General features: G+C 66.9%; 58 protein-coding genes and 1 pseudogene (1 of these 59 only partly in view). 34 read left to right on the plus strand and 25 right to left on the minus strand.

What is annotated here, in order from left to right; translation table 11 throughout:
• The 4 genes from ABFP37_RS11595 to ABFP37_RS11610 all read right to left on the minus strand — a co-directional run.
• The coding region (locus ABFP37_RS11595) for a hypothetical protein (RefSeq protein ID WP_347033668.1) at positions 1-603 on the minus strand (603 nt) is incomplete at its 3' end.
• Between the two features lie 145 nt (positions 604-748).
• On the minus strand, positions 749-1,231 hold the full coding sequence (locus tag ABFP37_RS11600; protein ID WP_078029057.1) for a hypothetical protein: 483 nt from the start codon (positions 1,229-1,231) through the stop codon (positions 749-751).
• A 118-nt stretch (positions 1,232-1,349) separates the two neighbouring features.
• Positions 1,350-1,613 (minus strand): GlsB/YeaQ/YmgE family stress response membrane protein, encoded by a 264-nt coding sequence (locus ABFP37_RS11605; protein WP_078029058.1) that lies wholly within the window; start codon positions 1,611-1,613, stop codon positions 1,350-1,352.
• 144 nt (positions 1,614-1,757) lie between these two features.
• Positions 1,758-2,588, minus strand: a complete 831-nt coding sequence (locus ABFP37_RS11610) for an aldo/keto reductase (protein WP_347033669.1) — start codon at positions 2,586-2,588, stop codon at positions 1,758-1,760.
• Between the two features lie 145 nt (positions 2,589-2,733).
• Here ABFP37_RS11610 and ABFP37_RS11615 point away from each other — a divergent pair, with 145 nt between their 5' ends.
• A complete protein-coding gene (locus ABFP37_RS11615) occupies positions 2,734-3,432 on the plus strand; it encodes a CDP-alcohol phosphatidyltransferase family protein (protein ID WP_347033670.1) in 699 nt (232 codons plus the stop codon).
• Positions 3,433-3,584: 152 nt separating this feature from the next.
• Positions 3,585-3,806, plus strand: coding sequence for a hypothetical protein (locus ABFP37_RS11620; protein ID WP_139362873.1), 222 nt, complete (start codon positions 3,585-3,587; stop codon positions 3,804-3,806).
• Positions 3,807-3,907: 101 nt separating this feature from the next.
• Here ABFP37_RS11620 and ABFP37_RS11625 read toward each other — a convergent pair whose 3' ends face one another.
• Positions 3,908-4,879: an aldo/keto reductase gene (locus ABFP37_RS11625; protein ID WP_347033671.1), complete on the minus strand. Its 972-nt coding sequence runs from the start codon at positions 4,877-4,879 to the stop codon at positions 3,908-3,910.
• A 35-nt stretch (positions 4,880-4,914) separates the two neighbouring features.
• The gene (locus tag ABFP37_RS11630; RefSeq protein ID WP_347033672.1) at positions 4,915-5,760 is read right to left on the minus strand and encodes an aldo/keto reductase; all 846 of its coding nucleotides are present in this window, start codon (positions 5,758-5,760) and stop codon (positions 4,915-4,917) included.
• 158 nt (positions 5,761-5,918) lie between these two features.
• On the opposite strand from ABFP37_RS11630, the gene ABFP37_RS11635 reads away from it, so the two are divergent.
• Entirely contained in the window at positions 5,919-6,863 is a 945-nt protein-coding gene (locus tag ABFP37_RS11635) for a helix-turn-helix transcriptional regulator (protein ID WP_078029063.1), read from the plus strand.
• A 129-nt stretch (positions 6,864-6,992) separates the two neighbouring features.
• Positions 6,993-7,184, plus strand: coding sequence for a hypothetical protein (locus tag ABFP37_RS11640; RefSeq protein ID WP_347033673.1), 192 nt, complete (start codon positions 6,993-6,995; stop codon positions 7,182-7,184).
• A 285-nt stretch (positions 7,185-7,469) separates the two neighbouring features.
• On the opposite strand, the gene ABFP37_RS11645 is transcribed toward ABFP37_RS11640, so the two are convergent.
• Positions 7,470-7,679: a dodecin gene (locus tag ABFP37_RS11645; protein ID WP_078029066.1), complete on the minus strand. Its 210-nt coding sequence runs from the start codon at positions 7,677-7,679 to the stop codon at positions 7,470-7,472.
• Positions 7,680-7,754: 75 nt separating this feature from the next.
• The gene (locus tag ABFP37_RS11650; protein ID WP_078029067.1) at positions 7,755-8,456 is read right to left on the minus strand and encodes a FadR/GntR family transcriptional regulator; all 702 of its coding nucleotides are present in this window, start codon (positions 8,454-8,456) and stop codon (positions 7,755-7,757) included.
• Positions 8,457-8,604: 148 nt separating this feature from the next.
• Here ABFP37_RS11650 and ABFP37_RS11655 point away from each other — a divergent pair, with 148 nt between their 5' ends.
• The 5 genes from ABFP37_RS11655 to ABFP37_RS11675 all read left to right on the plus strand — a co-directional run bounded on the left by ABFP37_RS11655 (position 8,605) and on the right by ABFP37_RS11675 (position 13,801).
• Complete coding sequence (locus ABFP37_RS11655) at positions 8,605-10,086, plus strand: four-carbon acid sugar kinase family protein (protein WP_078029068.1); 1,482 nt, start codon at positions 8,605-8,607, stop codon at positions 10,084-10,086.
• A gap of 131 nt (positions 10,087-10,217) precedes the next feature.
• Positions 10,218-11,126, plus strand: coding sequence for an NAD(P)-dependent oxidoreductase (locus tag ABFP37_RS11660; protein WP_078029069.1), 909 nt, complete (start codon positions 10,218-10,220; stop codon positions 11,124-11,126).
• Positions 11,126-11,998, plus strand: coding sequence for a class II fructose-bisphosphate aldolase (locus ABFP37_RS11665; protein WP_347033674.1), 873 nt, complete (start codon positions 11,126-11,128; stop codon positions 11,996-11,998). Before ABFP37_RS11660 ends, ABFP37_RS11665 begins: the two co-directional genes overlap by 1 nt.
• A 127-nt stretch (positions 11,999-12,125) precedes the next feature.
• Positions 12,126-13,451, plus strand: coding sequence for an acyltransferase (locus ABFP37_RS11670; protein ID WP_347033675.1), 1,326 nt, complete (start codon positions 12,126-12,128; stop codon positions 13,449-13,451).
• Positions 13,448-13,801, plus strand: coding sequence for a GNAT family N-acetyltransferase (locus ABFP37_RS11675; protein ID WP_056631607.1), 354 nt, complete (start codon positions 13,448-13,450; stop codon positions 13,799-13,801). Before ABFP37_RS11670 ends, ABFP37_RS11675 begins: the two co-directional genes overlap by 4 nt.
• A gap of 58 nt (positions 13,802-13,859) precedes the next feature.
• On the opposite strand, the gene ABFP37_RS11680 is transcribed toward ABFP37_RS11675, so the two are convergent.
• The gene (locus ABFP37_RS11680) at positions 13,860-14,063 is read right to left on the minus strand and encodes a hypothetical protein (RefSeq protein WP_078029072.1); all 204 of its coding nucleotides are present in this window, start codon (positions 14,061-14,063) and stop codon (positions 13,860-13,862) included.
• 130 nt (positions 14,064-14,193) lie between these two features.
• Here ABFP37_RS11680 and ABFP37_RS11685 point away from each other — a divergent pair, with 130 nt between their 5' ends.
• A complete protein-coding gene (locus ABFP37_RS11685) occupies positions 14,194-14,958 on the plus strand; it encodes a hypothetical protein (protein WP_139362874.1) in 765 nt (254 codons plus the stop codon).
• Positions 14,959-15,024: 66 nt separating this feature from the next.
• Here ABFP37_RS11685 and ABFP37_RS11690 read toward each other — a convergent pair whose 3' ends face one another.
• Positions 15,025-15,519 carry a hypothetical protein gene (locus ABFP37_RS11690; RefSeq protein ID WP_078029074.1) on the minus strand — a complete coding sequence of 165 codons (495 nt, stop codon included), beginning with the start codon at positions 15,517-15,519 and terminating at the stop codon, positions 15,025-15,027.
• A 321-nt stretch (positions 15,520-15,840) separates the two neighbouring features.
• On the opposite strand from ABFP37_RS11690, the gene ABFP37_RS11695 reads away from it, so the two are divergent.
• The 5 genes from ABFP37_RS11695 to ABFP37_RS11715 all read left to right on the plus strand — a co-directional run bounded on the left by ABFP37_RS11695 (position 15,841) and on the right by ABFP37_RS11715 (position 22,345).
• Entirely contained in the window at positions 15,841-17,514 is a 1,674-nt protein-coding gene (locus ABFP37_RS11695; protein ID WP_347033676.1) for an aspartate aminotransferase family protein, read from the plus strand.
• The gene (locus ABFP37_RS11700; protein WP_078029076.1) at positions 17,511-18,905 is read left to right on the plus strand and encodes a lysine N(6)-hydroxylase/L-ornithine N(5)-oxygenase family protein; all 1,395 of its coding nucleotides are present in this window, start codon (positions 17,511-17,513) and stop codon (positions 18,903-18,905) included. Before ABFP37_RS11695 ends, ABFP37_RS11700 begins: the two co-directional genes overlap by 4 nt.
• Complete coding sequence (locus tag ABFP37_RS11705) at positions 18,902-19,552, plus strand: GNAT family N-acetyltransferase (protein ID WP_347033677.1); 651 nt, start codon at positions 18,902-18,904, stop codon at positions 19,550-19,552. The genes ABFP37_RS11700 and ABFP37_RS11705 overlap by 4 nt, the downstream gene beginning before the upstream one ends.
• Positions 19,549-21,444 carry an IucA/IucC family siderophore biosynthesis protein gene (locus ABFP37_RS11710; protein WP_347033678.1) on the plus strand — a complete coding sequence of 632 codons (1,896 nt, stop codon included), beginning with the start codon at positions 19,549-19,551 and terminating at the stop codon, positions 21,442-21,444. The genes ABFP37_RS11705 and ABFP37_RS11710 overlap by 4 nt, the downstream gene beginning before the upstream one ends.
• A gap of 103 nt (positions 21,445-21,547) precedes the next feature.
• On the plus strand, positions 21,548-22,345 hold the full coding sequence (locus ABFP37_RS11715) for an SDR family oxidoreductase (protein WP_078029079.1): 798 nt from the start codon (positions 21,548-21,550) through the stop codon (positions 22,343-22,345).
• Here ABFP37_RS11715 and ABFP37_RS11720 read toward each other — a convergent pair.
• Both ABFP37_RS11720 and ABFP37_RS11725 read right to left on the minus strand, forming a co-directional pair.
• Positions 22,290-23,396 carry an FUSC family protein gene (locus ABFP37_RS11720; protein ID WP_347033679.1) on the minus strand — a complete coding sequence of 369 codons (1,107 nt, stop codon included), beginning with the start codon at positions 23,394-23,396 and terminating at the stop codon, positions 22,290-22,292. The two genes, ABFP37_RS11715 and ABFP37_RS11720, sit on opposite strands and share 56 nt — an antisense overlap.
• Positions 23,397-23,501: 105 nt before the next feature.
• Complete coding sequence (locus ABFP37_RS11725) at positions 23,502-25,079, minus strand: MFS transporter (RefSeq protein WP_347033680.1); 1,578 nt, start codon at positions 25,077-25,079, stop codon at positions 23,502-23,504.
• Between the two features lie 395 nt (positions 25,080-25,474).
• On the opposite strand from ABFP37_RS11725, the gene ABFP37_RS11730 reads away from it, so the two are divergent.
• Together ABFP37_RS11730 and ABFP37_RS11735 are read left to right on the plus strand one after the other, a co-directional pair.
• The gene (locus ABFP37_RS11730; RefSeq protein WP_260680900.1) at positions 25,475-26,014 is read left to right on the plus strand and encodes a DUF2231 domain-containing protein; all 540 of its coding nucleotides are present in this window, start codon (positions 25,475-25,477) and stop codon (positions 26,012-26,014) included.
• 334 nt (positions 26,015-26,348) lie between these two features.
• Entirely contained in the window at positions 26,349-26,609 is a 261-nt protein-coding gene (locus ABFP37_RS11735) for a hypothetical protein (protein WP_078029081.1), read from the plus strand.
• Positions 26,610-26,725: 116 nt separating this feature from the next.
• On the opposite strand, the gene ABFP37_RS11740 is transcribed toward ABFP37_RS11735, so the two are convergent.
• Positions 26,726-29,509 carry an ATP-dependent DNA ligase gene (locus tag ABFP37_RS11740; protein WP_347033681.1) on the minus strand — a complete coding sequence of 928 codons (2,784 nt, stop codon included), beginning with the start codon at positions 29,507-29,509 and terminating at the stop codon, positions 26,726-26,728.
• Positions 29,510-29,549: 40 nt separating this feature from the next.
• Between ABFP37_RS11740 and ABFP37_RS11745 the strand changes: the two genes are divergently transcribed.
• Positions 29,550-30,620, plus strand: a complete 1,071-nt coding sequence (locus ABFP37_RS11745; RefSeq protein ID WP_347033682.1) for a Ku protein — start codon at positions 29,550-29,552, stop codon at positions 30,618-30,620.
• A gap of 40 nt (positions 30,621-30,660) precedes the next feature.
• Here the strand turns inward: ABFP37_RS11745 and ABFP37_RS11750 are convergent, their stop codons facing one another.
• The 7 genes from ABFP37_RS11750 to ABFP37_RS11780 all read right to left on the minus strand — a co-directional run bounded on the left by ABFP37_RS11750 (position 30,661) and on the right by ABFP37_RS11780 (position 36,376).
• Positions 30,661-30,903 (minus strand): Rho termination factor N-terminal domain-containing protein, encoded by a 243-nt coding sequence (locus tag ABFP37_RS11750; RefSeq protein WP_347033683.1) that lies wholly within the window; start codon positions 30,901-30,903, stop codon positions 30,661-30,663.
• Between the two features lie 46 nt (positions 30,904-30,949).
• On the minus strand, positions 30,950-31,429 hold the full coding sequence (locus ABFP37_RS11755) for an SRPBCC family protein (protein ID WP_347033684.1): 480 nt from the start codon (positions 31,427-31,429) through the stop codon (positions 30,950-30,952).
• Positions 31,430-31,632: 203 nt separating this feature from the next.
• Positions 31,633-31,911 carry an HPr family phosphocarrier protein gene (locus ABFP37_RS11760; protein WP_056631563.1) on the minus strand — a complete coding sequence of 93 codons (279 nt, stop codon included), beginning with the start codon at positions 31,909-31,911 and terminating at the stop codon, positions 31,633-31,635.
• A 56-nt stretch (positions 31,912-31,967) separates the two neighbouring features.
• Positions 31,968-33,998 carry a fructose-specific PTS transporter subunit EIIC gene (locus ABFP37_RS11765; protein ID WP_078029085.1) on the minus strand — a complete coding sequence of 677 codons (2,031 nt, stop codon included), beginning with the start codon at positions 33,996-33,998 and terminating at the stop codon, positions 31,968-31,970.
• Between the two features lie 2 nt (positions 33,999-34,000).
• The gene (locus ABFP37_RS11770) at positions 34,001-34,999 is read right to left on the minus strand and encodes a hexose kinase (protein WP_347033685.1); all 999 of its coding nucleotides are present in this window, start codon (positions 34,997-34,999) and stop codon (positions 34,001-34,003) included.
• Entirely contained in the window at positions 34,996-35,805 is an 810-nt protein-coding gene (locus tag ABFP37_RS11775; RefSeq protein WP_078029086.1) for a DeoR/GlpR family DNA-binding transcription regulator, read from the minus strand. The genes ABFP37_RS11770 and ABFP37_RS11775 overlap by 4 nt, the downstream gene beginning before the upstream one ends.
• 313 nt (positions 35,806-36,118) lie before the next feature.
• The gene (locus tag ABFP37_RS11780) at positions 36,119-36,376 is read right to left on the minus strand and encodes a DUF6458 family protein (protein WP_078029087.1); all 258 of its coding nucleotides are present in this window, start codon (positions 36,374-36,376) and stop codon (positions 36,119-36,121) included.
• Positions 36,377-36,546: 170 nt separating this feature from the next.
• On the opposite strand from ABFP37_RS11780, the gene ABFP37_RS11785 reads away from it, so the two are divergent.
• The 3 genes from ABFP37_RS11785 to ABFP37_RS11795 all read left to right on the plus strand — a co-directional run bounded on the left by ABFP37_RS11785 (position 36,547) and on the right by ABFP37_RS11795 (position 40,763).
• Complete coding sequence (locus ABFP37_RS11785; RefSeq protein WP_078029088.1) at positions 36,547-37,164, plus strand: phospholipase; 618 nt, start codon at positions 36,547-36,549, stop codon at positions 37,162-37,164.
• Positions 37,165-37,560: 396 nt separating this feature from the next.
• Entirely contained in the window at positions 37,561-38,307 is a 747-nt protein-coding gene (locus ABFP37_RS11790; RefSeq protein WP_078029089.1) for an HAD-IA family hydrolase, read from the plus strand.
• A gap of 86 nt (positions 38,308-38,393) precedes the next feature.
• A complete protein-coding gene (locus tag ABFP37_RS11795; RefSeq protein WP_347033686.1) occupies positions 38,394-40,763 on the plus strand; it encodes a glycosyl hydrolase family 65 protein in 2,370 nt (789 codons plus the stop codon).
• A gap of 78 nt (positions 40,764-40,841) precedes the next feature.
• On the opposite strand, the gene ABFP37_RS11800 is transcribed toward ABFP37_RS11795, so the two are convergent.
• Positions 40,842-42,176 (minus strand): MFS transporter, encoded by a 1,335-nt coding sequence (locus tag ABFP37_RS11800; protein WP_078029091.1) that lies wholly within the window; start codon positions 42,174-42,176, stop codon positions 40,842-40,844.
• Between the two features lie 61 nt (positions 42,177-42,237).
• Here ABFP37_RS11800 and ABFP37_RS11805 point away from each other — a divergent pair, with 61 nt between their 5' ends.
• The 5 genes and pseudogenes from ABFP37_RS11805 (at position 42,238) to ABFP37_RS11825 (ending at position 46,057) form a co-directional block, all read left to right on the plus strand.
• Positions 42,238-42,828: a hypothetical protein gene (locus tag ABFP37_RS11805; protein WP_078029092.1), complete on the plus strand. Its 591-nt coding sequence runs from the start codon at positions 42,238-42,240 to the stop codon at positions 42,826-42,828.
• A 145-nt stretch (positions 42,829-42,973) separates the two neighbouring features.
• Positions 42,974-43,786 carry a hypothetical protein gene (locus ABFP37_RS11810; protein WP_347033687.1) on the plus strand — a complete coding sequence of 271 codons (813 nt, stop codon included), beginning with the start codon at positions 42,974-42,976 and terminating at the stop codon, positions 43,784-43,786.
• 28 nt (positions 43,787-43,814) lie between these two features.
• Entirely contained in the window at positions 43,815-44,519 is a 705-nt protein-coding gene (locus ABFP37_RS11815) for a 5-oxoprolinase subunit PxpA (protein WP_347033757.1), read from the plus strand.
• Positions 44,503-45,144, plus strand: a complete 642-nt coding sequence (pxpB, locus tag ABFP37_RS11820) for a 5-oxoprolinase subunit PxpB (RefSeq protein WP_347033688.1) — start codon at positions 44,503-44,505, stop codon at positions 45,142-45,144. The genes ABFP37_RS11815 and pxpB overlap by 17 nt, the downstream gene beginning before the upstream one ends.
• 113 nt (positions 45,145-45,257) lie before the next feature.
• A pseudogene (locus ABFP37_RS11825) lies at positions 45,258-46,057 on the plus strand (biotin-dependent carboxyltransferase family protein).
• Here ABFP37_RS11825 and ABFP37_RS11830 read toward each other — a convergent pair.
• Both ABFP37_RS11830 and ABFP37_RS11835 read right to left on the minus strand, forming a co-directional pair.
• Positions 46,044-48,266 carry a M1 family metallopeptidase gene (locus ABFP37_RS11830; protein ID WP_347033689.1) on the minus strand — a complete coding sequence of 741 codons (2,223 nt, stop codon included), beginning with the start codon at positions 48,264-48,266 and terminating at the stop codon, positions 46,044-46,046. The pseudogene ABFP37_RS11825 and the gene ABFP37_RS11830 sit on opposite strands and share 14 nt — an antisense overlap.
• A 136-nt stretch (positions 48,267-48,402) precedes the next feature.
• Positions 48,403-49,755: a DUF445 family protein gene (locus ABFP37_RS11835; protein ID WP_347033690.1), complete on the minus strand. Its 1,353-nt coding sequence runs from the start codon at positions 49,753-49,755 to the stop codon at positions 48,403-48,405.
• Between the two features lie 50 nt (positions 49,756-49,805).
• Here ABFP37_RS11835 and ABFP37_RS11840 point away from each other — a divergent pair, with 50 nt between their 5' ends.
• From ABFP37_RS11840 to ABFP37_RS11865, 6 genes are all read left to right on the plus strand, one after another.
• Positions 49,806-50,681: a glycerophosphodiester phosphodiesterase family protein gene (locus tag ABFP37_RS11840; RefSeq protein WP_347033691.1), complete on the plus strand. Its 876-nt coding sequence runs from the start codon at positions 49,806-49,808 to the stop codon at positions 50,679-50,681.
• Between the two features lie 41 nt (positions 50,682-50,722).
• Complete coding sequence (locus ABFP37_RS11845) at positions 50,723-51,499, plus strand: AzlC family ABC transporter permease (RefSeq protein WP_139362875.1); 777 nt, start codon at positions 50,723-50,725, stop codon at positions 51,497-51,499.
• Complete coding sequence (locus ABFP37_RS11850; protein ID WP_078029099.1) at positions 51,496-51,807, plus strand: AzlD domain-containing protein; 312 nt, start codon at positions 51,496-51,498, stop codon at positions 51,805-51,807. The genes ABFP37_RS11845 and ABFP37_RS11850 overlap by 4 nt, the downstream gene beginning before the upstream one ends.
• A gap of 107 nt (positions 51,808-51,914) precedes the next feature.
• Entirely contained in the window at positions 51,915-52,157 is a 243-nt protein-coding gene (locus tag ABFP37_RS11855) for a hypothetical protein (protein ID WP_078029100.1), read from the plus strand.
• Between the two features lie 107 nt (positions 52,158-52,264).
• Positions 52,265-52,942, plus strand: coding sequence for an SIS domain-containing protein (locus ABFP37_RS11860; RefSeq protein ID WP_078029101.1), 678 nt, complete (start codon positions 52,265-52,267; stop codon positions 52,940-52,942).
• A 111-nt stretch (positions 52,943-53,053) separates the two neighbouring features.
• The gene (locus ABFP37_RS11865) at positions 53,054-53,350 is read left to right on the plus strand and encodes a hypothetical protein (protein WP_139362876.1); all 297 of its coding nucleotides are present in this window, start codon (positions 53,054-53,056) and stop codon (positions 53,348-53,350) included.
• Between the two features lie 90 nt (positions 53,351-53,440).
• Here the strand turns inward: ABFP37_RS11865 and ABFP37_RS11870 are convergent, their stop codons facing one another.
• Both ABFP37_RS11870 and ABFP37_RS11875 read right to left on the minus strand, forming a co-directional pair.
• The gene (locus ABFP37_RS11870; protein WP_139362877.1) at positions 53,441-53,692 is read right to left on the minus strand and encodes a hypothetical protein; all 252 of its coding nucleotides are present in this window, start codon (positions 53,690-53,692) and stop codon (positions 53,441-53,443) included.
• A 171-nt stretch (positions 53,693-53,863) separates the two neighbouring features.
• Positions 53,864-54,484 (minus strand): TetR/AcrR family transcriptional regulator, encoded by a 621-nt coding sequence (locus ABFP37_RS11875; RefSeq protein WP_078029103.1) that lies wholly within the window; start codon positions 54,482-54,484, stop codon positions 53,864-53,866.
• Between the two features lie 111 nt (positions 54,485-54,595).
• Here ABFP37_RS11875 and ABFP37_RS11880 point away from each other — a divergent pair, with 111 nt between their 5' ends.
• Together ABFP37_RS11880 and ABFP37_RS11885 are read left to right on the plus strand one after the other, a co-directional pair.
• Positions 54,596-54,934, plus strand: coding sequence for a thiamine-binding protein (locus ABFP37_RS11880; RefSeq protein WP_144275851.1), 339 nt, complete (start codon positions 54,596-54,598; stop codon positions 54,932-54,934).
• Positions 54,935-55,018: 84 nt separating this feature from the next.
• Positions 55,019-55,230, plus strand: the beginning of a protein-coding gene (locus ABFP37_RS11885) for an O-methyltransferase (RefSeq protein ID WP_144275850.1). It continues 466 nt past the right edge of the window; 212 of the gene's 678 nt are visible here — the first part of the coding sequence; it begins with the start codon at positions 55,019-55,021; the stop codon falls past the right edge of the window.

Raw genomic sequence — 55,230 nt, forward strand, 5'->3', positions numbered from 1 at the left:
GCACCCGTCATCAGCCGGCGACAACGCCGAAACCCGGCCGTTGCTGGCGGCGGCGCCGAAGGGTGAAGTGGGAACGGCAACAGAGTCTGGAGAAGCGGCCGCGGCCGAGCCAGAGGCACCAGCGGCGGCGGTGCCGTCGTCAGCCTCGTCGTGGCCCCAGCCGGTGGTCCAGCCGGCGGCTTTGCTTGCGGGTCCGGCGGCGTTGATCGCTTCGGTGCGGGTCCGGTCCACGGCCCCCGCACCGAGGAGTTGGAGGTACTCGGCCCAGCGGGAGAGCTTTTCGGCCAGCTCGGCGAAATCGGCGGCCTCCGGGAAGCCCGCCAGGGCCAGCTCGTCCGGCGCGGACTCGACAGCGGCTTCCAGAACCGCCAGGCACAGTTGCAGGCAGTCGCTCGCCCCGCCAAAACCGGCGGCACCAAAGCCGGCGGCAGCCCCGCCGTCGGACGCAGAAGTGTCCGCCACGGCGGGTGCGCCGGCCAGGGAGGCCAGGGAGGCAGGGGTAAAAGCCCCTGGACCAGGAATGCCGCACAGCTGCGAAATACGGCGGCCCGGAAGTGTTGCCCGGACCGCCGTGCCGCTTGCGCCTTCCCCAATGGCTTCCATACGAGAACTCTGCCAGAGGGGTCTGACAATAATGCTGAGGACAAAATCAGGGCCCTGGGTGTACTTGGCCAGGACCCGAGATTGCACCGGGACCCGACGCGGAGCGTCCACGAACGGATCCCGCAATCAGGGGACTACACCTTAATTACTGCCTCTTGGGGTCCACGTTGGTTGCGGCTCCTGCCGGAGTGGCGCCGCCCTCATCGGACCAGTCCTGGCCCGACGAATCGTTCAGGGCAGGATCGGATTCGACGTCGGACGTGCCGAGGTTGACCGTCTCCGGGTGCGTGCTGTGCGCGGGAACGTGCTCACTGTCTGAGTCGCCACCTGACGCGGCGGCCCCTGCTGACGGGGACGCAGCGCCGCCGCCGGCCGTTGAAGCGTCGCGGTGCATGGCGGAACTGAGCACTGTGCCGGCCCGCCGCGCTGCCTCAGAGAGCTGGTCGCCCACTTCGGGTGCCCTTTCCTTGACGGCCTCAGTGGCGGCGGCAACCTTGTCCTGAACTGGTTTGCTGTCCCAGATGCTGGCGGCGCGGGCTTTGAGTTTGTCGTACGCTGCCCGGCCGGACCTGGATCCGAGCACGTAACCGGCGGCAATTCCTACGCCTAAGAGAAGTTTGGATTTCATGGCGAACTCCTGCTCTTGTGGGGGGCTCAGTACGGTGTGAAGCTTCATCCTGCTAGGCGCTCTAGCTAAGAAGCCGGCCCCGGGAAATGACCCGGGGCCGGCTTCGGCCGCGCTATGTCTAGCGGGCGGTGCGCCTGGTGATCATGCCGTACACCAGCAGCACGATGATCGCGCCGCCGATTGCCAGCAGCCACGTGGACAGCGAGAAGAACTCGTTGATGCCGACGCCGAAGAGTGCGCTGCCAATAAACCCACCCAGGATTGCTCCGACGACGCCGAGCAGCAGCGTGATGAAGATGCCGCCGCCCTGCCGGCCTGGGAGGATGGCCTTAGCAATAGCGCCGGCGATGAGGCCCAGAATCAGAAATGCGAAAAAACCCATTTTATCGTTCCTTCTTCTTTCATTGAGGAGGCACCCGGTGTGCCGGGTACGCTTCGTCCTTCTGCTCAATACTAAACATGCTTACTATTTTTCTGCCAGTCGGTGTTTGCGGAAAACTCGCGGGAGAACGCCTTTTGCCACCCTTCAGTGACCTTGGACGTCCGAGTTCACGCCAGCCTCCGGCCCTTCATCCAGTGTGTTAATGGCCGCCAGGTCCTCGTCGTCCAGGACGAACTCAAAGACGTCGATATTTTCTTTCATTCGCTGTGGATCGGCGGACTTTGGGATGGTGACGAGCCCCTGTTGAACATGCCAGCGCAGCACCACTTGGCTTTCGGTTTTGCCGTGTTTGATGGCAATGCGCTGCAACACCGGCGCGGAGAGCAAGCCCGAACCTGACCCGAGCGGGCTGTACGATTCGGTGACGATTCCGTGGTGCTGGTGGTAGGCGCAGTCGGCCGATCGCGTGACGGAAGGGTTCAGCTGGATCTGGTTGACGGCGGGCACCACGTCACTCGCCCACATGAGCTGTTCCAAGTGGGATGGCTTGAAATTCGACACCCCGATCGAGCGGGCCTTACCTTGACCCTGAAGCCGTTCGAAGGTCTTCCAGGTAGAGATGAACTCCCCGCGCCGGGGCAGTGGCCAGTGGATCAGGAGCAAGTCGACATAGTCCATATTCAGCCGCTTCAGGGATCCTTCGAGGCCGGCCAGGGCCTTGTCCCCGCCCTGGAATTCTCCGTCGAGTTTGGTGGTGACGAACAACTCCTCACGGTTCAGGCCGGTTGCCCGGATCCCTTCGCCCACACCGGCTTCGTTTCCGTATCTAACGGCAGTATCGATATGCCGGTACCCGGCTTCCACTGCATTTACGACGGCGGTGGCCACCTCGCGGTCGTTCAGTGGCCACGTGCCGAGTCCGATCTGCGGGATCCGGTGGCCGTCGTTTAGGGCGACGAGCGGTGATAGAGCCATGCGAAAAGTCTTTCCTATGGACCGCTGTTTGCACAGGGCCAATCGCAAGTGCCCGTCAGCGTGACCGGAAGTTGCTACGATGAGCGCGAGGTGGCATATGGAGAGCTCGGCGGGACGTAGTGCCCTGACGGATGCGGCTGCTGCGATGGCTGGATTTCTCGCGGTTGGCAGCTGGATTGTGGCAGTCCCGCTTCGGGAGTTCGCGGTTCCGTATTTGGCGCTGGCGGCCGGAGTCGCGGTGGTGGCAAGCGCCGATGCTTCGATCCTCCGCCGCCAGCCCCGTCGCAGCACCCCCGCCGATCGCGTGACGCTTGTCCGCGCCGTTCTCGTGGCATGTTGCGCAACCATGGCCGTTCCCGTCCTGCTGGGTGGGGGCCCGCCGGGCGCCTTTTTTGTTGTGATGGGTGGCCTGGCGTTCGTGCTCGATGCCGTGGATGGAGCTGTGGCGCGCAGGACAGGCAGTTCGTCGCCGGCGGGGGCGCGCCTGGATGTTCAAACCGACGCGGCCCTGGTGCTGGTCCTGTCGTGTGCCGCGGCGCCCGGCATGGGCCCTTGGGTCCTTTCCATCGGGCTGATGTGGTACGCGTTCGTGGCCGCTGGGCAGCTCCGACCCTCCTTGCGGGGTGTGCTCAGGCCGAACAGGCTGCGGAAGATTATCGGCGCTTACCAGCCGTTTGCCTTCCTGCTGGCGCTCACTCCTGGTGTGCCGGAAGGCCTCGGCGCCGTAGCCGTGGTTTTGGCCTTGCTGACGCTGGTGGGGTCCTTCGGACGGGACGTCATCGAGTTGGAGCGGAGCCACCGGAAGCCGGTTGGATTCGAGGCCGGGACCGAACTGGTCAACTGACGGAATGGCCTGTGCGCCCTGACGGGGCTATGGACTAACCGGGAGTGCGCTGATATGGCTTGGGGGTAGTCGGTGCACGAGCGAGATCGGCCGGGAGTCCACCTCGGCCGTACCTGATGCCAGGCACTCCCAACCAGCAAAGGAGCCTGATGATGAGCGAAGAACCCGACGATTCCACCACCAACCCGTCCGGTAAATTTCCCTTCGACCCGGCGGAAAACCCGCCTGCGGAGGACCCCGCGATCCCCCCGCAGTCTCCGCCGGCCTCGCCCGACAAGGCCTCGCCCGAAGGGCAGTCCGGCGAACCCGAGGACCCGGCCTTGGAAGACCCCCAGCATCCGCCCGGACCCAGCGGCTCATCAGTCCAGCCGTAGCCGGCGCCAGCCTGCCGCTACCGACTTGGTGCTATCAATAGACTGCAGCCGCCGTCGCGCCGTTCACGGCCCGACGGCGGCTGCAGTTCTGCCCGGGGCAGTCACCAGGCGTAGTCCTCCGGGGCCGTACGGTGTCCCGGGAAGATGGCATCCAACCGCTTGAGCGCGTCGTCGCTCAGCGAGACGTCCAACGCGCGGACGGCGGCGTCGAGCTGTTCCTGGGTCCGGGGCCCCACGATCGGCGCCGTCACCGCAGGCTGGTGGAGGAGCCAGGCGAGGGCGATGTCGCCGGGCTCGTGGCCGAGATCGTCTGCAAGGTCCTCGTACTCCCTGATCTGGTCGTGGTGCTTTTTCAGCGTTTCGTGCGCGCGCCCCTCCAAACGGCGGACGCCGTCGCGCTCTTTCTTCAGGACCCCGCCGAGAAGCCCGCCGTGCAGCGGGGACCATGGAATTATTCCGAGCCCGTATTGCTGGGCTGCCGGAATGACTTCAAGCTCCACGTTCCTGGTCAGCAGGTTGTAGATGGACTGCTCGCTGACCAGGCCGTTGTAGTGGCGCCGGGCGGCGGCTTCCTGTGCCTGCGCAATGTGCCAGCCCGCGAAATTGCTGCTGCCGGAGTAGAGGATCTTGCCCTGCTGCACGGCTACCTCGATGGCCTGCCAGATCTCGTCCCACGGAGTGTTCCGGTCCACGTGGTGGAACTGGTAGACGTCGATGTAGTCGGTCTGGAGCCGCTTGAGGCTGGCATCGAGAGCGCGGCGGATGTTCAGCGCCGAGAGCTTGGACCCATTAGGGCGGTCCGTCATGGTGCCGTACAGCTTGGTCGCCAAGACCGTGCGTTCACGGCGTTCGCCGCCCTTGGCGAACCAGCGGCCGATGATTTCCTCGGTCCAGCCGCGGTGCTCGGCGCCCCCGTAAACGTTGGCCGTGTCGAAGAAATTGATGCCCGACTCGTGCGCCGAATCCATGATCGAATGCGCAGCGGACTCCTCCGTCTGCGGGCCGAAGTTCATGGTACCGAGGCAAAGGCGGGAGACTTTCAGGCCGGAGCGGCCAAGGTGGGTGTACTGCATGGGTTTTTCCTCGATCCCGGTTGGCTTGTTTGAAGCTAGAGCTGGCTGTGGGCCGCGGTTGCTGGATCTCCGCCAACGCGGGTACCGGCGTCCAGCGCGTTGATGGACTCGAGATCCGCCGCGCTCAGGGAGATGCTCGCGGCAGCGATGTTCTCCCGCATGCGGGCCGGCGTTGAGGACTTCGGGATCACGATGGTGCCGGCCGCCAGGTGCCAGGCCAGGATGATCTGGGCCGGTGTGGCGCCCTTGTCCTCGGCCAGGGCCGTGACCGCCGCGGCGTTCAGGTCTGCACCTTGCCCCAGCGGGCTGTACGCCTCCACGGCGATCCCAAGGGAGCGGCTCTTGCTGGCCAGCGCAGACTGCTGGAACGTCGGGTGGAGTTCGATCTGGTTCACTGCGGGAACGACACCGGCGATCGCCAAGAGGGTATCCAGGTGGTCTTCCAGGAAGTTGGACACGCCGATGGCACGGATATGGCCTTCAACGTAGAGCGCTTCCATGGCCCGCCAGGCTTCGGTGAACAGGCCCTGGGACGGCACCGGCCAATGGATGAGGTAGAGGTCAACGACGTCCAGGCCCAGAGCCTTGCGGCTGTTTTCGAAGGCCTCGGCGGCGGAGCCCTGCTCACCGTTGCGCAGCTTGGTGGTGACGAAGATTTCCTCACGCGGTATGCCGGAGGCCGCGATTGCCGCGCCGACGCCGGCCTCGTTCTGGTATGCGGCCGCGGTGTCGATGTGCCGGTAGCCGGCTTCAAGGGCTTCTTCAACGATCCGCTGGGTCTCTTCCGCCGGGACCTGGAAAACGCCGAAACCGATCTGGGGGATGCGGACGCCGTTGTTGAGGGCGACCTGGCGGACGCCGGTTTCTGATGTCTGGGACATGGGAGTTCTCCTCGATGGGGGGATTTGGCTGGCTCTGCACTGAGCCTATTGGGGTGGACCGCCCGAGTCAGCAGTTATGCCTGTCCCTGTTTTTCCTAGGACTGGCAGTCCTACCTTCGTTGTAGAAACGGTCCCGTGGGCGGTGCAGAATGGTAGGCATGGGTCAGAGCGCCGAGTTCGGCAAATTCCTCAAGGCAATGCGGTCACGGCTGAAACCGGAAGATGCCGGAGTGGCTGGCGGCGGCAGCGCCAGACGCGTTCCGGGGCTGCGTCGGGAGGAAATTGCCCGGCTCGCGGACGTCAGCACGGACTACTACACGCGCCTGGAGCAGGGCAGGAACATCCACCCCTCGCGGGCCGTGCTCGATTCGGTGGCCAGGGCCCTCAAGCTTGATGCCAGCGAGCAGGCCCACATGATGAATCTCCTTGAGCACTGTGCCGAGTCCGCGCGCTCGCCCGTACCGGTCCAGGCCGTGCGTCCTGCCCTGCGCCAGCTGCTCGAAGCCGTGGGCGAAGTCCCTGCCCTTGTCCTGGGGCGGCGCACGGACGTTTTGGCGGGCAACCGGATGGCTTTCCTGCTCTTCGCGGATTTTCCGGAGTTGCCGCCGGGGGAGCGGAACCTCACCCGCTGGCTCATCCTGGATCCGCGGGCCCGCGAACTCTTCCGGGACTGGAAGGCGGTCGCGGCCGAGGCTGCCGGCGCGCTTCGCGTGGATGTCGGGCGCCACCCCAACGACGCGCAGGCCAATCAGCTGGTGGGCGAGCTCGCCGTGCACAGCGAGCAGTTCCGCCAGTGGTGGGCAGGCCATCGGGTGGCAACACGTTCCTCCGGCAGCTTGCGGCTCCATCACCCCGCCGTCGGGGACCTGGAACTGAACTTTGAAAACCTCGTCCTGCCGGACGACCCGGACCAGGTGCTTCGGGTGTTTTCCGCGAAGCCGGGCTCGCCGTCGGCGGATGCGCTGGCCCTGCTGGGCAGCCTCGGCGCGGGCACCGGGCGGGAAATCGCGACGGCGGGGGAGACTTCCGTTCCCGCCGCACCGGAATCACCGGAATCACCGGAAACCCGGGGTGCCGGCGTTCCGGGAGCCCAGCTTCCCTGATCAGGCTGCGCCGTTGTGCTGCTGCCCAGCCCGTAGGCGGGATTCTATCCATTCGCCCATTGGGCGCCGGGGGCCGTTTTCCTAGCCTTGGAGGAGAACTTCTTCGACCACCAAGGATGGCATTCAAAGATGAAACGCATCGCATTGCTCAGGGAACGCCACGTGCGTTCGGCCTCGACGGGAACCCATTGCCCGGCGTCGGGCCTGTGGACCCCGGATCAGTCGCCGGACGAGGCCCACACGTTCTTTGAGGGGCAGGTCTTTCCGACGTACCAGGGCACGCCCGCCGTGTGGCGCCGCCGGGCCGCTGGCCAGGAATGACTGGCCAGGAATGACGGGCCCAAAACCTGTGAGCCAAGCCGACAGCCTGCAGCAGCGTCCGCCCTCAGCGGGGACGCGGCTCGCGCCCGCGCGCTGGACAGAGCTGGCTCCCGGCGAAGCGGTATGGGTTGAGAGTGACGGCTCCGGATTCGTTGCCGGACACGTCGATGAAGTCTCCGCGCACCAGGAAATGCTTTGGGTGGATTTTTCAGTCCGTGGCCGCCGCCTCCTGTGCGGCGGCGACCCCGTCCAAGTGTGGACCCGGGACTGACCTGATCCCTGCGGTCAGCGCTCCAGCCGGAAGCCGAGCTTGATGGTCACCTGCCAGTCGGCCACCTGGCCGTTATCGAGGTGGCCGCGGATTTCCTTGACTTCGAACCAGTCCAGGTTTCGTAGGGTCTTTGCTGCCTCGGCGATGCCATTGCGGACGGCCGCGTCCACGCCTTCGGTCGAGGTTCCGACAATTTCAGAAATGCTGTAGGTGTGATTAGACAACTTCGCTCCTCGTGATCGTCATCGATACCCGGCTGCGGGCCGTTCCAGCAGAGTATCGGACGGGGAGCCGCTGGACTAGGCTTCCAGGACGTAGCTTCTGAGGTCGTCCAGGGTTTGCTGCATATGGGCGTCCATTGCGTCGCGGGCTCGGCGGGGGTCGCGGGCGGCCAAGGCATCGTAAATGCCCTGGTGATGGCCGATGGCGTGCTCCTGGATTGCCGGCACCTGAGACGTTTCCGTGCGCCGCTTCTCCAGGACGCGGTGCAGCGGTTCGAACAGGACGGCCACAAAAACATTCTCGGAAGCGTGGAGGATCTCGTCGTGGAAGGCGAGGTCGGCCGCCACGAACCGGGCCAGATCCTGGACGCGGTGCGCTTCCCGCATCTCCTCGACCTGAATGTGCAGGGACTCGAGTTCCGCGTCGGTGATGCGTTGCGCCGCGAGCTCGCATGCGCCCGTTTCCAGCATCCTGCGCAGCTCGATGAGTTGGATTGCGGCGGCGGGCCCGTTCTGCCCCTCTGAGGCGGCCCGTAGCACGGCCTCCAGGGACGACCAGCGGTTCAGCGGATTCACGAAGGTCCCTCGGCCACGCTCCACGCTGAGGATGCGCTGCGCTTCAAGAGTTTTCATAGCTTCACGGACGGTCATTCTGCTGACCTCGTGCCGCGCGCTCAGCTCAAGCTCGCCGGGCACGCTGGCGCCCGGCGGGAATTCGCCTGCGATGATGCGGTCCAGGAGTTCGTCAGCGACGACGCCCACCAGTGATTTGCGTGCCATTTTCCCCGTTCACCTTGTCAGGCCCGTATGTCTGACAAGTCTACTTGCGCACGCGGTGTGCGTTATGCCACACTAGCATCAAACGCCAGATGTCTGACATCTGACAACAATCGTTCCGCAATATAGTTTCGACACAACGGAGTGCACAGTGCCCCTTGAAGCAGACATCCTGGCCGCTTTCCCCGCGGAGCTCCACGTCCCGGCCGAGCGGGTGGCCAGCGCAGTCGCGGCCTCTGCCGCGACGTCTCCCCGAGTACTGGTGGTGCTCGACGACGACCCCACCGGAACCCAGTCGGTTGCCGACTTGCCTGTGCTCACCCGCTGGGAAGTCGAAGACTTCACCTGGGCTCTCCATCAGGGTAAGGCCGCTGTCTACGTGCTGACCAACACCCGCAGCCTGGACCCGGCCGAAGCCGCCGCCCGCAACGAAGAAATCGTGCGCAACGCCCTGGCCGCCGCGCGTGACGGCGAGGGAGAAATCCACCTCAGCTTCGTCAGCCGCAGCGATTCGACCCTCCGCGGGCACTTCCCGCTCGAGCCCGACGTCATCGCCGCCACCGTGGCTGCGGAGAGCGGCGCGGCGACGGACGGCGTCGTAATCGTCCCCGCCTTTCCCGATGCCGGCCGTGTGACCATCGGGGGCGTGCACTACACCCGGGGAACGGGGCCCGACGCCGGGAACCTCACCCCTGTCGCGGAAACGGAATTCGCCAAGGACGCGACCTTCGGATTCGCCAACTCCGAGATGGCCAAGTACGTGGAGGAGAAGTCGCAGGGCAAGTTCCCTGCGGACTCCGTGATCGTGCTGGACCTCAACATCATCCGGGCCGGTGCCGGCACTGGAGATGCGGACGTCTCCGCCAAGGCCATCGCTGACGCGATCGAACCTGCCACTGCCTCCACCCCGATCGTGGCGGACATCGTCACCGAGAACGATCTCCGCGCCCTCGCACTGGGGCTGGAAGAGGCAGAGCGCCGCGGCAAGAAGCTGCTCTACCGCGTTGGGCCGCCGTTCGTCCGCGCCAGAATCGGCCAGGACATCCGGACCGAACTCAGCGGCGAGGAAGCGTACGCCGGCAACATCCCGTCCGAGGCCGGCGGCCTGATCGTAGTGGGCTCGCACGTCGGCGTGACCACGCGGCAGCTGAAGGTCCTCACAGATCAGCACAGCGCTGCCCGCATAGTGGAGATCGACGTCGAAAAGCTGCTGGGCGATGAAGCGGACGCCTACCTCGACCAGACAGTGGACACTGTCGTGGAAGGCCTTCACGGCGGTGACGTCATCGTCCACACGAGCCGCCTGCTCATCAAGACGGACGACCCGGCCGAAAGCCTGCGGATCGCGCGCACGGTGTCCGCCGCCGTCGTCGCGGTGGTAAACCGGACGCTCAAGACTTTCCCGCCGCGGTTCGTCATCGCCAAGGGCGGCATCACGTCCTCGGATGTGGCCGCACACGGACTGGAGATCCGGCATGCGATCGTCCGAGGCCCCATGCTGCCCGGCATCGTCAGCCTGTGGGAGCCGGTTGACGGCCCGGCCAAGGGCATCCCCTACATCGTGTTCGCCGGCAACGTGGGCGACGACGAGTCACTGGCGCAGGTCACCCGCAAGCTCAGCAACACCTTTTAATTCCATCCCCCGGTTGAGCCTGCCGGGCCTCGGTTTCGGCAGGCTCAACCAGCGGACATCACGGCTCGATGAGCGGAAAATTAGCTCAATCAGCGGAAACAAGCTCAAACACGCATTCAACGGAGAACACCATGACCGCGAATTACACAGTCACCGTCCTCGGCCTCGGGGCAATGGGCCTGCCGATGGCCACACGCCTGGCGAGCCAGCTCACCGTTCACGGCTTCGACATTGCCGAACCGCGCCTGCAGCTCGCTGAAGAGGCCGGCGTGCGCACCTTTGACTCCGCCCGCGAAGCCGCGGAAGGCACCGACGCGCTCCTGTTGGCCGTTCGCAACAGCGAACAGCTCAACGACGTCCTCTTCGGCGAGAACGGCGTGGCCTCGGTGCTGAAGCCGGGCGCCGTCGTCATCCTGACCAGCACCGTGGGTACCGAAGCGATTCCGGCCACGGTCAGCCGCCTGGCCGAATTCGGCGTTGGGCTTGTGGACGCACCCCTCTCCGGCGGGCCCAAGCGTGCCGGCGAAGGCGACCTGCTGATCGTGGTGGGCGCCGAGCCGGCGGCACTCGAGGCCGCCCGTCCCGTCCTGGAACTGCTCGCCTCCACCCTGACGGTCGTCGGCGACAAGCCCGGCGACGGGCAGGCGCTGAAGACCGTCAACCAGCTGCTCTGCGGAATCCACATCGCCGCCGCGGCCGAGGCCATGGCCCTGGCCGACGCCCTGGGCCTGGACCAGGCGAAGACGCTCGCCGCCCTCGAAGCCGGTGCGGCCGGATCCTTCATGCTCTCCAACCGCGGCCCGCGCATCCTGGAGGCGTACAGCGAGGACGGCGCCGAGGTGCTCAGCCGCCTGGACATTTTCGTCAAGGACATGGGCATCGTCGGCAAGGCAACCCGTAGCGCCGGGCTGGCCACGCCCGTTGCCGCCGCCGCCGAGCAGCTCTACCTGCTGGGCCAGGCCCATGGCCTGGCCGCCGCTGACGACTCCGCCGTCATCAAGGTCGTGGCCCCCACCAAGCGCACCGCACAGGCGGGCTGATGCGCACGCAACTCGACGAGCTCGTAGGCTCCGCGTTGCAGCAGGGCTCCGCCGTGCCCGCCTTCACGTGCTATGACTTCACCACGGCCCTCGCCGTTGTGGGCGCAGCCGAGGAAGCCGGCCGCGGCGTCATCCTGCTCGTGGCTCCCAAGACCGCAGCCACCACCTACGGACTGCGGCTCATCTCCGCCCTGCGGGGCCTGGCGGACGAGGCCTCCGTGCCGGTTGCCGTGCAGCTGGACCACGCGTCGGACCTCAATGTCATCACCGCGGCCGTTGCTGCCGGGGCGGATTCCGTCCTCGCTGACGGCTCGCCCCTGCCATATGAGGCGAACATCGCGCTGGTTCGCGAAGTCCGGGCGGCCTTGGACGCTCAAGGCGGCACCGACGTCGTGCTGGAGGCCGAGCTGGGCGGGCTCGCCGGCGATGAGGACAAGGCGTTCGGCGCCGATTCCCACGACGCCGCCGGAAACGACGTTGCCGGCCTCACGGATTCCGCGCAGGTGGAGGACTTCGTGGCAAGGACTGGGGCGCAACTGCTGGCCGTGGCCGTGGGCAACGTTCACGGAAAGTACAAGGGCGAGCCGCAGCTTCGGTGGGACGTCCTGCAGGACGTTGCCGTGCGCACGCGTATCCCGCTGGTCCTCCACGGTGCGTCCGGAATCCCGGCGGAAGAGCTGGCCAAGGCCCCGGCGATGAACGTGGGCAAGGTCAACTTCAACACCGAGCTACGCACCGGCGTGCTGGCCACGCTCGAGGCGCAGACGGCGGCGCACCGCGCCGATGGCGAGAACCTGCAGGGGCTGCTGGCCCACTGGAATGCCTCGGCCAAGGACTTTGCCGCCGCCACGTTGGGCATGCTCAGCCGCTAGAGGGGACTCCCTTCGCCTCCTCTGGCCCTCGCTGCCCTCCCGGCGGACAATGGACCCTACGAAACAATGGACCCTACAAAACGGTTCGCCAGTTCCGCGTCGGGGAGGGGGCGCCATGGATGGTGCAGTGCGGCGTGCACGATCCGGCGTGGGCGCGGATTCCTCCGGCTTGGGGACGGCCTCCCCGCCCCGCGACCTGGCCATAGACCTTGCCCGGTTCTTCTGCCTTGCCTTGGTGGTGATCAGCCACTGCATGATGACCAGCCCGGTGCTGCATCCCGACGGCACGGTGACCACTGAAAACACCCTGGCCGTGCAGGACTGGTTCGAGCCTGTCATCTGGATTTTCATGGTGATGCCGCTGTTCTTCGTGGCCGGCGGCATCACCGGAATACAGTCCTGGCGCAGGCTGCGGGACCGCGGAGGCAACGGTTACGCGTTCGCCCGGGCCCGGCTGCTGCGCCTCATCCGGCCGGCGGCGGCACTACTGGCGGTCATGTTCGCGGGCCTGTGGGGCGCCCTGCTGCTGGGCGTGGACCCCCAGGTGGTGCAGCTCCTGGCGACCGGGGCCGGCATGCCGCTGTGGTTCCTGGCCGCCTACCTCGCAGCCCAGCTGAACATCCCGCTCCTGGAGCGGCTCCACCGGCGGGCGCCCTGGCTGACACTGGCCGGCCTCGCGGCGCTCGTGGTGGCGGTGGACTGCTTCCGCGGCGCCATGCCGCTGATCGCCTACGTCAACATGGTCTTCCTGTGGTGCGCCGTGCAGCAGCTCGGCTTTTTCATGGCGGACGGCCGCCTTGCCCGGCTTGGTTCGTCGCGGCTCGTGGGCCTGATCGCCGCAAGCAATCTGCTGTTGGGCATCCTCACCGGACTGGGCCTGTACCGGGGCAACATGCTGGTAAACCTGAACCCGCCGAATTTCTGCCTTCTTCTGCTGGGCGTTTCCCAGGCTGCGACGCTGCAGCTCGCAAGGCCGGCGCTGGACAGGATCGGCTCCGTTCGCCGGGTCCGGACCGTGGTGGCGCTGGCGGGCCGGCGATCGATGACGGTTTACCTCTGGCACCTTCCGCTGTTGGGAGCGATGGCGGGGCTGCTGCTGCTCACGGACTTCCCCAAGCCCGCCTCCGGCACTGCCGAATGGTGGTGGTCCCGCCCGCTGGTGCTGCTGGGCGTGGTCCTCCTCCTGCTCCCGGTCATTGCCCTGTTCGGGCGGCTGGAGGAACGGCCGACGGCGTCTGTCCACTCACGCGGAAGGCCCCGCGCCGCCGTGGTGACGGCCGCCGTCGTCGTCTTTGTCCCGGTGGCAGACGCAGCGTTCAACGGACTGACGCTGGCGCTCCTGGGCGGCGGATCTGCCTGCTTTACGCTCGCCGCCCTGCTGCTCGGGCGGGTTACGGCCCCCGCAACGGAACCATTGCCAGCACAGGCATTAAGTGCCAATGTCGAACCATGACGGAGAACACGGTATCCACCGAGGACCAATTCACCCCGGATGTCACTACCTTCCGGAACGATGCGCTCCACCGCTACGAGCTCCACGTGGGCGGGAAGCTGGCGGTGCATATCCGGTTCATGGACAAACCGGGACACGTTGACTTCATTCACACCGAAACGGCCGAGGAGTTTGCGGGGCAAGGCCTCGCCAACGTCCTGGTGCATTTCGCCCTGGACGACGTCGTGGCCGCGGGGAAGCGGATCATTCCGCATTGCCCCTTCACAGCGCGCTACCTGCGCAAGCACGAGATCTACACGCAGTGCATCGACTGGCCCGAGGAGGCTGCGCCCAAGCTCATGGGCACGTGACAAAACCGGTGGCCCTTGCCTGCCAGCCGTTGCAGGCACCTGTTGCGGGCCAATTTGCCTATGCGTCCCTACCCCGGTGCCGGTGGAGCGTCACGGCGCAGACAACCTCCATGCCCATGGTGGACGAGAAGGATTTGGCGGAGAACTCGCACAGCTCGGACAGGAAGCCGCTGACGTCCTTGCTGTCAATCACAAGATCGTGCAACTGTCCCGCCGCCGCGGCAAAGCCGTGGTCGGATGTGTCCAGTGCCGTGTTGTCCATGTCTTTCAGTCTAGGTCCGCGGGGCTGGCGTGGAGCCGCGCCGGGACCGGACTTGTGACCCCCGCGACAATTACATACGATTCAGGCTGGCTATGCAGTTGGCTGACGGACTCTCTCTTTGGGGAATTCTTTGAATCACAAACTGCGTGTGCTGGTACGGGTGGACCTGGATCCCGGGCATGTCACCCTGGAAGTCAGCGGCTGCCTGACGCCGACGAACTTCCCCGTACTCCTTCACCTGCTGCTGCGCGCGCAGAAGCTCGCCACCTGCGCGACGATCACGGTGGATTTCCGCGACGCCTCGCACCTCGACGAGTCAGTGCTGTCCTACCTGCAGCAGGTCGCTTTGCCGGCAGACCATGCCTTCGGAGAGCACGTGGAGGTGCACCACGAACTCGGGGTTGCCGCCGCTTCCGCCCTCGAGGATGCAGACGACTTTCAGCTGACACTCCTGGAGCCGAGCGAGCTTCCGGTCTGCCCCATTCATGGCGGCGAATCCGATCACTACGGCGAAACCGACGCAGAATCAGCGCTGGCCGCCATGCCACTGGCAGGCATCATCAGTCCTCAGTCCCTTCCCTGCGGGAAGCTTGCCGGGCTGGTTGAAGCGGGGGAGCGCCCGATGAATGACGAGGATCTGGCCCGCTTCCTCGCCGAGTCGGGGGACTCGGCTGAAACGGTGGCGGCGCTGCCCGAACCGGCGCTGGAAGATCTCGCAGACGCCCTGTACCGGCACCTGGATACGCCCAGCCCGGCCTTCGGTGCCCATTCCTGGTACGTCCGGGTAGCGGACGAGCTCCGGATGCGCCGGCTGACCGGAATTGCGGACGCGCCGGCGGCCTCTGATGACCTGGGCCCGGGCGAACCTGCGGGGCGCGAAGTCCCGGCCGGATAGCCTCAGCGCGAACGAGCACTTGCGGCCTGGAAAGGGCGGTTTGGGAGCTACAAGTGTTCGTTCGCGCTAGGGGATGTACGACGGCGGGGGCTGCTTTTCGTGGTTCCTGCGCCACTGTGCTGCGTGCCAGAAAAGCAGGCCGATCAGGCCTAGGAGTCCGGCGAACATCACGTACGGGGCGAAGCTGATCAAGATGTAGCTTATGGGCACGGCCGGACCCGTCGGGCTCGAATTGGCGGGCTCCTGGGCGATCGTGAGTGCCCCGAAGGAGGCGGCGATCAGCACCGAAACGACCACCCACAGGGCCGCGATGAACGGGTTGATCGTGAGGTAGCCCGGCCGGCCTGAATCCGCCGGGTCCAGCGGGGCGGCGCCAAATCCAGCGCCGTCAAAGTTGGCTGCTCCCGCCTGTGCTCCGCCGCCTACGTGCACCCCGCCGCCTGGCCCGGTTCCGGCCGGGCCCTGCATGCCCCCGGGGCCGTGCATTCGCCCGTAGCCGGTGGGCTGCCCCTCGGAATCCACTTCCCTGAAATTGATCGGATCATGCTCAGTGCCGGACACGTCCCCCCGCTTCCTGCCGCCTCCAATGCCGCGTGCTAGGAACTCTACCCCGCGTGACTTCCCGGCGCCCGGGTTGAGGCAGCCCCGTGTTCCCGGCCGCCGAAACCACGCGCGCCTCCACCGCGCGGGGCATTCTCGGATATTCGGCCGCGGGAAGGAAAGTCAATGACCCCGGATATCGGCGAAAGACCGCCATTTTCCGGGGACTCCGGAATTACATCACTGAAGTTTGACTAAAAGGGTGTCCTAAGTAAGGCTTGCCTTGCTTGGGTGCGGTCGCCGCAACTGAGCGGACCCGATCCCGATAAAAGGATGACTGCCATGACCCTGCCGCCCGATGTGGACGAAACACCCCTGGACCAAGAAGCCGACGCCGAATACCCCGCTGGAGGGAAAACGGCCGGTTCCAGCCGTCGCAGCGAGATTTCGCCGGACGTGGACTTCGGGGCCGGAGTGGAGCTGGCCCTCGCAGCCAGCAACCATCTCTTCAATACCCGCAATGCCCCCCGGTACGTGGCGCAGGTGCTGCAGGGAGTCAACGCGGTGGCCACCAAACTTGAGCGGACCTCACAGCCGTTCACCGGCGTCGCCCCTGCCGAGATGAAGAGCCGCGTGGACGCCGTCGACCTGGACCGGCCCCTGCCTGACACCGCCGCCGCCCTCGATGAACTGCAGGACACGTACCTGCGCGATGCCGTCTATTTCCATGACGCCAAGTACGCCGCGCACCTGAACTGCCCCGTGGTCATTCCGGCGCTCGTGGGCGAGGCCGTCCTGTCTGCCGTTAACTCGTCCATGGACACCTGGGACCAGAGCGCCGGCGCTACGATGATCGAGCGGCGCCTCATCGACTGGGCCGCGGAGCGCCTGCAGCTCGGAAGCGATGCGGACGGCGTGTTCACCTCCGGCGGCAGCCAATCCAACTTCCAGGCGCTGCTGACCGCGCGGAACCACACCGTGGCGGCGCTGCGGCTCGATCCGGCGAACGCGGGGCTCCGGCTGCCGGCGCTGCTGGAGAAGCTGCGGATCTTCACGTCGGCGGACAGCCACTTCAGCATCCGGAAATCGGCGTCCATGCTCGGGCTGGGCTTCGACGCCGTCGTGTCCGTCTGCTGCGCCGCCGACCACCGGATGGATCCTTCCGAACTGGCCGGTGCCATTGCGGCTGCCCGCAACGCCGGCCTGGTGCCGATGGCGGTTGTCGCCACGGCCGGGACCACCGACTTCGGCGCTGTGGACCCGCTAGCCGAGATCGCCGCCCTGGCCCGCGGCTACGGTGCCTGGTTCCATGTGGATGCTGCCTATGGCGGCGGGCTCATGGTGTCCAACCGGTACCGGCACCTCCTGGACGGAATCCGGCTGGCCGACTCCGTCACCGTTGACTTCCACAAGACCTTCTTCCAGCCCGTCAGCTCCAGCGCCCTGTTGGTCCGGGACAGCGCCATGCTCCGGCACGTGGCGTATTACGCCGACTACCTGAACCCGGAAGCCGCCGCGCGCGCCGAGATCCCCAACCAGGTGGACAAGAGCATCCAGACCACGCGCCGGTTCGACGCCCTCAAGCTGTGGCTCACGCTCCGCATCATGGGGGCCGATGCCATCGGTGCGCTCCTCGACGAAGCGATCGACCTCGCCGCCCGCGTGGGAACGGTGCTCTCGGCGGATCCCGACTTTGAACTGGCGGTCGAGCCGCAACTGAGCACCCTGGTGTTCCGCTACCGGCCGGTGTTCGCGGACGGGACGCGGCTGTCCGAGGACCTCGCCGATAGCCTGAATCCGGCCATCCGTGCTGCCGTCTTTGCCTCGGGCGAAGCGGTGGTGGCCGGGACCAAGGTCGCTGGCCGGCACTTCCTGAAGTTCACGCTGCTTAATGCCGAGGCTACGCTGGAGGACATCCGGGAGATCATCGAGCTCGTCCGGCGGACAGGGGAGAGCCTGACCGGCACCGCGCCCGCGGGCGGATCCGCCGCTGCAGCCCGGGAGGCACGCGCATGAGCACGTCGGCATCGGGCACCACCGCACGAAGCACCTCCGGCAGGGGCCGCGTTTACGACTTCGCCGGAATCGGCGTCGGGCCTTTCAACCTGGGCCTGGCCGCCTTGAGCGAACCGGTCGACGGCCTGGACGGTGTGTTCCTGGAACGCCGGGAGTCCTTCGACTGGCATCCCGGCATGATGCTCGAGCCGGCCCACCTGCAGGTCCCGTTCCTGGCTGACCTGGTGACGCTGGCGGATCCGACGTCACCCTATTCCTTCCTCAACTTCCTCAAGCAGACCGGAAGGCTGTACCGCTTCTACATCCGGGAAAATTTCTACCCGCTGCGGGCGGAGTACAACCAGTACTGCCAGTGGGTGGCGGGCCAGCTGGCCTCGGTCCGGTTCGGCACGGACGTCACGGCGGTCAGTTACGACGACGGCGTGTACCGGATTGCGGTAAACGGCCCGGACGGGCAGGAGGTGCTTCGGGCGCGACGGCTGGTGCTCGGCACCGGCACGGCGCCGTACATTCCCGACGCCTGTTCCGGGATAGCCACGGCCGGCGGTCTGGTCCTCCACAACGCCGACTACCTGGCGAGGAAGAGCGAGCTCCAGCAGCGGCGCAGCATCACCATCGTGGGGAGCGGCCAGAGCGCGGCGGAGATCTACTACGAGCTTCTTCAGGACATCGACGTCCACGGGTACCAGCTCAACTGGGTGACCCGGTCCGGCCGCTTCTTCCCGTTGGAGTACACCAAGCTCACGCTGGAGATGACGTCTCCCGACTATGTGGACTACTTCCACGCCCTGCCGCAGGAGCAGCGTGACCGGCTGGTCCGAGGCCAGAAAAATCTCTACAAAGGGATCAATTCCGACCTGATAGACGCCATCTACGATCTCCTCTACACCAAGAGCCTTTCCGGCATGGTGGACACCCGGCTGCTGACCCATTCGACGCTCACCGGAGCTTCATGGAACGCGTCCACGGACTCGCACCGGCTGGAGCTGCGCCACGAGGAACAGGGCGTCGGTTACGGGCTCGACAGCGAGGCGGTGGTACTGGCCACCGGGTACGCCTACCGCGAGCCCGCGTTCCTCGCCGGCGTGCAGGACCGAATTTCACGCGACAGCAGCGGCAGGTTTGCGGTGCAGCGGAACTACAGCACCGGCGTCGAACCCGGCGAAATCTTTGTCCAGAACGCCGAACTCCACACCCACGGCTTCGTCACCCCGGACCTGGGCATGGCGGCCTACCGGAACTCGTGCATCCTGCGGGAAATCACGGGACGGGAGGTGTATCCGGTGGAGCGGAGCATCGCCTTCCAGCAGTTCGGCGCGCCGTCCCCAGCGGCGCGGGACAGTGCTTTGCCGGCACGCGGAATGCAGGGCCACGCCGAGGTGCCGGCATGAGCTTCACGTTCCGCTGCCTCGACGCAACAGGTGACGCCCCGCTCATCCACAGATGGGTGACACGGCCCTATGCCGCCTTCTGGGGAATGCAGTCCACCACGGTGCAGGACGTTGTGGAGGAATACTCCAAGATCCAATCCAGCGGGCATCACCACGCGCTGCTGGGGCTCGACGGCGGCGTCCCCGCCTTCCTGATGGAGGAATACCTTCCGGCGCTCTCACCCCTGAACCAGGCCTACGCCGTGCAGCCCGGGGACATCGGCATGCACCTGCTCGTGGCGCCTCCGGAAAGGCCGCGGAACGGCTTCACGGCCGACGTCATGGAGGCGGCCCTGGACCGCCTCTTCCTGAAGACGGGCGTGGACCGCGTGGTGGTGGAGCCCGATGCGCGCAATGCCAAGATCCATGCTCTGAATTCGCGGCTCGGATTCACGCCTGCGGGAGTGGTGACCCTGCCGGACAAGGAAGCGCTGCTCAGCTTCTGCACCCGGGCCGACTTCCAATCCGCCCGGACGGCCCGCCACCGCCCTACCCTCCACGAGCCTGGCCCTGACGTCCCCGCTACGGACCATTCCGCCATAGACCACCTCACCATTGACCAGCCCACCACCGACCAGTTCACCCCCGACCAGGAAGCCTCACTGTGACCATCATCGAAGTCGAATCCGACCTATCGCGTGGGCAGTCCATCGCCCACCTGCAGCCCGAACTGTGGAACCGGGCGAACCGGCACCTGGTCCGCAAGGCGCTCGCCGAGTTTTCCCACGAACGGATCCTGACACCTCAGGCGATCACGGCACCCGAAGTAATCGAGGCACCCGCAGGGAAGCGGGCACCGGCGGACCTTCATGCGGCGCCGAGGCTCACCGCCTACCGGGTCCTGAGCGACGATGGCAGTGTGGAGTACTCCTTCGCCGCGCGGGTACTGGACCTGGACCACTGGTCCATCGACGCCGCCTCCATCCGCTGCATCCGGAACGGGACAGAGTCCGCCGCGGATGCCCTCAGTTTCATCAGCGAGTTCCGGAATGCGCTGGGAATCCGGGAAGAAATGCTTCCCGTGTACCTGGAGGAAATCAGCAGCACGCTGTCCAGTCACGCCTTCAAACAGTGGAAGGGGCAGCCGACTGCCGGGCAACTTGCCGCCGGTGTCACGGGAGGGGCAGATCCCGCGGCCGACTTCCAGGCGATCGAGCGGAGCATGACCGAAGGCCACCCGTGTTTCGTTGCCAACAACGGCCGGCTCGGGTTCGGCATCACCGATTACCAGGCGTTCGCGCCCGAGTCCGGGGCGCCCGTGCAGCTGGAATGGATCGCCGTGCACCGCAGCAGGGCTGTGTTTAGCTCGGCCGAGGGGCTGAACTACCAGCGCCACCTGGAAGCCGAACTGGGGGCGGCCGGACTGGCGTACTTCGAGGCCGCGGTCCGGGCGCAGGGTCTGGATCCGGCGCAGTATTTCCTCATGCCGGTCCACCCCTGGCAGTGGGAAAACAAGATCACCGTGACCTTTGCCGCCGAGATAGCCCGGCAGCACATTGTGCACGTGGGCGCGGGAGCGGACACCTACCAGGCGCAGCAGTCCATCAGGACGTTTTTTAACACAGACGATCCACAAAAGAGCTACGTCAAGACTGCCCTGTCCGTCCTCAACATGGGTTTCATGCGGGGGCTTTCCCCGCAGTACATGAAGGCCACTCCGGCCATCAACAACTGGCTCAGGGAGCTCATCGCACGGGACAGCACGTTGCAGCGCAGCGGCTTCGCCATGATCAGTGAGACGGCGGCCATCGGCTACCACAACGGGCACTACGAGGCCGGATCCGCGAAGGACTCGCCCTACCGGAAAATGCTGTCGGCCCTGTGGCGGGAGAGTCCCTTGCCGCTGCTCAAGGACGGCCAGCAACTGGCCACCATGGCGTCGCTGCTGCATGTGGACGCCGCCGGCAAACCGATAGTCGCTGCCCTCATCGAGCAGTCGGGGCTGGCGCCGGACGAGTGGCTGCGCCGATACTTCGACGCCTACCTCGTTCCCCTGGTGCACTGCGTCTACCGGTATGAGCTCGCGTTCATGCCGCACGGCGAGAACGTGATCCTGGTGCTCGAAGACGGCGTTCCGGTCCGGGCCATCATGAAGGACATCGCCGAGGAAATCGTGGTGATGGGAGACGGGCTGGACCTGCCGGATGCGGTGGCACGGATCCGGGCCGATATCCCCGACGGCGACAAGGTCCTCGCGATCTTCACCGACGTGTTCGATTGCATTTTCCGCTTCATCAGCGCGCTGCTGGTGGAGGACGGGAAGCTCAGTGGAGACGACTTCTGGGGCGTGGCCGCCGGGGCGATCCGGGACTACCAGCTACGGCATCCGGAGCTCGAGGACCAGTTTGCCCGCCACGATCTGTTCGCGCCGGACTTCGAACTGTCCTGCCTCAACCGGCTGCAGCTGCGCAACAACCAGCAGATGCTGGACCTCACGGACCCGTCGGGCGGCCTGCAGAAGGCCGGACGGCTCAATAATCCGCTGGCCAGGTTCGCATGATCACAGCCTGATCTCCGATCCGGCCGGCGTCGCGCCAACGGCCCGGCATCCGGTCTTGCCAACAGCCCTGCCTCCCGCGCTGCCGCGAAGCTAGGCTGTTGGCATGACGCCGAACACCGCCAACCCCACAGCCCTTGTCACCGGTGCCACCGCCGGCCTCGGGGCCGAATTCGCCCGCCAGCTGGCCGAGCAGGGCCACAACCTCGTGCTGGTGGCACGCGACGAGGCGCGACTGCAGGCAACCGCAGCGGACCTGCAGCGGCGGTACGGGACCACGGCGGAGGTGCTGTCCGCGGACCTGACTGACGACGCCGGCGTGGCCGCCGTCGTCGCGCGCCTGTCGGACCCGTCCCGCCCGGTGGACGTGCTGGTGAACAACGCCGGGATCGGGCTGTTGCTCAACTTTGACGAAAACAGCATCGAGGACGAGAAGAAGCACCTGAAGCTGCACGTGGAAACCGCCATGGTGCTGAGCCACGCTGCCCTGCAGGGAATGCTGAAACGCCGCTCCGGCCGGATCATCAACGTGGCCAGCGTGGCGGCGTTCCTTCCGCGCGGCTCGTACTCCGCGGCGAAGGCGTGGCTGCTGAGCTTCAGCCGGTGGGCCAACCTCGCCTACGCGGACCGGGGCGTCAAGGTGACGGCGGTCTGCCCCGGTTTTGTCCACACGGAGTTCCACGACCGCATGGGGATGGACAAGTCCGCCGTCCCGCGCTGGACGTGGCTGCATCCGGGCCGCGTGGTCGGGGAAGGGCTGGCGGACAACGCGCGGGGGAAGGCGGTTTCGATTCCCACCAAGCGCTACAAGGTGCTTGCCGCGGCCGCCCGGATCCTGCCGGACCGCTTCATGGCAGGCCCGCCGCGGAGGCCAAAGGAACAGGACCCCGGCGCGCCCGGATAAACACCACCACGAGGATGCCGATCACCGCCCCCACGACTGTCTCAACGCCGCGTTCGGCAATGAGCACGTACGGGTCGGCCGGAGCCGCCAGCTGCGTCATCAACAGAATGACGGGCGTGAAGGAGACCATCGCCAGCCCGTAGTGCCGGGTCATGAACAGCTCGGTGGTGAACTGGAAGATGATGACCAGCAATGCCAGCACGGCGGCTTCCGCTCCGGGGAGGAACTGCGACGGGGCCCAAGGGGCCGGAAGAAGCACGACGGCGACCACCACCAGGCCAAGGAACGTTCCCATGATGCGGTGAAGCCCGCGGTGCACACTGCTTGGAAGGTCGGCGCCGGCGAGGGGAACCGCGGCGGCAGCCATGGCCCAGTGCGGGTGACCGCTGCCTGTGATGACGCCAATTGTCCCGGCGGCACCAACCGCCACCACGTACCGCGCGGCATGGATGACGGCCTTCCTCCGCAGCCGACCGCGCAGCCTGGCGGACTCCCGCACCGCCCCGTCGCTCCAGGTGCGGCGCCGAACCCAGCCGCTAAAGCCCACAAGCAGGGAAAACGCCGCAGATCCGGCGCTGATGAGCAGCGCAACGTACCAGGGAACGACCGCGGGGACAGAGGCGCAGGCACCGAGCGCCAGGATGCCGAAGAAGGGGCCGTTGGGCTTGAGCCGCACCTTGTCGGAGTAGACCGAGCCTGCGCCGGCAAGCAGGGCCTCTATGCCCACGAGCCACCAGGAATGGAGCTGATTGACGGAGAGGAACACGCCCACTCCCACGCCGGACAGCAGGACCAGCGCGGCCTGCAACTGGTGCCTTAGCCGCAGCTGGTGGGGCTCGGACCTCCCGTACATGCCGGTGAGTGCGCCGAATACGGCGTAGATGATCAGCTCGGGCCGTCCGAAAACGAGGAGAACCAGAGAGGGGACGGCCACGCTCACGGCCACGCGCAGGGCGGACAGATGATCGTTGTTGGCAGGGCCAAGGCTATGCAGCGCGCGGAGATGCCGCATGAAGACGTGGGCCACCGCTACCTCCAGTCTTCTGTGCATTCAGTCTCCAAAAGTCTGCCAGACGCGTGTGAGGCCTGCCTTGACGCTGTCACAGGGAGCAACGTACAAAGCAGGCCTCACAGGGCGGGGCTCTGAACTACAAGGTCAGACCCGGGCCGGAACCTTTTCGGGTTCCTCTGCCTGCGTATCGAACGGCATGTCGTCCAGGTCGATCAGCGGGTTTTCATCCTGGGTGGCCACAAGTTCGTGGGCCTCGGCCTGCGTGTCCACGCTGGGCATGGAGCCCGGCAGGGGTCGCTGGGCCGATTCCTTCAGGAAGTAGATGGCCACAGCGCCGATCAGCGAGGTTCCCATCAGGTAGTAGGCAGGCATCATGTCGTTGCCCGTGGCGCTGATCAGCGCGGCAACAATGAACGGCGTGGTTCCGCCGAAGATGGCCACGGCGAAGTTGTAGGTGATGCCCATGGCGCCGTAGCGGCTGGCTGTGGGGAACTGCGCCGGCAGTGCTGAGGCAAGATTCGCCACGTAGAACGTCACCGGGAAAGCGACGAGCGAAAGTCCGGCCAGCGTCGACCAGACGTCGCCGATGCCGATCAGCAGGAACGCCGGAGTTGCCAGCACCACGGTGCTGATGGCACCGATCCACAGCACGGGACGTCGCCCGATCCGGTCGGACAGCTTGCCGGTCAGCGGGATGCAGAGGCTCATGATGACCAGCACGGGGATGGTCAGGAGCGTGCCATGAACCGGATCGTAACCCTTGGACTCCGTGAGGTACGTCGGCATGTAGGAGGTCAGGGCATAGCCTGCGGTGTTCGCCGCAGCCACCAGGATCATGGCTACGATGATTGAACGCCAGTAAGCCTTGACGATGCCCACCGGGCCCTTGGCGGCAGCTTCATCACCGGCGGCAGCGTCCTTGTTGAGGTCTTCCTGGGCGTCCAGGGTGGCCTGGAACTGCGGGGATTCCTCAATCTTGCTCCGGAAGTACACGGCGATGAGGCCGAGGGGGCCAGCGAGTAGGAACGGGATGCGCCAGCCCCATTCCTCCATGGCGGTCTGGCCAAGGGTCAGCTGCAGCACTGAAACCAGCGCTGCGCCCATGGCGAAGCCAAGGTAGCTGCCCATGTCCAGGAAGCTGGCAAAGAAGCCGCGTCGCTTGTCCGGAGCGTACTCGCTCACGAACGTGGTGGCGCCGGCGTATTCACCGCCGGTAGAGAAGCCCTGGACGAGCTTGAGGACAACCAGGAGCGCTGCGGCCCAGATGCCGATCTGGGCGTAGCCGGGCAGGAGACCGACGGCGAAAGTACTGGCAGCCATCAGCATCAGGGTTGCGGCAAGCACCTTCTGCCGGCCGATCTTGTCGCCGAGCCAGCCGAAGATCACGCCGCCCAGGGGGCGGGCGATGAACGTGGCGGCGAAGGTTCCCAACAGGAACAGTGTCTGCACGGACTTGTCGGCCTCGGGCAGGAACACGGGTCCCATGGTGGTGATCAGGTAGCCGAACACGCCGACGTCGTACCATTCCATGGTGTTACCCACGATGGTTCCGCCGAGCGCTTTCTTAAGCATTGGCTGGTCTACCACGTTGACGTCGGACACCTTGAGTCGGCGCCGCGCCAGTAGCTTCGGTTTTTTCGCACCCGGGGGTGCAATGTTGTTGGTTCCGCTGGCGTTCAGAACGCCTGCTGAAGAGTCGGTCGTGCTTCGGTCTGTGGGCATTTGTGCGACTCCTGTGGAGGTCAATTGCTTGCGACTTGTAGCTGCCCCGCTCTGGGCAGGCCTTCAATTTTACGTGATTTCCATGGAAATTGAGAGTTTCGTGCCGTATGATCACGCGTTCAGCGCCGTCACGAGGCAACAAATCATATTTAATTTGGCCGATCTGACCGCGTCATCCTGCGGAAAGCGGGGGTGGAGGGCATCGTTACCAAACCTTTTTCTGGATGGGGCCGTTACAGGCCCGTATTTCGGGGTATTCGTCGTGTTCCCGGCCGGCCGTGAGCCCATTGGAGACGGTGTGGGCGGTCCCCGTGAGCCGTTCAATTGAACCGTTCGACGCCGGCGCTCGTCTGTGTGGGTATGTCCGGTATTCGCGTACCGCGGGACGTGGATTTATGGGTTCGATAATCCAGACAGGGGTGTTCGGCATGGACTACGAGGTTTCCGGCTTGCCAATGCATGTGTTGCTCGTTCACGCCACCGTAGTCATTGTTCCGCTGGCGGCCTTGTGCGTGGTGCTCAGCATCGTCTGGCCCGTTGCCAGGCGACGCCTGGGGATCGTCACGCCGCTGGTGGCGCTCGCGGCGCTGGTCCTCGTGCCGGTGACGGCTGCGGCGGGTGCGTGGCTGCTGGCCCGCGTCGATTCAACGCCCCGGATCAACGCGCACATGCAGCTGGGCGGGACACTCCTGCTCTGGGTCATGGGCGTATTCATTGCGGCACTGGTGCAGTGGCTGTGGTTCCGGTACGGCGCCACGCAGGCGGACGGTCTGCGCAGCAGGCTGGGCACGGCCGGGTCCCGCGTCATGGGTGCGATCGCCGTCGTGCTTGTCCTTATACTGTGCGGCGGAACGGTGTTCACCGTGGTGCAGATCGGGGAGTCGGGATCCAGGGCCGTCTGGGAGGGCTCGTTCCGCAGCAACGCCGAAGATTGAGTGGCCGCCGCGGGGTTCCCGGCCGGCCCGTTTCTGCCTATGGTGGAGCCATGGGAACACTGATCTTTGAGTAACGGGCCGGCATGGCAGCCGTCGGTTCCCGCCGACGTTCGCCGTGCCCCGCCTTCCGCATCCGACCACAAATACCGCGCCTGTTGAGGCTGTGCCTCCGCGTTACCCCGAGTTGTTCGTCGTTTTTGCTGGACGCAGCTGCGGGCCAAGTTGAAGCACCCCCGGAACTGGTGCGAGATTGCTTCTGGTTCCGGCAGGCAGGCCGGAATCGCGACCCTAATATGGGTGGACACTTCATTTTCATCGCGGAAAGGAAGAACAAATGGCTGACAAGAACAAGGGAAGCACCATCAAACCGGACGTGGCCGCACACCTGGCGGAATCCATGGACCGGCCGCCGCTGCCAACTCCGGAAACCATGGCGGCCACCGCTGCCATGGGCGGAAGCCGGCAGTGGCCGGACGGCAACGGCAAGCGCCGCCACCCCAAGGACCGCGGCTCAGGCCACGGCCGCATGGACCAGGGAGCCGCCGTGACTGCGGTCCACCGGACCAGCCGCCCGCAGATGCCGCACTCGTCGTAGCGGCCTGAGGATGCTCATATGGCCTGGGGACACCCGAATTCGGGAGTCCCCAGGCCATATGCGTATCCCGGCGCGTTTTGCGCGTCGTCCTCGTGGCCGCGGCTCAGGGACGGGCCTCAGGGAGGGGACTCGGCGACGACGTCTTCCGGTTTCTTGTCCAGCCGCCAGCCGCGCCACACGGGATGCCTGAGCTTTCCGCTGCCGGTCCACTCGCCGAAGGTCACCTCGCCCACCAGCCCGGGACTGACCCAACGGGCATCAGCTGCGTCGGCGGCAGGCACATCATCGAACGGCGAGGTCTTGCGAGCCAGCCCGTCCATCGTTTGCCGCAGCTCCTTGAGCTCGCGCATGCTGAACCCGCTGCCCACGCGGCCCACATAGCGCAGCGTCTTGCCGTCCGGAATGCCCAGCAGCAGCGAGCCCACTGTGTCGGCCCGCTCGCCCTTTCCGGGACGCCAGCCGCCCACCACCACCTCCTGGGTCTGCTCGATCTTGAGCTTGATCCAGGACCGGCTCCGCTGGCCGCCGACGTACCGGCCGTCCGTACGCTTGGCCATCACGCCCTCAAGGCCAAGTTCGCGTGCGCTATCCAGGATGTGTTCCACCCGGTCATCGAGCGTTTCGGACAGCTCCACGGGGCAGTCCGACGGGCTTAAGAACCCTGCGAGGCGTTCCCGCCGTTGCCAGAGGGGGAGCCTGCGAAGGTCACGTCCGTCCTCGGCCAGCAGGTCGAAGAGCATGAGCCTCACCGGGATGGCGGCGCGGGCCCTCTTTACATCGCCCGGCTTGGTCAGTTTCATCCGTCCCTGCAAGACGCCGAAGTCGGGCCTGCCGGCAGGCCCGACGGCGATGATCTCACCGTCGGCGATAAAGTCCTGCGGCGGCCAGCAGCTCCGCTCGGTCAGTTCGGGGTAGCTGGCGGACATGTCGATGCCGTTGCGGCTGAGCAGCCGGATCTTCCCGCTGTCCGCCACCACCAGCGCCCTGATGCCGTCCCACTTGAGTTCGAAGAGCCAGTCGCTGCCGTGGAGATCCGCCGGCGTCCCGGCCGTGGCCAGCATGGGGACCGGGTCCTCGGTGACAGTGCTTCCGCCGCTGCTGCCAGCGGGCCGGGCATGGCCTGGGCCACGCGGCCCGACCAGGGACGGCCCGGCCGGGGACGGCCCGGCCAGGGACCGCCCGGCCAGGGACGGCCGGTCCTGAGCCGGGGCGTCCTGAGCCGGACCCCCGTCGGCGGGCGCATCCTGTGGTGCCCCATCCTGGGCCGCCCCGTCCTGAGCCGGCTGGGGCGGGGCGCTGCGGTTGCCTCGGACGCCGTGGGCCTTGTCCATCAGGTGGATGAGCCACTGGGACTGCTCGCCCTGGCCCTGCCCGGTATGGATCAGGGCGAACTTCCTGGTCCCGCCCAGTCCGCCGCCTTCCCGGCCCGTCAGCGTGGCAATGACTTCCCTGCCGTTGACCCACTTTTCCAGTTCGTAAGTGCCGCTATCCCAGATGCTCACACTGCCGGCCCCGTACTGGCCCTTTGGGATGGTGCCCTCGAACGTGGCGTAGTCCATGGGGTGGTCCTCGGTCTGGACCGCCAGGTGGTTCTTGGCTCCCGTTTCCGGTACGCCTTTGGGCAGGGCCCAGGACACCAGGACGCCCTCGTGCTCGAGCCGGAAGTCGAAGTGGAGGCGGCTGGCATGATGCTCCTGGATGACGAAGATTTCCCCCGCAGCCTTCTCCCCGGTGCCGGCCTGCTGCCCGGCCCCGACGGTCGCGTCCCTGTCCTTATGCCCGGACCTGGCACCGTGGTGTTTCTCGGCGGTAAACGGCTCCGGTGTCTCGTCCTGGTCGCGCAGGGACCGGTACTTGTCCAGCCGCGGGTCATCGTGGCCCCCGCTCCGGCGGGTGCCGCCGTCGAGCTCTTCGCCGTGGCTGCCGGCGGCGCGGGTGCCGGCACCGCGTTGGGCGGCGTGGCTTCCGCCGCTGCCTTCCGCGCCGGGCGGGGCGGCACTTGCGAGTCCGCTGCGCTCGTCAACGACGGCGAACGGGTCCTTGCCTGCCCTGACCCGCCGCATGACCTCCTCGTAGTCCAGCTGCCGGAGGGACGCAGAACTCAGCTCCCGCCAGGTGCGCGGAGCAGCAACTGTGGGTGTCAGCCGCCCGCGGAGGGAGTAGGGGACGATGGTGGTCTTGGCGGCGTTGTTCTGGCTCCAGTCCACCAGCACCTTGCCCGTTCTCAGCGTCTTCTTCATGTCGCTGACGGCAAGGTCCGGATGGTCCGCCTCAAGGGCGCGGGCCAGTTCGTGGGCGAAATCGGATATCTGGTCCGAGGTCTGCGTGCCCTCCAGGGCGGCGTAGAGGTGGATGCCCTTGCTGCCGCTCGTGACCGGAACGGGATCCAGCCCCACGTCCTTCAGGATGGCCCGCGCCAGCCTGGCCACCTCAGCGCATTCCGGCAGTCCGGCGCCCTCGCCGGGGTCCAGATCCAGCACGATCCGGTCCGGCGGCAGGGCGTTGCCGTGCGAGTCCACGCGCCACTGCGGGACATGGATCTCCAGCGAGGCGATCTGCGCCAGCCAGGTCAGCGTGGCGGGGTCGTTGACCAGCGGGTAGTAGTTGGTGCTCGTCTTGTGGGTGATGGCGACCCGGGGAACCCAGCCCGGGGTGGAGTGGTCCAGGTTCTTCTGGAAGAACATCTGGCCGGGCTCGTCAGCTGTCCCCACACCGTGGACCCACCGCTTGCGCGTGGCCGGCCGGTTGGCCGCCGCCGGAATCAGCACCGGCGCCACGGCGGCGTAGTAGGCCAGGACGTCAGCCTTGGTGGTGCCCGTGGCAGAGTAGAGCACTTTGTCCAGATTGGTCAGGGTCAATTCCCGGCCGCCCACCCGGACGCGCTCCTTACCGCCGGCCACAGGTCTTCACCTCCGGCGCAGTGTGATGTTCACTTGTGTCATGAGAGCCATCTGGAAAGGCGCCATTGCGTTCGGGCTGGTCAACGTCCCGGTAAAGGTCTACAGCGCCACCGAGGACCACGACATCAGCCTCCATCAGGTCCACAACGCCGACGGCGGGCGGATCCGCTATCAGCGCCGCTGCGAGGTGTGCAGCACGATTGTGGACTATGCGGATATCGACAAGGCGTATGAGGACGATGGCCGGACGGTGATCCTTTCGCGCGACGAGCTCAAGTCCATTCCGGCGGAAAACAGCCACGAGATCGAAGTGGTGCAGTTCGTGCCGGCCGAACAGCTCGATCCCATCATGTTTGAGAAGAGCTACTACCTGGAGCCTGATTCGAAGTCTCCGAAGGCCTACATGCTGCTGCGCCGGGCGCTCGAGGACACGGACCGCGTGGCCATCGTGCAGTTTGCGCTGCGGGACAAGACCCGCCTGGGGGCGTTGCGGATCCGCGACGACGTCCTGATGCTGCAGGCCCTGCTGTGGGCGGACGAGGTGCGTGAGGCAGGTTTTCCGGCCCTGGAAACATCGGTCCGCATCTCCGCCCAGGAACGTGAAATGTCGGCAGCGCTGGTGGAGTCCATGGCGTCGGACTTCGAGCCCGAGCAGTTCACGGACGACTACCAGGCCCAGCTCCGCCAGCTCATCGAGGCCAAGCTGGAAAAGGGCGATTCCCTGGACACCGAGGAGACATTCGGGGCGGCGGCCGCCGAGTCCGGCACGGGCGAGGTGATCGACCTCATGGAGGCCCTGAAGGCCAGCCTCGAGAAGAAGCGGGGAGCGGGCGGGGGAGAGGACTCCGGCGGGCCGTCCAAGCCCGCGGCAAAGACGGCGAGCAGGAGTGCAACCGGCAGGAGCGGCGCCGCGAAAACCGGCGCAGCCAAGGAAGGCAGCGCGGCCAAGGCTACTGCCAAGACCGCTACGCGCTCCGCTGCCAAACCCGCCGGTGCAGCCGCCAAGACGAGCACGGCGAAGTCGGGCACGACGGCGAAGTCCGGCAGCGCTACGAAAACTACGGCTGCCAGCAAGACGACGGCCGCTAAGACAGCGCGGAAGGGCGCCTGACGAGGCGGGCACCCTGCCCCGCGGTCTCATGGAACTCCGCTCAGGAGTTTCTGAGCGCTGAGATGAGTTCGCTCTTCTTCTTGTCCGAGTAGCCTTTGAGGCCGATTTCCTTGGCCCGTGCCTTCAGCTGGGCGACGGTCCAGTCGTCGTAGTCACCGGATTTGCCGCCCTTGCGGCCAACTTCGGACCGGCCCTTCTTGGCTGCCGCGTTGGAGATGCGGGCTGCCTTCTGCTTCGAGGCCCCGTCTTCGCGCAGCTCATCGTACAGTTCGGGATCTTTCAAACTGGGGTTCTTTTTCTCAGGCATGCCTACCTCCGGCTTCAGGTGGTTAGTGGGCGTCGGGGGCGTCGACCTCACCGTTGTCGACGGCAGAGCGCCAGGCGCCGGTCTCGATGCCGCGCGACTCGATGAATTCCTTGAAGCGCAGCAGGTCTGCGGAGACCTGTTGTTCGTCCACATGGGCGGCGGCGCCGGTCCTCTCAACCAGCCCTTCCGGCTCCCATTCGAGCGCCACCGAGACACGGCAGAGGTCCCGGCCCAGTTTTTCGAACGTGACCTTGCCTGCGTGGCGGGGCTTGTCCTTGCTTACCCACGCAATGCGCTGATCTGGTGATTGCTCCAGGACCTGAGCGTCGAATTCGCGCTTGATGCCCGCCACGCTGGTGCGGAAGTGGAGTGAGGTCTCGTCGATCTGCTCGACGGATTCGACGCCCTTCATGAACTGCGGGAACGATTCGAACTGCGTCCACTGGTTGTAGGCGGTGCTGATGGGAACTTCGACTTCGATGCTTTCCTGCAAGATTGCCACTCTGTCATCCTCCTTCAGCCCGGGGTTTCCGGGGCCGTATCGAACGGCGGGGCCGCAAATGCAACTATCCAAATCCAAGCTAGTAGTGCTCCGGAACAAAAACAAGAAACTACTAAGTTTGCTTACGGAAAGGGCAATGGCCGGTTTCCTCCGCAGTTCCCTGACGGGTGCTGCGGAGGAAACCGGCCGTGAACTTGCTGGGCCTATTCGGCGTCGTGGTCCGTTTCCAGGATCTGGACCAGGCGTTCGAGGGCGGCGTCGGCGCCTTCACCGTCGGCCCGGAGCACCACAACGTCGCCGTGCGATGCGCCGAGGCTCATGAGGGACAGGATGCTTGCGGCGTCCATTGCTTCGTCGGCAGGCTCCCCTTCGCGGGCGATGGTGATGTCGAGGTCAAATTCGCCGGCTGCCTCGGCGAAGATGGCTGCCGGACGGGCGTGCAGGCCTACTCGGCTGGCGACGGTTGCGGTACGTTCGGACATTTCTGCTCCTTGCAATTGCAGTGCGGGGGATCGGGGTGCTGATGGTCAGCGGGCGGTCAGACGGTTACGGGGACGCTCTCCACCGTATCAACGGCCTTCTTGGCAGCCCAGCGTTTGAGCGCAATCACTGCCAGTGCGGTAACCACTGTGCCGACGAGGATGGAGATGATGAACATCACCACGTTGCCGATGGCGAAGAACACGAAGATTCCGCCGTGGGGTGCCTGGGATGTGACGCCGAAGGCCATGGTGAGTGCGCCGGTGACCGCGCCGCCGAGCATGCTGGCGGGGATGACGCGCAGCGGATCGGCTGCGGCGAACGGAATGGCGCCCTCGGAGATGAAGGATGCTCCGAGCAGCCAGGCGGCCTTGCCGTTTTCGCGCTCGGCGAGGCTGAAGAGCTTCTTGTCCAGCACGGTGGCCAGGGCCATCGCCAGCGGCGGGACCATGCCGGCAGCCATGACGGTTGCCATGATCTGCCACGGCGCCTGGTTGGTGGCGCTTCCCGCACCGAGACCGGCGACGGCGAAGGCATAGGCGACCTTGTTGACCGGGCCGCCGAGGTCGAAGCACATCATGAGGCCGAGGATGATGCCCAGTACGACGGCAGAGGCGCCTGACATGCCGGAGAGCCAGGTGTTCAGGCCCACGGTGATGGCTGCGATCGGTCCGCCGAGGAACAGGAACATGGCGCCGGAAGCGATGATGGAGGCGAGCAGCGGAATGATCACGACCGGCATCAGGCCGCGGAGCCAGCGCGGCACCGACCAGGTCCCGATCACATGTGCGATGTAGCCTGCGAGCAGGCCGCCGACGATGCCGCCAAGGAACCCGGCACCCATAAAGCCGGATACGGCACCGGCAACGAAACCTGGCGCAATGCCCGGACGGTCGGCGATCGCGTAGGCGATGTAGCCGGCCAGCGCTGGGACCAGGAAGCCCATGGACAGGGCGCCGATCTTGAAGAATACGGTGCCCAGGTAGAGGGCGAGGTTCCCGTCGGGAAGGTTGAGCAGGGTGTTATTTGCCAGGATGTCGTTGGCTTTGGTGCCCAGGGCGATATCGAAACCGGCCAGCAGGAAGCCCAGGGCGATCAGCAGACCGCCACCGGCAACAAAGGGAATCATGTAGCTGACACCGGTGAGCAGTGCCCTCTTGAGCTTCTGGCCGATGTGTTCGCCCTTTTCGGTGGCTTCCTGCTCGGCCTGCTCTTCGGCGCCGAAGTGCGGAACGCGGCGGGCGTGCGGGTTGTCCGCGGCCTCCAGCGCTTCCCGGACCATCTTGGCGGGTTCGTCGATGCCGCGCTTGACGGGGGCGTTGATGACGGGCTTGCCGGCGAAACGCTCCTTGCCGCGCACATCCACGTCCACCGCGAAGATCACGGCGTCTGCCGCGGCGATGATGGCGGGGTCCAGCGGCTTGGCGCCCGAGGAACCCTGGGTCTCCACCTGCAGGTCCACGCCCATTTCCTGGGCCGCTGCCACAAGGGAGTCGGCTGCCATGTAGGTGTGGGCGATGCCGGTGGGGCAGGCCGTGACGGCGACGAGGCGCTTGGGGCCACCCTTCGCCGGAGCTGCGGCCGCGCCGGATACGGCTGCTGCGGGGGCGGCCGCTGCCGCGGGTGCCGCGGCGGGCTTGTCCGCGAGGGCACCTTCGACGAGTTCCACGATTTCCGCCTGGCTGGACGCGGCGCGCAGGGCCCCGGTGAAGTCCTTCTTGATCAGGGAGCGGGCGAGCTTGGACAGAAGCTTGAGGTGCTCCTGGTCCGCGCCCGACGGCGCTGCGATGAAGAAGATGAGGTCGGCGGGGCCGTCCTTCGCGCCGAAATCGACCGGCTGGGACAGCCGTGCCATGGCGAGGGTCGGTTCGGTCACCGCAGCCGAGCGGCAGTGCGGGATGGCGATGCCGCCGGGCACGCCCGTGGCGGTCTTCTGCTCGCGGGCGAACGCATCGGTGAAGAGGCCTTCGACCTCGCTCGCGCGTCCGGTGGCGGCAACCCTGCCAGCCAGGTGCCGGATCACGTCCTCGGGCGAATTGCCCAGGTTCTGGTCGAGCTCGACCAGGTCGGTGGTGATGAGCTGAGTCACTGTCAATCCTTCCGGAGGGCCGTGATGGTTACGGCGTCGGGGGTGGTTTGGTGGACTGCCGGGACTGTGGAGCCCGGCAGGGAAGCGGCTGCGGCACCATGGGCCACAGCTTGACGAAGACAGTCAGCCGGGGCGGCGCCCTGGCTGGCGGCGAGCAGATAGCCGGCCAGCGACGAATCGCCGGCGCCGACCGTGCTGACCGCGGTGACCGGCGGATGCGTGGCAAGCCACGCGCCGTCGGCCGTCACAAGGACAGCGCCCTTCGAACCGAGCGTTGCCAACACGGCCCCCACACCGGAACGCACGACGGCGGCGGCGGCCGCCGCGGCGGCCGCCGGATCCGCTTCGAGTTCCTCAGCCGTGCTCACCGAGGCGAAACCAGCTGCGGCGGCGAGTTCCGCAAGCTCCTCGGCGTTGGGTTTGAGCAGGTCCGGTTTCCCGGACACTGTTCCTGACGCATCGTCCGCGATGGCCGCGGCGAGCGGCCCTCCGGAGGAATCGACGGCGATTTGCGGAACGCCGGTGCCGGAATCGGCGGAGCGGAGCCTCCGGGTGACGGTGGCATAAAAATCGGCCGGGACTCCGGGCGGCAGGGAACCTGCGAGGACCACCCAGCTGGCGCCCTGCGAGCGTTCCAGGAGGAGATCGATCAGGGCCTCCTGCGCGTCGGCGCTGAGGACAGGTCCCGGCTCGTTGATCTTGGTGGTGACGCCCCCGGGCTCGGTGAGCGCCACATTGGTGCGTAGTGGTTCATGGATGGGCAGCGCCGCGAAAGGCACCTTGGCATCCCGCAGGCCCGCAAGGACGGGGTCCGAATCGGCGCCCGGAAGCACCGCCAGGGTCTCCAGCCCGGACGCCACGAGGGCGCGGGAGACATTGACGCCCTTGCCGCCGGATTCCTGCCGGACGGAGACTGCGCGCTGCACTTCGCCGCGTTCAAGCGGTCCAGGCAGTGCCACCGTCCGGTCCAGGCTGGGATTTGCAGTGAGGGTGACAATCATGCGATCACCACCTCGACGCCGGCCTCGGCGAGGGCGGCCGCTAGTTCGGAACTGGGTTTGCGGTCTGTGATCACGGTGTCCAGATCTTTCAACGAGGCGAACTGGACGAGCGTTTCCGCGTCCAGCTTGGACGAATCGGCCAGCACCACGATGCGGCGGGCCGAGTGGACGAAGGCAGCCTTGACGGCGGCTTCTTCAGGATCGGGAGTGCTGAGGCCGAAGCTTGCGTGGATGCCGTTGGTTCCCACGAAGGCGATGTCCGGGCGGAGTTTGTGCGCTGCGTCCACGGTGGCCTGCCCGACGGCCGCCTGCGTGAGTCCCCGGACCCGGCCGCCGAGGATCTGCAGGGCTATTCCGGGGGTACTGGCAAGCTTTGCTGCGATGGGAATGGCGTGGGTGATGACCACCAGTTCCCTTTCGCCGTCCGCGCCCGGGGAGCCGGCTACGCCGGCACTGCGACGGCCGAGGAGGTCCGCCAGGACCTCGGTGGTGGAGCCGGCGTCAAGGAGGATGCTGCTGGACGGGCCCTGCGGAAGGAAGTTGAGGGCGGCCTCGGCGATGCGGAGTTTCTGGGCCTGGCGCTGGATGGTCCGTTCGAGGATGCTTTCCTCGGTGGTGCTGAAGCGGTCGGCGGAGACGGCCCCGCCGTGGACGCGGCGCAGCGTGCCTGCGGATTCGAGGGCGGCAAGGTCGCGGCGGACGGTTTCGGTGGTGATGCGGAAACGCTCGGCGAGGTCGGTGACGCTGGCGCGGCCGCTGGCTGCCACGAGCCCGGCGATCTGCTGCTGACGCTCCTCAGCGAACACATACCCTCCATTGCGTAAGTCCTGCACTGCGTGACTGCTGGAAACCGGTCCGCTGCCGGCTGGCCAGTGATTGGGTGATGGGCGACTGCCCGATCTGCGACTGCCCGGTCAGTGACTGTAGTCACATGATCTGCAATTACTTGACTTTATCTTCGTTCATGTGGGTTTGTCAATGAAAAACAACATGAAACCAAAATGCCGGGCCGGACCCGGAGGTCTGGCCCGGCGGTCCGGTGTTGATCTGGGAGTTCACGGCCGGCCGTCCGGCCGCTTCCATGGCGCGCCGCCCATCTGCGCGACCTGCCGTCCGCCGTCAGAGTCCGCCGTCGCGGCTTTCGTTGCGGGTGATCCGCTCGCCGGTGTTGGGGTCCACGACCGAGCGGGTTTCGCTGACGCGGCGGCTCCGTCCGGGAGACGCGAGGACAAGTGAAGCGATCAGCCCGATCACGCCCACGGCCATGAGGATGTAGCCGATCAATGTCTGGTCGACATTGGGGATGAGTCCCGGGGTGATGGCCCAGGCGAGGATGGCGCCGATGGCGATCAGGAAGATGGCGGAACCGATTCTCATGACTTGCTCCTTGCGTTCGCGGACTTCCCGCAACTTGGTAGGTATGGCCGGTCATGCGTCAATTGCTAAGCATGCTGTCAAACGTCAGGCTACATCGCGGTAACCCCCGTTTCAATCATCCGCGCAGGTCAGCCCCGGGATCGACCGCGGTGAATCGCTAGGCTGTTCGGATGGAGACAGTTGTTTGGTCCAAGCCGGAAAATGAGCGCGCCGGCACGCCGCTGCTGGTGATGATGCACGGCTACGGCACGGACGAGTCCCGGATGGTGAATCTGTTCGGCCACCTCCCGTCCGAATTCACGTGCGCGGCGCTGCGCGCGCCCATGCCGATCGCTGACGGCTACGGGTGGTTCCTGCTGGACTATTTCCTGGCGAATGATTTTGCCGACGTCATTGCGGCCGCCAACTCGGTCTTTTCCTGGATCGACTCGGTCAAGGGCGCCCACAGCAGCGTGACCCTGCTGGGTTATTCGCAGGGCATGGCGATGGCGAGCACGCTGCTGCGGCTGCGGCCGCGGGACTTTCCCGCCGTCGTCGGACTTTCCGGCTTTGTCCTGGACAACGATCTGCTGGCGCTCAGCGAGTCCTTTGACGTTCCGCCGCCGTTTTTCTGGGGAAGGGACAAGGCGGATCTGGTCATCAACGAGGATGCCACCGCCTACACCGCCGAATGGCTGGATACCCGCACCCGGCTGACGGCGCGGACGTATCCCGGCATGGGCCATGCAATGTCCATGGCAGAGATGGTGGACGTCAGCGCGTTCCTCCGCCACTATGTCCTGAACTGAACCGAGGCAACACGCCGGGTCCCCGGGGCCGTCAAAATCCTGCGCGTTGGTAAAAACAGTTGCGGGCCAAATTTGCAAGCGCTTACACTCATCTTCGGCCGAAACCACCGGTCCTCGACTGAAGCGCTGAAAGGGCCGGGCCACGCGATGCATGTGCATGTTCCTGCGGGTGTGAACCCGGGCGGGTTTGCCCTGACCGGACAACGGCCTCATCATGGAAGTAGACGTTTCCCAGAGCGACTGCGCACGTATGCCACCTGAACGCGCCCCCGGGGCGCTCCCCAGTCGAGGCACTGCGCCGTAAGATGCTCCGCCCGCGGTCGCCGACGCCGCACCTCCTCCCCGCATGGTCCCCAACCACTGCTGTCCGCCATCCGAAAGGACACCGCACCAGGCATGACTGATCTTCTGAATACCCGCCCCGGCAGCACCCCGAACAGCTGGACGGACGCCTCCGCCATCCTGTTCGACCTCGACGGCGTGCTCACGCCCACGGCGGTGGTCCATGAACGCGCCTGGCAGGAGCTCTTTGACGGCTACCTCGAGTCCCAGCCCGGCAAGGCCGGCTACCGCGAGAGCGACTACTTCGACCACATTGACGGCAAGCCGAGGTTCGACGGCGTCCGGGACTTCCTGACGTCGCGCGGCATCACGCTTCCCGAGGGTCCCACCGACGACCATCCGGACCACGCCACCGTCCAGGGCCTGGGCAACCGGAAAAACAAAATCTTCAACGACATCGTGAGTGCCGGCGTGGAGCCGTACACGGGATCGGTGCGCTTCCTCGAAGCCGTGCTGGCGCGCGGGCTGAAGGTCGCCGTCGTGTCTTCCTCGCGCAACGCCCCTTCGGTGCTGCACGCAGCGGGACTGGACCACCACTTCGCAGTGGTGGTCGACGGCGTCGTGGCCGCCGCCGAAGGCCTGCCCGGCAAGCCCAGCCCGGCTACCTATGACTACGCCGCCCGGCTCCTGGACCTGCCCAGCGAAGAGTGCGTCGTCGTCGAGGACGCCGTCTCCGGCGTGCAGGCGGGGAACGCCGGCAGCTTCCATTCCGTGATCGGCGTGGACCGGGGCGCAGGACGCCAGACCCTGCTGGAGGCCGGCGCCACACTTGTGGTCAACGACCTTGACGAACTCCTCTAGACCCTCTGCCCTAACCCAACTGCGCAGAACCGACCGCCAGGTCCCCAACCCTGGCCGCACCTCCGACCGCCTAAGGAACGCCACTCATGGCACTCATCACTGCTGACCGCGTCCGCTTCCCCAACGATCCCTGGAAGCTCGTGGAGACTAGCCACGCCCCCGGCCAGACCGGCACGCTCGAAACGCTCTTTGCCCTCGGCAACGGGCACCTCGGCATCAGAGGCTCCCATTGGGCGGCGGCAGATGCTGAGCTTCCGGGCAGCTTCATCAACGGATTCCACGAGATCTGGGACATCAAGCACGCGGAAAATGCCTTCGGCTTCGCCCGCACCGGCCAGCGGATCCTCTACATCCCGGACGCCAACAACTTCACGGTGATCATCGACGGCGAAACGCTCAGCCTCACCGAATCCGCCGTGCTCGATTACCGCCGGACCACGGATTTCGCCACCGGAATCTACGAGTGCCGCATCGTGTGGCAGTGCCGCTCAGGCGCCACGGTCACCACGGTGGAGCGCCGCGCGGTAGGGTTCGAGTCCCGCGGCAGCCTGGGCATTTCGCTGGAGCTGTCCGCGGACCGTGCCGTGTCCGCAGACGTCACCTCGTCCGTGATCAACCGGCAGGACCAGCCGGTGGACGACCATTCCGCGCATGATCCGCGCCGGGCGGGCCGGCACGCCGGCCGTGTCCTGCTTCCCCTCAGGCTCGACGGCGGCGACGGCTCGCTCCGGCTGTCCTGGGAGGCCGCGGAGTCCAAGCAGCGCGTGGGGGTTGCCGTGGACCACTGGACGTCCGCGGGGCACCAGCCCTTCGATACGCTCGTGGACCAGGACGACAGCAGCGTCCGCTACGTGCTGGCCGTGGGCGCGGACGAGCCGTTCCGGCTTGAGAAGAGCGTCAGCTACGCCGTGGCCCGGGGCCCGCTGGCTGGCGTGCCGGGAGCGGCCGACGCCCAGGCCGGCCTGGATCCGGCCGAGGCGGCCGAGTCCGGCCTGAAGCCGGTGGGTGAGGTCTTCGCCGAAAGCGAGGCCCACTACCGCGAGTACTGGTCCACCGCGGACATCCGGGTGGGCGGCCAGCCGGAGCTGCAGCAGGCCATCCGCTGGAACCTCTTCCAGCTGGCTCAGGCCACGGCCCGCGCCGGGGTTGCCGGCATCCCCGCCAAGGGCGTGAGCGGCTCCGGCTACGAGGGGCACTACTTCTGGGACCAGGAGGTCTACCTCCTGCCGTACCTGACGTACACCAACCCCGACGGCGCCCGCCAGGTCCTGGAGTTCCGCCACGAGATGCTGCCGGACGCCAAGATTCGGGCCAAGGAGCTCAGCGTGGACGGCGCGCTGTTCCCCTGGCGCACCATCAACGGGCTGGAGGCCAGCGCCTACTACGCCGCCGGCACGGCGCAGTTCCACATCGCCGCGGCCATCGCCTTTGCCGCCAACCGCTACGTCTGGGCGAGCGGCGACTCCGAGTTCCGCGGCGGCATGGGCGCGGACCTGCTCATCGAGACCGCCCGCATGTGGGTGTCCCTGGGCTTCTTCGGCAAGGACGGCCTGTTCCACATCCACGGCGTGACCGGACCGGATGAGTACACGGCCGTGGTTAACGACAACCTCTACACCAACGTCATGGCCCGGTTTAACCTGCGCGCTGCGGCGGCGCTGGACCACCCGGAAATCGACGACGCCGAGCGGCAGCTCTGGGAAGCCGCCGCGGCCCGGATGCAGCTGCCGTTCGACGAACGCTTCAAGGTGTACTCGCAGGACAACGACTTCATGACCTTGGAGCCGTGGGACTGGACGACGCCGCGGTCCAAGTACCCGCTGCTGCTGAACTTCCACCCGCTGGTGATCTACCGGCACCAGGTGCTCAAGCAGGCCGACACGGTGCTGGCCATGTTCCTGCAGTGGCAGGAATTCACCGCCGAGGAGAAGCGCCGCGCCTTCGATTTCTACGATCCCATCACCACCGGCGATTCCACGCTGTCCGCGTGCGTCCAGGGGATCATGGCCGCCGAGGTGGGGTACCGCAAGGCGGCCCTGGAGCACTTCACGAACGCCGTGTTCATCGACCTGGACGACTCCCACGGAAACACGATCGACGGCGTGCACATCGCCTCGACCGGCGGCGTGTGGAGCTCGCTGGTGTGCGGCTTCGCCGGGCTCCGGGACCAGGGCGCCGTGCCCTACTTCGACCCGCGGCTTCCGGAGGAATGGGACAGCCTGTCCTTCCACCTGAAGCTCCAGGGGCGGCTGCTCCTCGCGGAGCTTGATCCGGCCGCCATCACGCTCAGCGTCCTCGACGGCGAACAGCTGGACGTCGACGTTCGGGGTCAGATCTGGTCCGTCGGGGCCGAGCCCGTACGGGTGGCATTGGAGCCCGTTGAGGTGCCTGAGCCGTCCGTCTTCCCGAGCGGACCGCCGACGGCGAGCCTCCCCGTGGTGCGCGCCCGCGCCTAGCAGTGAACGTACCGTGGCTGATGGCCGGTTACCCGTCCGGGTAGCCGGCCATCAGTTATTTGGCGGTTGGGCTGCTGCCTACCGGCTGGCCTCGGCGTCCGCGGAGAGGGTGGGACGCCGTTCCAGCGGATGGGCGATTTCGTCCGCGGGCATCCTGGCCACGGCCATCGCCAGGACCGCCATGACGGGGCAGACTCCTCCGGCCAGCAGGAAGATGAGCCAGATGGGGAGCGCCGCCGCCGCGGGGCCGGCCAGTGCCATCGACACCGGCATGAGGGCCAGCGACACAAAGAAATCCAGGCTGGAGACGCGTCCCAGCAGGTGCGCGGGAACCCGCCGCTGCAGCAGCGTCCCCCAGATGACCATGCCCACGCTGCCCGTGGCGCCGAAAATGAGCAGCGCCAGGGCCAGCATCCAGAAACTGTCCATCATCCCGACGGCGGCCAGCGGCAGGCTGCCGGCGCCCCAGGACACCATCATCACGGTCAGGTACCGCCGCGGGAGCCTGAAGGCGGCGGTCACGAGCGAGGCCGCGGCGCTGCCGACGCCCATCACGGCGAGCAGGAAACCGAACATGCTGGAGTCGCCACCGAGCTGATCGCGGACCACGAAGGGCAGCAGAACCTCGATGGGGCCGATCAGGAAAAGCACGGAGATGCAGGCCCACAGCAGCGTCCAGAGCAGCCACGGCGTGCGCAGCGTGTAGCTGACTCCCTCCCGGAGGTCGTGGAAGAACGATTTCCTGGCCGGTGGTTCCGCGGTGTGGCCGTCCGCGGGCGCGGCCGATGATCCATGGTCGGCCCCGTTGGCGGGGGCGTCCAGTGCGTGCTGGCCGAGGAAATTCAGGATGACGAAGGCGAGCAAGTGGCACACGGCCACGCCCGTCACGGCGTGGGACGGCGACAACGCGGCCACAACGATGCCTGCCACCGCCGGTCCCGCCGCCTGCTGCAGGATGGGCCGCATGGTTCCCTCCATGCCGTTGGCCGCCAGCAGATCCTCCGGGGGCAGAATCCGGGGCAGGATCGCGGAGTACGCCGGGAAGAAGAATGCCGCGCCAACGCCCAGCACAAACGCGCCGGCCGCCAGATGCCACAGTTGCAGCCAGCCCGCCATCGCCAGCCCGCTGATGCCGGCGATCACGGCGAGGTTGGTGCCCTCCACCGCGATGATCAGCAGCCGCTGCGGAACACGGTCCGCCGCAATGCCGCCGGCCAGCACGAACGCCACCAGCCCGACGCTTCCCGCCGTCGCCACGAGGGAGAGTTCAAGTGGCCCGCCGCCGATGTGGATGACCTGGTAGACCATGGCCACGGCCCACATGCCCGAACCGAAGATGGACACGGCAAGTGCACCGATCAGCACCCGGTATTCGCGGTGGGCAAACGGACGCAGGGCTTGGGGGAGTGGCACAGGGCAATCTTAAGCCGAGCCCGTGCCCGGGGGAACGTGCGGGCCGGGATAGGCTCGTGGCATGGGGAACATACCCGCCGGACCGCGGCGGCGCAGCGTCGCGCTTATCGGTGCCAATTGCGGCCTTGCCCTGCACCCCGTGGACCGGACAGGCACCCACGTTCCCGGTGAGCCCGCCAGCTGCTTCGCGTCCTTCTGGATGGCCGACTGGTCCAAATGGGGCACCGGGACTGCGCTGCTCGTGGCCACACTCCAGGGCTGGCGCAGCTACGGCTCCAGCGAGTTCTTCGCCGCAACCCTTGCCTCCGAGCTGACCCGCTTCTTCCCGGAGGCCGCGCGTTTCCCGCTGGGTGCCATCAGCCACACCGACGACGCGTTCGACGTCAAACTGGACCTTGAGCGCGGATTCAGCGCCACCGGGCGCCGTGCGTCGCTTGAGATCTCCGGCGTGCTGGACCGGCGGCAGTTTTCCGCGCCCGACTTCCAGCTGGGGCCGGTGAGTGCAGTGCTGAGCAATGTCTACCTGCCATGCGGCAGCGGCAGGCTGACCGAATTCGGAGTGGAATGGCCGGGCGCTCCCACGGTGTATCCGGGGCCGCGCGGGCCGTCCTCCTCCGCGTACCTGGCCGTGGCCGAGTCCTGGGCGATCTAGGCTCTGCCACCCGCAGCCTGCTCCCGGGGCCACCGCATCAAGGGCGTGGCCTAGTGTTAAGGCTGGACGGCAGCAACCCGCTGTCGGCCGAACCGAGAAGCTGTATCGAGGTAGAGGTGACATGGCCAGGCGACGCAATCCGGCGGTGAGAATCGCGCAGGAAACAGCACACAACGCGGTGTTCGATGCCCACGGCAATCCCAAGCCGGGGGTCCACAATCTGCTGCTGCGCGCGGTGGACATCCAGCGGCCGCTCGTATTGTCGTACATCCGCCGCCTCCAGCGGCGCTCCCCGCACGCTTCGGCGACCCAGCTGGCGGCGAGAATGGAACGCGACTACCTCGCGGCGGTTACCGGCGGAGGCGCCCTGGTGGGCGCCACGGCCGTCGTGCCGGGCGTCGGAACCATCGCCTCGCTCGGCCTCTCTGCCGCAGCCACCGTGGCGTTCCTGGAAGCAACGGCGCTCTATGCGACGTCGCTGGCCGAACTGCACGGCATCCGGATGACGGATCCGGACAAGGCCAGCACCATGGTCATGGCGGTGATGCTGGGTGAGGAAGGGACCGCGCTCCTCGGGTCGCTAAGCGGCCAGGCCCTGGGGAAGGGGAAGGGCGCCACCCAGGCCTGGGGAAATGTCCTGGCCCGCAAGATGCCGGCATCCGGATTCGGTTCCATCCGCGAGCACGTCCAGAAGGTCTTCCTGCGGAGCCTGCTGAAGCGGCAGGGCACGGCACTGTTGGGGCGGGCGCTGCCGTTCGGCATCGGCGCCGTCGTGGGCGGCGCCGGCAACCTCATGATGGGCCGTGCGGTGGTGGCCAATGCCAAGGAGGCGTTCGGCCCGCTGCCGGACACCGTCCCGGGGGAACTGAAGGCAACGGCGGGGACATCAGCACAATCAACAGCAGGCGCGCCGCTGAACCGGGCGCCGGAAGGCGGCAACGGTGGATCTGAACGCTGATTTGGGCGAGTCTTTCGGCTCGTGGACCATGGGCGACGACGCCGCGATGTTCGAGCTCGTCACCAGCGCCAACGTGGCGTGCGGTTTCCATGCGGGGGATCCGGTCACCATGCTGGACAGCTGCCGTGCCGCCTTCGAGCTGGATGTCACGGTCGGCGCGCACGTGGGCTACCGTGACCTGGCGGGATTCGGACGGCGCTCCCTGGACATGTCCTTCGACGAACTGTTCGGTGACGTCCTGTACCAGCTCGGCGCGCTCGACGGGGTGGCACATGCCGTGGGCGCGTCCGTGGACTACGTCAAGCCGCACGGAGCCCTGTACAACCGGGCGTTCCACGACGCCGAACAGGCCTCGGCAATCGTGGCGGCCATCCACGCGTACGATCCGGGCCTTCCGGTCCTTGGCCTGCCGGGCTCGGAGCTGCTCAAGCACGCCGAGGAAGCGGGCCACCCTGTGTTCCGCGAGGCGTTCGTGGACCGCGCCTACCTGCCGGACGGCACCCTGGTGCCGCGCTCGCGGGAGGGGGCCGTGCTGCACGACGTCGGCCCCATCGTGGAGCGGGCCGTGCGCCTCGCGCTGAAAGGCGAGGTGGTGGCCGTGGACGGTTCGGTGGTGCGCGTGGACCCGGATTCGTTGTGCATCCATGGCGATACGCCCGGGGCCGTGGGCATGGCGGCCGCCGTCAGGGCGGGCCTTCACGAAGCTGGTGTGGAGCTTGAACCCTTCGCCTGAGGTGCCGGCAGTGGTGCCCTACGGCGACGGCGCCTTCCTCGTGGAGCTGCCGGACCTGGCGGCCGTCATCGCTTATTACCGCGGCCTCGTCGGCGCCGGGGTGACGGGCCGTCCGGAGGGCGTCGTGGACGTCGTCCCGGCCGCGCGGACGGTGCTGGTGACCTTCGACCCCGACGTGCTGGCGCCGTCGGACGTCCTGGCCTGGCTGTCCGCCGCAGAGCCGGACCACAGCGCTGCTGAGTCCGGGCGGACCGTGGAAATCCCTGTGGAGTATGGCGGCCCGGACCTGGCCGAGGTGGCGGGACTTCTCCGGACCACCGAGGCCGACGTCGTGCGGCGCCACACCGGGGCGCACTGGACGGCGGCGTTTGCGGGATTTGCGCCCGGCTTCGTCTACCTCGTCACCGAGGGCGGGCAGCTGACCGTGCCCCGCCGCAGCACGCCGCGGACAGCCGTGCCGGCCGGTGCCGTGGGGCTCGCCGGCGAGTTCAGCGGCGTGTATCCGCGCTCCTCTCCTGGCGGCTGGCAGCTGATCGGAACCACGACGGCGGTGCTGTGGGACTCGGCCCGGCCGGAACCGGCGCTGATCCGGCCGGGCGACACCGTGCGGTTCAAGGAGGCCTGATGGGCATCGTGGTGATGGACCCCGGGCTGCTGACGCTCATCGAGGACCTGGGCCGGCGGGGATCGGCTGATCTGGGACTGAGCCCCTCCGGTGCGCTGGACAGAAAATCTTTGATGCTGGCCAACGCGCTGCTGGGCAACGCGCCCGGGGCGCCCGGGCTCGAGGTGCTGCTGGGCGGACTCCGCCTGCGGTTCGTCACCGGAGCCAGCGTGGCCGTGACGGGGCCGAGGGCAGGGTCACCGTCAACGGCGCTGACATAGACCTTAACCAGGCCGTCCGGGTTCCGCCGGGAGCGGTCATGGCATTCGCTCCGCCGGCGTACGGAGTCCGCTACTACGTGGCGGTGTCCGGCGGCATCGCCGCCCCGTCGCTTCTGGGGTCGTGCAGCGCCGACCTGCTCTCCGGCGAAGGACCGCCGCCCTTGAAAGCGGGGGACACCATCGCCCTGACCCGCGGTAACGGCACTTCGGGCAGTCCGGGCGCCGCGGCTACTGCAACGACGCAGTTCCCGGCGCCCGATGATCTCCGCCGGGTATTCCGCCGCGCGCCGGACCCGGCCAGCCCCATCACCCTCCGTGTGGTCCGGGGCCCCAGGGCTGACTGGTTCGACGACGCGTCCCTCCGCCTGCTCACCGGCCAGTTCTGGACCGTGTCGCCGGAGTCCAACCGCATCGGGGCCCGCCTGCTGGGCCGGCCGCTCCGTCAGAACCGGACGGAGGAACTGCCCAGCGAAGGCGCCGTGCTCGGCGCACTGCAGGTGCCGCCGTCGGGCCTTCCGACCGTGTTCCTGGCAGACCACCCAGTGACGGGCGGCTACCCCGTGATCGCCGTCGTGCGGTGGGCTGACCTGGATCTCCTCGGCCAGGCACGGCCCGGCCAGCGGATCCGTTTCCTCGGCGCTATCGGGAGCTGACGGCGGCCTGGAGCCGCTGCTGCAGGAACTGTGCGGTCTCCGGCATGCTCCTGGCCGGGGACGGGGAATTGAGTGCAACTGCGTTCAACCCAGCCGGCTTGGACGGCGTGTAGAGCCACGTGTTGAAGAAGGCGGTCAGGTCCTGGCCGGAACGCTCCCCGGCCAGTTCGATGAAGTCCGCGCCGGCCACGTTGCCGCCGGCGTGGGATTCCGTCCACTCCTTGAGGATGCCGAAGAACACCTCGTCGCCCACGCGGGTGCGAAGCGCGTGCAGCGTCATGGCGCCGCGTGCGTAGACCGCAAAGTCGAGCAGGGCCGCCGTTCCGGGATCGCCGATCCGGACCGACCAGAACGGTGCTTCCGCGGGAATGGCGGTGGCATAGAAGTTGAACAGCTGCTGCGGGGTTTCCCGCCCTTCCCGCTCGCTCCACAGCCACTCTGCGTAGGTGGCGAATCCTTCATTGAGCCAGATGTCCCGCCACTTCTTCACCGAGAGGTCATCGCCCACCCACTGGTGTGCCAGCTCGTGGACCACCACCGAGTCGCCGCCCTTCGGCGTGGCAAAGAAGAGCCTGGAATAGATGGGCCTGGTCTGGTTCTCCAGCGCAAACCCGAGGTTCCGCACGTCATCCACGATCCCTCCGGCGGCCGTGAACGGGTACGGGCCCAGGAACCCGGCCAGGAACCTGATGATCTCCGGCTGCCTCTTGAAGGACGCCTGGACTTTGTCGCCGAGCGACGGCGGCCCTTGCGTTCCGGCGGTCCAGCCGCCTGCGCCGGGAGGACTGCCGGCAGGAGGGCCGGCTGCCGTCCAGCCGTCCAGGGTGTTGCCGTCCTTCTCGAAGGACGTGGAGCCTTCCCCGGTGGAGACGGTGATGTCATCCACGGACACGCCGTCAAAGGGGATGGCGTTATCACTGACATAGGTGATCGAGACTTCCACGCTTTTCCCTGCGAAACCGGCCAGGTTGACCGCCCACGGTTCCCAGCCGGTGCCCTGCCCCGTGGCCGCCCACCACTTACCCGAGCTGCCTGCGGGCGCGCATGTTCCCTTGCCGCCGGACGTCTGATAGTGCTTCAGGAACGGGTGGAGCGCCAGCAGACCGGTGCACGACCGGCCCGTATCGGCGGACGTGTGGCCGTTGGCATCCGGCAGCGTGGTCCAGTCGGAGGCCCCTGCCGTTCGCGCTTCCACAAAGGTGAAGTCGCGGCCCGCTTCGATGTTCCGGGTGAGCCAGAAGGAGAGACGGGCTCCGGCCTGCGGAACGCGGATGGTCCTGGTCAGGCGCGTGTATGAACCCGTGCCGGCGTGCGACCACGCGAAGTCCGCGCCGGTCCGTGGCATCACCACCGGCGTGAAGAGGTCGGGATCGATGGCGTCCACGTAGCTGATCCGGCCGTCCCGGTAGGCGTGGAGCCGGAACTGGCCGACGCTCGCGGTCGCAAGGTAGGTGGCCATCGGTTCCTCGGCGTTCCAGACCCAGGTTGTCCGGCGCTGCCCCGATTCCGTCTCCGTCTCGTGTTCGCGGAGCACGCCGTTAGCCACTGCCTGCAGCCCCTCCGGAGTCGTGATCCGGAACGTGAAGGCGGCCTTGTCCGACGGGTGGTCGTTGGCGGGGAACCACGTGGCGGCCACATGGGGCTGCCCGATCACCAGAGAGCCGTCGTCGGTGTGGATGAAGCCGGAGGTGCCGAACTGGGCGGCAAGGGTCTTCGGTACGCCGCCGTACCTCACGACGGCTTCGAACTCCCGTCCGTCCCTGAGGCCCTCGCGCGGGGTCACTGTGAGCTCCGTGCCGCTGCGGCTGAAGGCCGCAGCCTCGCCGTTCACCGTGACGGAACGGACCGTGAGGCCGTCCAGGTCCAGGTTGAACGCGGAAAGGTTCTGCGTTGCCTCGGCACGGATCGTGACGGAACCGGCAAGGACGTTGGACGCGGGGTCGTAGCTGAGGTCCAGCAGGTAGTGGGCGACGTCGTAACCGCCGTTGCCGTCGAGCGGATAGTACGGATCGCCGAGGCCGGGGCTGCCTGGCCGGTAGCCGCCGTCGGGATCAGGGCCGGCGCCGGCGGCCGGGAGGGACTGGGCAGAAAGTGCCGTGGCCAGCAGCAGGAGGCACAAAAGCCGGCCCCTGTTCCGGGCCGGCGATCTCCGGCGGACGCGCCCGAACACTGTTGGTCCGCCAGGGGAGGAGCAGGGATTGCGGCTCATGGCACCTCATTCCGGACGCTGCGGAACCAACGCCGGGGCCGGATGGTGTCCGCACGGGATAGCCCGGGAGGTGACCGGCTGGCGCTGTAGACACCAACGTGGCCTCGGCGGTCCGCCCTGTCAAGAGCAGCCCGTGCTAGCCGAAGGTCAGGTGCGCAACCGTGAAGATCGCAAGCCCGGCCAGCGACCCCACCACCGTGCCGTTGATCCGGATGAACTGCAGGTCCTTGCCCACCTGGAGCTCGATCTTCTGCGACGTCTCCTCGGCATCCCAGCGCCCCACGGTATCGGTGATCACCCCGGCGATGTCGGACCGGTAGGTGCGCACGAGGTAGCCCGCGGCGTCGCCGATCCACGCGTTGACCTTGCCGGCCAGTTCGTCGTCGTTGACCAGCCGCGCGCCGAAGTCGCGGACGGCCGCCTTGAACTTCACGGTGAGCTCGCTGTCCGGATCGTCGACGGCGGTGAGCAGCGCGTCCTTGATGGTAGCCCACGTCCGGGAGGCCAGTTCGCGGACCTCCGGGTCGCCGAGGACCTGGGCCTTGATGCCTTCCGCACGGGCGATCATGGCCGGATCGTGCTGCAGGTCCTGCGCCAGGTCGGTGAGGTATTTGTCGATGGACAGGCGGACCTGGTGCTGCGGGTCAGTCTGGACGGCGCGCGTGAACTTGAGCAGCTCGAGGTAGACCTTGTCTCCCACCAGGCCGTCCACGAAGCTGGGAACCCACTGCGGCGAGCGGTCCGTTACCAGGCGGTTAACCGTTTCATGGTTGGCGGCCATCCAGTCCGCGGCGCGGTCCACCAGCAGGTCAACGAGCTTGTGGTGGTGCCCTTCGGCGAAGAGCCGCTCCGCCATCCTGCCCACCGGCGGTCCCCACGGCGGGGTGAGCAGATGCTTGCGGACCATCCCCTCGATCACCGCCTGGACGTCGTCGTCGTTCAGGACCTTGAACGCGCCACGGATGACCGCTGCACCTTCCTTGGCCACCCGCTCGGCGCCGCCCGGTCCGGACAGCCACTGGCCGGCCCTGCCGGAAATGTTCAGGCTCGCCAGTTTCTCCTGGACCACCTGCTCCGAGAGGAAGTTGGTCTCCACGAACTCTCCCAGCGACGCCCCGATCTGGTCCTTGCGGCGCGGAATGATGGCGGTGTGCGGGATTTTGAGGCCCATGGGGTACTTGAACAGCGCCGTCACCGCGAACCAGTCGGCGAGGGCGCCCACCATCCCGCCTTCGGCCGCGGCCCGGACGTACTCCAGCCAGGGGTACTGCTTCTGCAGGGCGAAGGCGACGACAAACACCACGGCCATGGCGATCAGCAAGGAAAGCGCGAGGAGCTTCATTTTCCGGAGGGCGGCGGCCTTCTCGGCGTCGCCGGCGCTGAGCTGCCGATTCGCGACGGCGGAACGGGGCGGCGCCGGGCTGGAGGGTGCCTGCGGTCCTGCGGGAGGAGCTGCCGGCTGGGTGGTTGGCTCAGAGTTCACCTGCATGTGCCCAGCCTAGTCCCGCTTCCGTACCGGCTGTCCGCTAACGTGTCACCATGACGATCGAGGACTCAGCCCCAGCCCGTCCCCTGGTCTATGCCCACCGCGGTGCCAGCGCAGACTTTGCGGAGCATACGCGGGCGGCTTATCTCCGGGCCCTGGCCGACGGGGCAGACGGCGTGGAATGTGATGTGCAGCTGACGCGCGACCAGCACGTCGTTCTGCTGCACGACGCCAACCTGGACCGCACCTCGGACGGCACCGGCCCGGTGGCCGAACGGACCATCGACGAACTGCGGCTGCTGGACTTCTCGTCGTGGAAGGGCGTCCATATCCCCTTGGCGTACGGCGCCCAGTCGGAGCAGTTCCTGACCCTTTCTGACTTGTTGGACCTGCTCCGGAATTCCGGGCGGGACATCGGGCTTGCCATCGAACTGAAGCATCCCAGCCCGTACCAGCTGAAACTCGAGGACAGGGTGCTGGAGGTCCTGCGCAGGGGAGGCTGGGATCCCTTGACGTCCCGGCTGGGCAACATCCGGGTCACTTTCATGAGCTTCAGCCCGGACTCGGTGCGGCATCTCCGCAAGACCGTACCTGGCGAATTCATCTGCCAGCTGCTGGACGACATCAACGTCGCCGAAGTCCGGGAAGAACTGGGCCTTGGGCCGATCACGGGCGGCGCGGTGGCCAACGTGATGAAGGCCGCCCAGCTGGAGGGCGAGCGGATCCTCAACGACTGCGAAGTGGGCATGGCCGGACCCGGTATCGACTATGTGCGCCAGCATGCCCGCACCGTTCAGCGCTGGCTGGCCTCGGGCCGCAGGTTCCGGGTGTGGACGGTGGACGCCGAGAACGACGTCGCCCTGTGCCAGGGGCTCGGCATTCACGAGATCACCACCAACAAACCTGCCCAGGTCCTGGCCCAGCTCTAGCCGGCTTAGCTCCCTTCCTGCCGCTGTGGTTGAGTGGTGCCATGCCCAACACCTGGCCCTCCCGGCTCCTGCAGTCCCCGGCGGTGCGCGTAGGCCTGTCCATCAGCATTGCCACCGGGCTGTACGGGGTCTCCTTCGGTGCCCTTTCCGTGACGTCGGGACTCGATTTCTGGCAGACGATGGCCCTCAGCCTGCTGCTGTTTAGCGGAGGCTCCCAGTTCGCGTTCATCGGCGTGGTTGCTGGCGGGGGTTCCGGCCTCGCCGCCATGGGCGCCGCCACGCTGCTGGGGATGCGCAACGGCATTTACGGCATGCAGCTCAACGTGCTGTTGCAGCCCAAGGGCTGGCGCCGCTACGCCGCCGCGCAGCTGACCATCGACGAGTCCACGGCCACGAGCACGGGTCAGACGGACCCTGCCGAGCAGCAGCGCGGCTTCTGGACCGCCGGGATAGGGATCTTTGTGCTCTGGAACATCTTCACGGCAGTCGGGGCGCTGGCTGGCGGCGCGCTCGGCGATCCGAAGCAATGGGGCCTCGACGGCGCGGCTGTGGCGGCGTTCCTGGGCTTGCTGTGGCCGCGGCTCAAGGGCCGTGAACCGGTGGCCATCGCCGTCGTGTGCGCGCTCGCAACCGTGCTGGCCGTGCCGTTCGTTCCCGCGGGCGTCCCCATTTTGATCGCGGCAGTGGTGGCGGCCGCCATCGGCTGGTTCAGCCACGGCCGCCGCGACGAAGGACTGGAACCGGATATCGATCCCTACACCGAGCACCACCACGGGCCGCGCCCCGGCTCCGGCACCCTCCCGGGCGGTGCTGCATGAGCCTCTGGATGTGGCTGTTGCTGGCCTGCCTGTTGGCCTACGGCTGGAAGCTGATGGGGTATCTTGTGCCGGCCAGCCTGCTGCGCAACCCCCGGATGTCCAGGGTGGCGGGCACCATGACCATCGGGTTGCTCGCGTCGTTGACCCTCGTCAACACAGTAGCGTCGGGTCAGGCGTTGGTGGTCGACGCCCGGCTGGGCGCCCTGGCCACGGCCGGCGTTGCCCTGCTCTTCCGCGCTCCCTTCCTGGTGGTCGTGCTGGCAGGCGCCGGCGCCGCCGCCCTGCTTCGCCTGGCGGGCTGGAACTGATCGGACCCGGCGCCACCCGGGGCGGCGCCTAGTGGCCTGCGTCACATGCGTTGTATGCTCTAAGAGGCTAAGCAGTCAGCCGCCATGAACCGTACTAGTGGTGAACTATGGACAATCGACTGCCTCCCGGAGCTTTTGGCATCCGCAGGCATGCCGTCGCGGGGCTGCCCGAGAAGCGATTCTTCACCCACTTCAGGTCACTTGCCGACGTTCCCGAAGCCGAGTTGGCCGCCCTCTGCCATCGTCTCGGGCGGGAGCTTGAGCTCTCCGGAAACCCCGCAAGGCTGGCGGCCCTGGCGGCGATAAACCGTGAGCTCCTGGCACGAGCCGCGGCCGCCAACGACGAGTGAGGCCAGGCGCGCCCTGCCATCAGGGGCGTGCCGCCCGTTGTGCAGTTACGCGCAGAGTGAGCCGAACAAAGCGCAGCAACTGCTCGAAGTGAAGAGGAGTTGGAAAAATGAAAGCCGTCAGCCGGTTGTCGCGCACTCGCGTCGCCGAGGCCCCGTTCGCCGTGAAAGCACCGGTGGACATCGTTCTGGAGCACCTGCGCCAGGTGGGTCCCGCCGTCGCCTCGCTCCGGAATGAATCCTCGCGCCTGGCGGAGTGGGGGGAGGAGCTGGCCCGGCGCCTCCTCGCCGGGAACCGGCTGGTTACCGCCGGCAGCGCCGGTTCGGCCGCCGAGGTGCAGCAGTTCACGGCCGAACTGCTGGGCCGCCACTCCGGCGAACGCCGGCCCTTCTCCGTCATCGCTCTCCGCGGAGCCCCTCCGGCGGCCGGGGCGGGAACGGCCGGCCTAATCGAAATTGCGCAGGGCACTGCGGAAGAAGCGGCCAGCAGGGTGGCAGCCCATATTCGCGCCGATGATGTCTTGCTGGTCGTGTCAGCCAGCGGGCACCGGCATGCCTTACTGGACGCGGCCGCGGCGGCCAAGGCGACAGGTGCCGTGGTGTGGGCAGTGACTGGCCGGGCCCCCAATCCGCTGGCACAGTCGGCGGATGAGGCCATCTGCATCAACGCACTCAAGCCCCAGGTCCGGGAAGCGCAGCTGATCGCGCTCCAGGCAATGAGTGAGTGCGTCAGCTCCGCATTGCGCACTCACGCCGCACGGCCAGAGGCCTTCCCGGGCGGCGTTTGACCCGGCCCCGGCATTGACGTGTCAGGCCGGGTGTGACTGAGTAGGTGGTGGAGCGACGCAGTTAATGCAGCGGCGCAGGGTTTTGTTGGCTTCAGAGAGGACGAACTGACCATGAACGAAAATTCAGCCCCGGGCGAGCCGGAGTCCCACAAGGATGGACATGACAGGACGGGCGCTCCTTACATCGAGGTAAGCGGCTCTCAATCCACGCGGGAGCTCCGCGACACGTCCCGGCGGCGCCGGGAGGCGGAGGAGAAGCTGCAGCAGCACCTGATCGAGGCGAAGGAGCACGCCCACGACGCTGAGCATCAGGCGCACGCAAAGGAGCACTCGCCCGCCAAGGACGCGGCCCCTGAATCAGCGGTCCAGGAATCCCGGGCGCCGGAATCCACGCCGAAGGATTCCTAGGCCAGGGATTCCAGGCGGCACCCTAAAGGCACAGGCGGCACCCTAAAGGCAGGCGACATCCTCCAAGGAAGGGCCCGGCCCTGGAATGGGCTAGGCGGCCCCGTAGGCGTCCGGAGAAGAAGCTGCCCCGTAAGAGTCCGATGCGGCGGAGGACGTGCGCCGGGCCAGTTCTTCGGTGGCGAGGTCATACCAGTCCTGGGCTCCGAAAACCGGCTTAGGCGTGTCCAGGTTGCGGTAGAGCGCGTCCACGATGATTCCGAGGTCATCGGTGGAGGCCGCGGTCAACGTGGCTTCGGGGTCCTCGGACAGCTTCATGAAATGTGCGAGCTGAGAGCGGTTCATGCTGACGCAGCCGGGGTGAAATGTTCACGAGTGGAGAATGACATTGTGTACTCCGTTATGGAATTCCCGAGGCTGGCTGCCTAACCACTGGTGCGCCTAGCTTACTGTGCAAGCCGGTTCGACGGAATAGAGGGGGCCGCGTCGAAAGGGCCCGGAAGGGGCGGAGCCGGGCTACTCGAACTGGGCGCTGGGCAGCGGAACCTGCGGCGGAAGCGGCCGGCCGGGCCGTTCCGAACGGATAGCGTCTTCGACCAGCGCGGCAGGGCGGCGCCAGGCATCGGATCCCGGTTCCATGGTGTCGACCACGCCGATCAGCATGGCCAGCAGCCTCACCATGTCCGTCAGTGAGATGTCGATGCGGAGCGTCCCTTGCCCCTGCCCGCGGCCAAGGAGCACGCCGACGGATTCGATCAGGCTGCCGGTGATACCGGTCAGCAGGTCCCGCCGCCCGGCGACGGCGCCCAGCAGGTTGGCGTTCTCGCTGGCGGCGGCCATGACGGCGTCAATGACATGGAAGAGGCCTTCGGCCGCGTCCGGGCCCGCCAGAGCAACATCGATGACGGGGTCCACGTGGAGCCGGAGCTGGCGGTTCAGCGCCGCCAGGACCAGTTGTTCCTTGTCCGAAAAATTACGGAAGAGCGTAGCCGGTCCCACTCCTGCAGTGGCGGCGATGGTCTGCAGCGGAACGTCCGGGCCGTACTCGCGGAAGCACTCGCGGGCCGCGTTGATGATCTTGTCCACGTTGCGGGCAGCGTCGGCACGGAGGGGTTTGCGCTCTACTGCGAGGTTCATGAATAAAGGTTAGCAACGCCGTGTCTTCCCGACTTCGTTACCCAGTGGTAGCGCCAAATATGACGCAGCACACGCCCGGGGGAGTCTGGCGGACCGTGTCAGACTGGACCCATGTTGCTTGCATTTTCAGTCGCCCCGTCCGGAATTCCTGCCGACCCTGCCTACGCGGGGGCCGGTGGCGCAGCGGATGCGTCCGTGCACGACGCCGTGGCCGCCGCCGTCAGCATCGTCCGGGAGTCCGGGCTGCCCAACAAGACCGATTCCATGTTCACCACTATCGAGGGCGAATGGGACGAGGTGTTCGCCGTGGTCAAACGCGCGACGGAGGCGGTGGGCAAGTTCGGCAGCAGGGTGTCCCTGGTGATCAAGGCGGACATCCGGCCCGGCTTCTCGGGTGAGATCACCGCAAAAGTCGATCGCCTGGAAAGCGCCATAGCCGGGGGTTCCTGACCCCGCCGCAGAAGGCAGCGGAGACGCCGGCGGGTGCTGGCAGTACGTCTAGCCCGCCAGCGCGGTTGCTGGGAGACTGGGGCCATGTTTGAGCACAAGCCCCGGCCCGAGTGGGTGGCCGTAGAAGAGTTCCTGTCCGACGTCGTGGTCCATCCGGACGGTGCGCTTAAGCGCGCGGTGCAGTCCGCCGTCGACGCCGGCATGCCGCCCATCGAGGTGACCGCCAATGCGGGCAAGCTGCTGAAGCTGCTGATCATGTCTTCCGGCGCGCGCCGGGTGTTGGAGATCGGCACGCT

The sequence above is a fragment of the Burkholderia sp. RS01 genome, assembly GCF_039748055.1.
Lineage (GTDB): Bacteria > Actinomycetota > Actinomycetes > Actinomycetales > Micrococcaceae > Arthrobacter.

Coding starts and splice junctions, on each gene's coding strand:
- ABFP37_RS11745 (WP_347033682.1), top strand. CDS start 29,550: ATGAGAGCCATCTGGAAAGGCGCCATTGCGTTCGGGCTGGTCAACGTC.
- ABFP37_RS11850 (WP_078029099.1), top strand. CDS start 51,496: ATGAGCCTCTGGATGTGGCTGTTGCTGGCCTGCCTGTTGGCCTACGGC.
- ABFP37_RS11835 (WP_347033690.1), bottom strand. CDS start 49,755: ATGCAGGTGAACTCTGAGCCAACCACCCAGCCGGCAGCTCCTCCCGCA.
- ABFP37_RS11840 (WP_347033691.1), top strand. CDS start 49,806: ATGACGATCGAGGACTCAGCCCCAGCCCGTCCCCTGGTCTATGCCCAC.
- ABFP37_RS11730 (WP_260680900.1), top strand. CDS start 25,475: ATGGGTTCGATAATCCAGACAGGGGTGTTCGGCATGGACTACGAGGTT.
- ABFP37_RS11780 (WP_078029087.1), bottom strand. CDS start 36,376: ATGAGAATCGGTTCCGCCATCTTCCTGATCGCCATCGGCGCCATCCTC.
- ABFP37_RS11600 (WP_078029057.1), bottom strand. CDS start 1,231: ATGAAATCCAAACTTCTCTTAGGCGTAGGAATTGCCGCCGGTTACGTG.
- ABFP37_RS11760 (WP_056631563.1), bottom strand. CDS start 31,911: ATGTCCGAACGTACCGCAACCGTCGCCAGCCGAGTAGGCCTGCACGCC.
- ABFP37_RS11790 (WP_078029089.1), top strand. CDS start 37,561: ATGACTGATCTTCTGAATACCCGCCCCGGCAGCACCCCGAACAGCTGG.
- ABFP37_RS11630 (WP_347033672.1), bottom strand. CDS start 5,760: ATGTCCCAGACATCAGAAACCGGCGTCCGCCAGGTCGCCCTCAACAAC.
- ABFP37_RS11700 (WP_078029076.1), top strand. CDS start 17,511: ATGAGCACGTCGGCATCGGGCACCACCGCACGAAGCACCTCCGGCAGG.
- ABFP37_RS11605 (WP_078029058.1), bottom strand. CDS start 1,613: ATGGGTTTTTTCGCATTTCTGATTCTGGGCCTCATCGCCGGCGCTATT.
- ABFP37_RS11610 (WP_347033669.1), bottom strand. CDS start 2,588: ATGGCTCTATCACCGCTCGTCGCCCTAAACGACGGCCACCGGATCCCG.
- ABFP37_RS11795 (WP_347033686.1), top strand. CDS start 38,394: ATGGCACTCATCACTGCTGACCGCGTCCGCTTCCCCAACGATCCCTGG.
- ABFP37_RS11675 (WP_056631607.1), top strand. CDS start 13,448: ATGACGGAGAACACGGTATCCACCGAGGACCAATTCACCCCGGATGTC.
- ABFP37_RS11650 (WP_078029067.1), bottom strand. CDS start 8,456: ATGGCACGCAAATCACTGGTGGGCGTCGTCGCTGACGAACTCCTGGAC.
- ABFP37_RS11620 (WP_139362873.1), top strand. CDS start 3,585: ATGAGCGAAGAACCCGACGATTCCACCACCAACCCGTCCGGTAAATTT.
- ABFP37_RS11805 (WP_078029092.1), top strand. CDS start 42,238: ATGGGGAACATACCCGCCGGACCGCGGCGGCGCAGCGTCGCGCTTATC.
- ABFP37_RS11660 (WP_078029069.1), top strand. CDS start 10,218: ATGACCGCGAATTACACAGTCACCGTCCTCGGCCTCGGGGCAATGGGC.
- ABFP37_RS11815 (WP_347033757.1), top strand. CDS start 43,815: ATGGGCGACGACGCCGCGATGTTCGAGCTCGTCACCAGCGCCAACGTG.
- ABFP37_RS11705 (WP_347033677.1), top strand. CDS start 18,902: ATGAGCTTCACGTTCCGCTGCCTCGACGCAACAGGTGACGCCCCGCTC.
- ABFP37_RS11665 (WP_347033674.1), top strand. CDS start 11,126: ATGCGCACGCAACTCGACGAGCTCGTAGGCTCCGCGTTGCAGCAGGGC.
- ABFP37_RS11875 (WP_078029103.1), bottom strand. CDS start 54,484: ATGAACCTCGCAGTAGAGCGCAAACCCCTCCGTGCCGACGCTGCCCGC.
- ABFP37_RS11855 (WP_078029100.1), top strand. CDS start 51,915: ATGGACAATCGACTGCCTCCCGGAGCTTTTGGCATCCGCAGGCATGCC.
- ABFP37_RS11695 (WP_347033676.1), top strand. CDS start 15,841: ATGACCCTGCCGCCCGATGTGGACGAAACACCCCTGGACCAAGAAGCC.
- ABFP37_RS11770 (WP_347033685.1), bottom strand. CDS start 34,999: ATGATTGTCACCCTCACTGCAAATCCCAGCCTGGACCGGACGGTGGCA.
- ABFP37_RS11635 (WP_078029063.1), top strand. CDS start 5,919: ATGGGTCAGAGCGCCGAGTTCGGCAAATTCCTCAAGGCAATGCGGTCA.
- ABFP37_RS11880 (WP_144275851.1), top strand. CDS start 54,596: ATGTTGCTTGCATTTTCAGTCGCCCCGTCCGGAATTCCTGCCGACCCT.
- ABFP37_RS11725 (WP_347033680.1), bottom strand. CDS start 25,079: ATGCCCACAGACCGAAGCACGACCGACTCTTCAGCAGGCGTTCTGAAC.
- ABFP37_RS11860 (WP_078029101.1), top strand. CDS start 52,265: ATGAAAGCCGTCAGCCGGTTGTCGCGCACTCGCGTCGCCGAGGCCCCG.
- ABFP37_RS11870 (WP_139362877.1), bottom strand. CDS start 53,692: ATGAACCGCTCTCAGCTCGCACATTTCATGAAGCTGTCCGAGGACCCC.
- ABFP37_RS11625 (WP_347033671.1), bottom strand. CDS start 4,879: ATGCAGTACACCCACCTTGGCCGCTCCGGCCTGAAAGTCTCCCGCCTT.
- ABFP37_RS11615 (WP_347033670.1), top strand. CDS start 2,734: ATGGCTGGATTTCTCGCGGTTGGCAGCTGGATTGTGGCAGTCCCGCTT.
- ABFP37_RS11865 (WP_139362876.1), top strand. CDS start 53,054: ATGAACGAAAATTCAGCCCCGGGCGAGCCGGAGTCCCACAAGGATGGA.
- ABFP37_RS11785 (WP_078029088.1), top strand. CDS start 36,547: ATGGAGACAGTTGTTTGGTCCAAGCCGGAAAATGAGCGCGCCGGCACG.
- ABFP37_RS11845 (WP_139362875.1), top strand. CDS start 50,723: ATGCCCAACACCTGGCCCTCCCGGCTCCTGCAGTCCCCGGCGGTGCGC.
- ABFP37_RS11735 (WP_078029081.1), top strand. CDS start 26,349: ATGGCTGACAAGAACAAGGGAAGCACCATCAAACCGGACGTGGCCGCA.
- ABFP37_RS11720 (WP_347033679.1), bottom strand. CDS start 23,396: ATGCACAGAAGACTGGAGGTAGCGGTGGCCCACGTCTTCATGCGGCAT.
- ABFP37_RS11830 (WP_347033689.1), bottom strand. CDS start 48,266: ATGAGCCGCAATCCCTGCTCCTCCCCTGGCGGACCAACAGTGTTCGGG.
- ABFP37_RS11680 (WP_078029072.1), bottom strand. CDS start 14,063: ATGGACAACACGGCACTGGACACATCCGACCACGGCTTTGCCGCGGCG.
- ABFP37_RS11640 (WP_347033673.1), top strand. CDS start 6,993: ATGAAACGCATCGCATTGCTCAGGGAACGCCACGTGCGTTCGGCCTCG.
- ABFP37_RS11715 (WP_078029079.1), top strand. CDS start 21,548: ATGACGCCGAACACCGCCAACCCCACAGCCCTTGTCACCGGTGCCACC.